Raw genomic sequence first — 44,089 nt, forward strand, 5'->3', positions numbered from 1 at the left:
GGCGACCTTGATCAGCATCGTGTCGAGTTCGCCCGATTCTTCGCCGACCTGGATCATCTGCACCGCCAGGCGCGGAAACACTTTCTGGCGGCCGAGCGCATAACCCAGACCGGCGCCGGTTTTCACCTCGCTGGCCGCGGCTTCCAGCGCATTGCCGAGCACGCGATTGGACAGCACGTTGCGACTGAGGTTCAGCGCGGTCAGCAGCGGCACGCCATTGCCGACCAGGGTGCCGAGCGTGCGCGCGAGACGTGCGCTGTCCAGACGCGCGATCAGCGAACCGACGAATTTCATGTCGAGCAGGCGCGCGTCCATGCGCAGGCGCCACTCGGCATCTTTCAAGCGCGTGTTCAGGAACCAGGCTGCGAGCGCCAGCACGATCAGCGCGAGGTACCAGTAGTCGCGGAGCGCCGCACTCAGCCACAGCACCGCCTGCGTGTACCAGGCGAGTTCGGCATTCAGGCTGGCGAACAGGGCCTCGAACTGCGGCACCACGACCATCAGCAGGAAAGTCACCGAACCGGCAACGAGCGTCACCAGGATCAGCGGATAGATCAAGGCATTGATCACGCGGCTGCGCAGCTCGCGGCTGCGCTCGAGATACTCGGCCAGGCGCTGCAGGGCATCGTGCAGGCCGCCGCCGGACTCGCCGGCACGCACGAGATTCACGTACAGGCGCGAGAACAGGCCGTGCTGCTGTTCCAGTGCCGTCGACAGCGGCGCGCCGCCGCGCACGGTGTCGCGGATGCGTTCTAGCACCTTGCGTGCTTCCGCCGATTCCGGCAGTTCAAGCAGGATGCCGAGCGCGCGGTCGAGCGGTTGGCCGGCGCCGAGCAGGGTCGCCAATTGCTGGGTGAACTGCAGGATCTGGTCGTTGCTGAGCTCGCGCTTTTGCGTGAGCGTGGAAAAATCAAAGCCCTCCGCGCGCTCGTCGGCGCGGCGCGCTTCCATCGGCAAATGCCCCTGGTCCTGCAGGCGCGCGATGACGTCGTCGGTGCTCACGGCCTCCATCTGGCCTGCGAGCGTTTCGCCGGTGGCGGACAGCGCCTTGTAGCGGAACAAAGGCACCGACCTAGCCCTCCTGCGTCACGCGCAGGACCTCTTCGATCGTGGTGACGCCCTGCATCGCCTTGATCAAGCCGTCCTCGTACATCGTGCGCATGCCGGTGGCGCGCGCGGCCTCTTCGATCTCGCCCATGCCCGCGTGCTGCATGACCAGGCGGCGCAGGTCGTCGTTCATGACCAGGAATTCCATGATCGTGCCGCGACCCAGATAGCCGGTCGGCGCGAGTGCGGACGGCTTCGGGCGATACAAATAGATCGTGCCTTCGGGCTGGAAGCGACGCAGGCCAAATTCCTCGATGACTTCCGGCAGCGCTTCGTATTTCTCCGCATGCGTGGGCTCAAGCCGGCGCACCAGGCGCTGCGCGAGGATGCCGTTCACCGTCGAGGTCAGCAGGTAGTCCTCGACGCCCATGTCGAGCAGTCGCGTGATGCCGCCGGCCGCATTGTTGGTATGCAGGGTCGACAGCACGAGGTGGCCGGTGAGCGCGGACTGGATGGCGATGCGCGAGGTTTCCAGATCGCGCATTTCGCCGATCATGATGATGTCCGGATCCTGGCGCACGATCGAGCGCAGCGCATGCGCGAAATCCAGGCCGATCTGCGGTTTGACCTGGATCTGGTTGATGCCTTCGATCTGGTATTCGACCGGATCCTCGACGGTGATGATCTTCACGTCGGGCGTATTGAGCTGCGACAGCGCCGCGTACAGCGTCGTCGTCTTGCCCGAGCCGGTCGGGCCGGTGACGAGCAGGATGCCGTGCGGCTGTTCGAGCACCTTGATGAAGCTCGACAGGAATTCGTCGGTGAAGCCCAGCGCCTTGAAATCGAGCACGACCGACTCGCGGTCGAGCAGACGCATCACCACGCTTTCGCCGTGCGCGGTCGGCACGGTGCTCACGCGCAGGTCGAGCTCCTTGCCTTGCACGCGCACCATGATGCGACCGTCCTGCGGCAGGCGGCGCTCGGCGATGTTGAGCTTGGCCATGATCTTGATGCGCGAGATCACCGCGGCGGTGAGATTGGCCGGCGGGCTTTCGGCTTCCTCGAGCACGCCATCGACGCGGTAGCGCACCTTCAGGCGGTTCTCGAACGGTTCGATATGGATGTCGGACGCGCGCAGTTCGACCGCGCGCTGGATCACCAGATTCACCAGACGGATGACCGGCGCTTCCGACGCGAGATCGCGCAGGTGTTCGACGTCGTCCTCGTCGCCGGCGCTGCTGTCGTCGCCGATGTTCTCGACGATCGTGCCCATCGCGCTGCGGCCCTGGCCGTAGTAGCGCTCGATGAGATCGGCGATTTCCGAACGCAGGCCGATCTTTACGCGCACCGCGCGACCGGTCGCCAGCTGGACGGCGTCGACGACATAGTCGTCCTGCGGGTCGGCGACGAGCAGATCGATGCCCGAAGCGTCTTCGCCGACCGGACAGACCGATTGCTGCTTGAGGAAACGCAGGGACATGGTCACGTTTTCCGGCGGCGCTTCCGGGCAGTCCTTGGCCAGCAGCAAGGGCAGTTGCAGCACCTCGCTCGCGGCTTCGGCCATGTCGCGCTCGGACACCATGCCCAGACGCACGAGCAACCCGGCCAGCGAGCCGCCGGCATCGGCCTGCAAACGCTGGGCCCGGACCAGGTCCGCGTCCTTGAGCCGGCCACGGGCCTGCAAGGCCTGGGCGACGCGCAGGTCGGCGGTTTCAGCGATCGGGTCGGCCGGGTGTTCGGTCGGGTCAGCGTTCACACGGAAAATCCAGGCGGTGGACGCCCGACTTTAGCAGAGCGCGACGGCCCGGGAAGGCTTGAAACACCGGGGTTTCATATTGCGCTGCGGCAAGTCGCGGCGCGCTGTCTCAGCCCACCCAGACACGCGCGTTGCGGAAAATCCGCAGCCAGGGCGAGGCTTCGCCCCACTCGGCCGGATGCCAGCTCATCTGGACGCTTCGATGAACGCGTTCAGGATGCGGCATCAGCAGGGTGCTGCGACCGTCGGCCGAGGTCAGGCCGGCGATGCCGCCGGGCGAGCCATTGGGGTTGGCCGGATAACGCAGGGCCGGGTCGCCATTGGCTTCGACGAAACGCAGGGCAGTCCGCGCATGCAGCGGATGCTCGGGCGCGTCGAATTCCGCGCGGCCTTCGCCGTGCGACACCACGATCGGGATGCGCGAGCCGGCCATGTCGCGGAAGAACAACGACGGCGAATCGATGACCTCGACCAGCGACAGGCGCGCTTCGAACTGCTCGCTGCGATTGCGCAGAAAACGCGGCCAGTGTTCCGCGCCCGGAATCAGGCCCTTGAGCTGGGCCAGCATCTGGCAGCCGTTGCAGACGCCGAGACTGAAACTGTCGGGGCGCGCGAAGAACTGTTCGAACTGCTCGCGCAGCGCCGACCGTTCCAGGATCGATGTCGCCCAGCCGCGACCGGCACCGAGCACGTCGCCATAGCTGAAACCGCCGCAGGCTGCGAAGCCCTTGAACTGGTCCAGCGTGACGCGACCGGTGATCAGGTCGGACATGTGCACGTCGACCGCGATGAAACCCGCCTTGGTGAAGGCCGCCGCCATTTCGTACTGGCTGTTGACGCCCTGCTCGCGCAGGATCGCCACCCGCGGCTTCGCGCCGGTATTGATGAACGGCGCGGCGACGTCCTGGGACGGATCGAAACCCAGGCGCGGCTTGAGGCCGGGCGCGTTGAAGTCGCGGTGGAAGTCGCGCTCTTCGTCGGCGCCGTCCGGGTTGTCGCGCAGTCGCTGCATCGCATGCGTGACCGACCACCAGGCGTCGAACAATTCCTGCCAGCCCCATTCGGCGACGAGTTCGTCATCGAGGCTGACGCGGATCGCCGGCGCCGTGGTCGGCTTGCCGATGCGTTGCGCGCAGTGGGTCAGGTCATGGCGGTTGACCAGATCGGCAAAACGCGCGCGATCTTCCGCGGCGATCTGGACGACTGCGCCCAGTTCTTCGTTGAACAGCAGCTTGAAGGCGTCGTCGCCCCAATCGTCGAGCGCGATGTCCAGGCCGCGATGCGAAGCGAACGCCATTTCGCACAGGGTCGCGAACGCGCCGCCGTCGGAACGGTCGTGATACGCGAGCAGCAACTGGTCGGCGCGCGCCGCCTGAATCAGTTCGAAAAACGCGGCCAGGCGTTCGGGCTCGTCCAGATCCGGACAGGCACCGCCGATCGTGTCGAAGCACTGCGCGAGTACGCTGCCGCCGAGACGCTTCTTACCGGCGCCCAGACCGATCAGCCACAGCTCGGAATCGACCTCGCGATCGAGCACCGGCGTGAGCTGGCCGCGCACGTCGGCGACGCGCGCGAACGCGCTGATGACCAGGGACACCGGCGACACCGATTTCTGCGTCTCGCCATCGGCCTGCCACTGCGCCTGCATCGACAGCGAGTCCTTGCCGACCGGGATGCTGATGTCGAGCTCGGGGCACAACTCCAGGCCGACCGCCTTGACCGCATCGAACAGCAGCGCGTCTTCGCCGTCGAACGAGGCGGCGGCCATCCAGTTTGCCGACAGCTTCACTTCCGACAGCGAGGCCACGGGGGCCGCGGCAAGATTGGTGATCGCCTCACCGACCGCCATGCGCGCCGACGCAGCGGCATCGAGCAGGGCCAGGGGCGTGCGTTCGCCGATCGCCATCGCTTCGCCGGCGTTGCCGAGGAAATCGGTGAGGGTGATCGCGCAATCGGCCATCGGCAGCTGCCAGGGACCGACCATCTGGTCGCGCGAGCACAAGCCACCGACGCTGCGATCGCCGATGGTGACGAGGAAGTTCTTCGAGGCCACAGTCGGATGCGCGAGCACGCGCAAGCCGGCGTCGCGCAGGTCGATCTTGCCGGTATCGAGCTTGGGCCAGCGCGCGGGATGGGGACGATGGGTGTCGCGATGCATTTTCGGCGGCTTGCCGAACAGCAGGTCCATCGGCATATCGACGGCGTAATCGCCCGGGATGCCCGGCGCGGCGCCGTAGCCCACGACCAACTGCTGCTCGGCGGTCGCATGACCGACCACGGCATACGGGCAGCGCTCGCGCTCGCACATCGCTTCAAACGCGGCGAGGCGTTCGGCGGCGACGCCGAGGATATAGCGCTCCTGCGATTCGTTGCTCCACAACTGCATCGGCGACAGGGACGGATCGTCGGAAGGCACCTTGGCCAGGTCGATCACGCCGCCCATGCCCGAATCGTGCAGCAGTTCCGGAATCGCGTTCGACAAGCCGCCGGCACCGACGTCGTGCATGAAACGAATCGGGTTTTCTTCGCCCAGTTCCAGGCAGCGCTCGATGACTTCCTGGCAGCGGCGCTCCATTTCCGGGTTGTCGCGCTGCACGGAGGCGAAATCGAGGTCTTCCGAACTCTGTCCCGACGCCACCGAAGACGCCGCGCCGCCGCCCAGTCCAATCAACATCGCCGGACCGCCGAGCACGACCACGGCATCGCCGGGACGCATCAGCAGTTTTTTCACCTGCGAGCGGTCGATCGCGCCGACACCGCCGGCGAGCATGATCGGCTTGTCATACGCGCGCACCAGACCCGGCGTGCTCGTGCCGATTTCGAAGCTGCGGAAATAGCCGGTCAGTGCCGGCCGGCCGAATTCGTTGTTGAACGCAGCGCCGCCGAGCGGACCGTCGAGCATGATCTCGAACGCGGAGGCCATGCGCGGATTCAGCGGTCGCGCTTTTTCCCAGGGCTGGGGCAGCGTCGGAATGCGCAGATGCGAGACCGAGAAACCGGTCAGTCCGGCCTTGGGCTTGCCGCCGCGACCGGTCGCGCCTTCGTCGCGGATCTCGCCGCCGGCACCGGTGCTCGCGCCCGGAAATGGCGCGATCGCGGTCGGATGGTTGTGCGTTTCGACCTTGATGCAGAACGCGCTGTCGACCGGCGGCAGGAAGCGATATTGGCCCTGCTCGTCGGGGCGAAGGCGCTGACCGCTGAAACCCTCGACGACCGCGGCGTTGTCCTTGTACGCGCTCAGCGTGAGCTGCGGCGACTGCTGGTGCGTGTTCTTGATCATGCCGAACAGCGAATGCGGCATGTCCTCGCCGTCGATCGTGTACTTGGCGTTGAAGATCTTGTGCCGGCAATGTTCGGAGTTCGCCTGCGCGAACATCATCAGCTCGGCGTCGGACGGATCGCGACCGAGTTCGCCGTAGCGCAGCTGCAGGTAGTCGATCTCGTCGGGACTCATCGCCAGGCCGAGGCGGGCATTGGCGGCATCGAGCTGGGCGAGCGGAATGCGCTCAAGCCGACCAGCGGGAAGACTGGCGAACAACTTCGCGGCGTCCTCGCGCGTGGCGAGCAGGGACTGCGTCATCGGATCGTGCAGGGCGCGCGCGAGCTTGGGCCAGCGCGGATCGTCGGCGGCCGGCAGGCCGACCAGGTCCAGGCGCAGGCCGCGCTCGACACGCTTGAGCGGCTGGCCGGCGCCGCGCAGGATTTCGGTAGCCTTGCTCGCCCAGGGCGAGAGCGTGCCCAGACGTGGCGTCACGAAGCGGCTTTGCGCGCCGGGTTCGCTCGCGGCTTCCGCCGAGCATCCCTGCAGCACGCGGCCCAGGATCGTCAGGTCGACGTCGGCGCCGGCCTCGGGCTCGGGCTCGGCGAAATAAACATGCCAGGCGCCACTGATATGCAGTGCGGGGACGATCTGGCGAAGACGGTGTTGCAGACGGTCGCGGCGGAAGGGCGACAGGGCCGGCAGGCCCTCAAGGACGATCATGTCCGCGATATTCCGGGGAAACGGGCCGCCATTCTAAACGAAGCGGCCCGCCCGGTTGCCCGGGCGGGCCGCTGGATCGGCGAATTTGGCTGCCCGGGGGCTTATTTGGCCGGCGCGGCGGCCGCCACGGCCGGCTTGGCCTGCACGGTCAGGCGCTCGAGGCTGGCCAGCATCTCTTCGGGCGACAGGTAACCGCCAACCTGGCTGCCATCGGCGGCATACACCGCCGGGGTGCCGTCGACGCCGACCCGGCGGGCCAGACGATAGTCGTCGGAGATCGGGTTCGCGCACTGCTTGCTGGCGACCGGGCGGTCGAGCTTGGCGTCGGTCATCGCCTTGCGCCGGTCGGCCGCGCACCAGACGTTCACCGCCTTGTCGTAGGACTCCGAACCGATGCCCGCGCGTGGGAAGAACAGGTATTCGACCGCGATGCCTTCCTTGTTGTAGTCGGCCATCTGCGAATGCAGCTTGCGGCAATAGCCGCAGTCGATGTCGGTGAACACCGTGACGCGGTACTTGGGATTGGGCGGCGCAAAAATGATGCGGCGTTCCTTGCCGACCGCGGCGAGCATATTGCGGCGCAGGACGGCCTCGCTGGCATTGGTGAGGTTGCTGCGGGTGTCGAGCTGGATCAGCGAGCCCTGCATGAGGTACTTGCCGTCGGCGCTGACGTAGACGACCCGGCTGCCGATCGCGACTTCGCGATACCCCGGAATGACCGAGGGCCGCACGCTATCGATGGTGACGCCGGGAATCGCCTTGGCGACCGCGTTGCGAATGAAGACTTCTTCGCTCTGGGCCGGCGCGGGCGCGGGCGCGGCGACCGTCGGCTTGGCAGGCGCGGCGACGCGCGTCTGCGCGACGGCCAGCACGCCGACCGAGGCGAGGACGATGGCAACGGCGGCAAAGGGAAGCTTGGATTTCATGCGGGACGCCTGTGGAATTCCGGAAAGAGGACCGGCCTTGGACGCTTGCCGGACCGGTCGGGTTCCGCATTTTGGCACGAGCAGCGGCCGCTGGCGGGCCATTGGTCCGCGGACGCCTGCCGTCGGTGCCCCGGAGCGTGCCCGCGTTCAGGCGCGTGAAACTGGTCCGGACCAGGCCCGGTCGCGGTGTCGCTCAGGCGCGCGGATGGTGCTGCTGGTGCAGCTTCTTCAAGCCTTCGCGGGCGACGAGGGTGTAGATCTGGGTGGTCGACAGGCTCGAATGCCCCAGGAGCATCTGCAGTGCGCGCAAATCGGCCCCATGATTGAGCAGGTGCGTGGCGAAACTGTGCCGCAGCCCGTGCGGACTGACCTTGGCCGGGTCGATGCCGGCGCGGGCCGCGAGTCGTTTTACGGTGACCCAGAACTGCTGGCGGCTCAGGGCTTCGCCGCCGGCCGTGAGAAACAAGGGCGCAAGGCTGCGCTTGGCGGCCAGCACCGGCCGCGCCTCGGCCAGGTATTTCTCCAGCCAGTGCTGCGCTTCCTCGCCCATCGGCACCAGGCGCTCCTTGCTGCCCTTGCCCATGACCCGCAAGACGCCCTGACGCAGGTTCACCGCGACCGCCGGCAGATTGACCAGCTCGCTCACGCGCAAGCCCGCGGCGTACATCAGCTCGATCATCGCGCGGTCGCGCAGGCCCGCCGGCGATTCGATGTCCGGCGCCTGCAGGAGCGCGTCCACCTGACTCTCGGACAGCGCCTTGGGCAAGGAGCGGCCGAGTTTCGGCGGATCAAGCAAGGCGGTCGGGTCCTGCGACATCTCGCCCAGGCGCAGCTGCTGCGCGTAGTAAGCGCGCAGCGAGGACAGCAGGCGGGCATTGCTGCGCGCGGCGTAGTTGAGCGCCGTGCGCTCGCCCAGATAGTCGAACAGATGCTGGCGCTGCACGCCGGCCAGGTCCAGGCCGCGGCCTTGCAGCCAGCGCGCGAGGCCATCGAGATCGCGGCGATAGCTGTCGAGCGTCTGCCGCGACAATCCCGCCTCGCCCCAGAGCCGTTCGAGGAAGCGAACGATGCGCACGGTGTCGGCTTCCGACGCTGCAGGCAGGGCCTGCGCAAGCTGACGACGATCGGCGGGAGTGCGGGCGCTCATGCGTCGAGCTTAGCGAGCGCACCGTCGGGCGGCTATCCTAGCCGCATGAACGACACTCCCGAATCTTCCGCGCGGCGCGCGGCGCGCCCTGCCCCCCTGGGTTGGCGCCTGCTGGCACTGACCTACGACAGTCTGCCGATGATTCCCCTGCTCATGGTCACCAGCGCGGTGTTCCTTTGGCTGCACGGTGGCCGCACGGTGGAAACCGATCCGGTGTTCCAGTGGCTGGAAACCTTGGCGATGTGGGCCCTCGTCGGCAGCTATTTCGTATTTTCGTGGCGGCGCGGCGGCCAGACGATGGGCATGCGCCCCTGGCGCTTGCAGGTGCTTGCGCAGGACGGACGCCCGGCCGGATTGGCGGCCCTGTGGTTGCGCTATCTCGTCGCCTGCCTCACGCCGGGACTGTGCCTGGCGTGGTGCCTGGTCGACCGCGAACGACGCGGCCTGCACGATCTCGCCGCCGGCACCATTTTCGTTCGTCTTGAGGCGGCAGCGAAAGCCTGACGCCGGCGTCGCTCAGGCGGCGCCGACCAGCGCCGTACCGAGGGTCGTCGCCCCCGGCGCATGCAAGGCCAGCGCGTGTCCGATCACCGCTGCGATCAACGCGGTGACGACAAACGGCCCATACGTGCGCCGCACCGCGGACTCCAGCCAATGCCGCGTTTCGATGCCGCGCAAGCGCCGATACAGCGTGGCCGACAACGCGCCATCCACCAGCAGTTCGGCGAACAGCGCGGGCGCGGACCAGATCACCGCCAGCGACGAGAACAGCAAGAGCACGACAATCGCGATCAAGGCCACGGGTATCGCGAATTCATCCGCCGCGCCCGCGACATCGACGACGTCGACCACCGGCGATTCGCTGGCGACCGTGACCGTGGGCGCGTCCCAGGACCCGCTGGCGCCAGCGCCACCGAATTCACCGCCCTCGCCCAAGCCGGACTCGGACGCACCGGAGGAGCCCTGGCTGGAATCACTGAAGTCCCCGGCGTCCAGACCATCGCCGCCGCGGGACCGCAACCAGATCCAGAGCAACAGCAGGAAAACCGCGTAGGCAATCACAACCGCCAACGGATACCGGCGCGTCATGTCGACCATGCCCGCCTGCAGCAGCAGGAAGGACGCCAGGAATCCGGCGGTGCCGGTCAATCCGACCAGCAAGCTCATCATCAGTCGCGGATAGCCCAGCCGCTCGAGCCGTTTTCGCGCGAGGGCGACCGCGTACAGGCGCAGTTGCGCAGCGCGGCGCGACGCCACCTCAGATCCGCCGCGCCAGCCAGCCCCAGCAGATCGCCAGCAGCAGCAGCGGCGAGATCGCGTAGGCCAGGCGCACGTCGTAGCGATAAACGTCGGAGAGATTGACCAGCATGCGTTCGGCGAGCACGTAGCCGATGCCGATCATCATGCCCAGGAACAGGCGCTTGCCGAAGCCGCCAGAACGCAGCGACCCGAAGGCGAACGGCAGCGTCGCCAGGCACAGCACGATCACCTTGAGCGGATAGAACCAGCGTGCCCAGTAGTCGTTCTCGAACTTCGCCGCATCGAGCTGATTGCGCTTGAGGTAGTCGATATTGGTGCGCAGCTCGCTGCTGCTGAGGTAACGCGGCCGCGTGATCGTGGCCTCGATCGTCTGGTCGTCGAGTTCGGTCTGCCAGTGCTCGCTGGCGATCTTTTCCACGCGCACACGCGTGCTCTCGAAGAAGGTGCGCTCGACATCCTTGAGCGTCCAGCCGGCCTGGCTGTGCTCGGCGTGTTCGGCATGCGCGAGCGAGAGCAGGCGGCCTTCCGGATCGAACTGGTACAGGCGCACGTCGTTAAGCTCGATGTGCGGCACGCCGTTGATCGTGCGCTGCGCGCCGTTACGCGCATTGAGGAACACGTCGCCCTCGCGCACCCACAGGCCGCTGTAGCGCGCCATGATCAGCTGCTTGGATTTGCTGTTGGTGAGGATCTGCGCCTGCTGTTCGCCCAGCGGGCCCAGGGTTTCGGCATTGATCGCCATCAGCACGGTCAGTGCCAGCAAGGGCACCAGCGCGCCGACGCCGATCTGGAACTTGGACAGGCCCGCCGCGCGCATCGCCGTGAGTTCCGAGCTGCCCGCCAGACGCCCGAGCGCCATCAGCGCACCGATCAGCGACACGTAGGGAAACAGGTCGTAGCACCGGCGCGGAATCGTGAACACCATGACCATCGCGGCGTGGCTGAGCGTGTAGCTTTCCTTGCCGACGTCCTGCAGCTCGCCGGCGAAATCCACCAGCACCATGAAGCCCAACAGCACCAGGCCGACCAGCAGGGTCGTGCCCAGCACGTTGCGGGCGAGATAGAACGTAAGGCGACGCGGCATGGCGATCATGCGCGGCGCGTGTCCGTGGCGACTTTCGGCAGGCGACCGTCGCGCCAGAACAGCCAGGCGGCGAGCGCGAGCATCGGCACATGCACCCACCACAGGCCCAGTAGTCCCGGCATCGAGCCCTTGCCCAGCAAAGACGTGCCGAGGATGAGCAGGAGCATACCGACCACATACACGAGCAAGGCGAACAGGATCAGCCCGTACTGCGGTTGCCGCGGTTCGCTGCGCGCCAGCGGCAGCGCGAACAGCGCCAGCACGCCGGCCAGCAGCGGCATCGCCAGTCGCCAGTGGAATTCCGACATGGCCGGCGCCTTGCCGTCCTTGAGCAGAGCCGCGGTCGACGTCGCCGCGAGATCCTCGCTGCGGTCGTCGGCCTCGCGGTCGGGCACGCGGATGTCGTTCTGCGCGAAATGCATCATGCGGAAATCCTTGCTGCCGATCGCGCCTTCAACCCGGAAACCATTGTCCAGACGCAGCACGCGCTCGGTGTCGCCGATGAGCTGCAACTGTCCGGAGTTCGCGGTGACGATGTCGAGTCGCTCGCCGATGTCGCGCTGCACGAACAGGTGCTTGAAACGGGTGCCGTCGTTGGCCAGCTCGCTGACGTAGAGCACGCCGCCCTTGCCCGGGAGTTCGACGAAACGGCCCGGCTCCAGGCCGGCGATGAGGAAGGAGCGGTTGGCAACCTCGATCATCTCCTTGCCTTTGTGCGCGGCCAGCGGGCCCAGCCACAGGGAGGCCAGCGCAACCAGCAGCACCACCGGCAGGCTCACCCACAGCAGCGGCTTCCACAGCCGCTGCGGCCCGAGGCCGACCGAGGCGAGCACGAACATCTCGCTGTCGGTGTACAGCCGCCCGATCGACAGCAGCAGACCCAGGAACAGGGCCAGGGGCATGACCAGGGTCAGGAAGCGGATCGAGCGCAGTCCCAGCTGCGACAGCAGCAGCGCGGCCGGCACCTTGCCCTTGGCCACTTCCTGGGCCAGATCCATGAACAGGCCGCCCAGACTGACGAGCAGCAGCACCGCGGTCACGGCGAGCACGGTCTCGGCGAATTGGCGCAGCAGGTGTCGCTCGATCAGGAGCATGCAGGTCGCGTCGGAGGATGGCGGGGGCGGCTTGAACTAGACTATGAGGCCCGGCGCGACCGCCGCGTCATCGCGGCCGGCCCGACCTCATTCCACCCATTGTACGGAAAACACCCCATGGCCCTCGATTTCCAGCTCCGCCGCCTCGACCCGACCACCGCCGACAGCGATTGCGTGGTGATCGGCGTCCATGCCGACCACAGTCTGAGCCCCGCGGGCCAGGCCGTGGACGCGGCCAGCGGCGGACGGCTGACGGCCCTGCTCGCGCGCGGCGATCTTTCGGGCAAGACCGGTCGCACGGCCCTGCTGCCGGACGTGCCGGGCATCAAGGCGCCGCGCGTGCTGGTCGTGGGTCTGGGCGATGCGGGCAAGTTCGCGGTGCCGCAATACCTCAAGGCGATCGGCGACAGCATCCGACTGTTGCGCAGCGGCCCGGCGAAAAAAATCCTGGTGACGCTCAGCGAACTGCCGGTCAAGGGTCGCGATGCGGCCTGGAACGTCCGTCAGGCCGTGATCGCTGCCGACCACGCGGCCTACGAGTACACGGCGACGCGCAGCAAGAAGGCCGAGGTCACGCTGAACGAGGTCACCTTGCTCGGCGACGAGAGTCTCGCCGGCGAGCTGGCGCGCGGCATCGCGATCGCGGCCGGCGTGCAATTCGCACGCGAGCTGGGCAACCTGCCGCCGAACATCTGCAACCCGGGCTACCTCGCCGACCAGGCGAGGAAGCTCGCCGGCGAACACGCCAATGTCAGCTGCGAAGTGCTCGAACGCGCCGACATGGAAAAACTCGGCATGGGCTCGCTGCTCGCCGTTGCGCGCGGTTCGGCGAATCCGCCGCGCCTGATCGTGCTGCGCTATACCGGCGCCGGTGACGCCAAGCCGTATGCGCTGGTCGGCAAGGGCATCACCTTCGACACCGGCGGCATCAATCTCAAGGTGCAGGGCGGCATCGAGGAAATGAAGTTCGACATGTGCGGCGCTGCGTCGGTGCTGGGCACCTTCCTTGCCACCGCGAAGATGCAGCTGCCGCTGAACCTGGTCATGATCGTGCCGGCCGTGGAGAACATGCCCGATGCCGACGCTTATCGTCCCAGCGACGTGATCACCTCGATGAGCGGCAAGACGATCGAAGTCGGCAACACCGACGCCGAGGGCCGCCTGATCCTGTGCGATGCGCTGACCTACGTGCAGCGTTTCGAACCGCAAGCGACCGTCGATGTCGCGACGCTGACCGGCGCCTGCGTCATCGCGCTGGGCAAATATGCCGCCGGCCTGATGAGCAAGCACGACGACCTCGCCGAAGAACTGTTCGACGCCGGTGAAAACGTGTTCGACCGCGCCTGGCGCCTGCCGCTGTGGGACGAATACCAGACGCAGATCGAGTCGAGCTTCGCCGACATCTACAACATCGGCGGCAAGGGCGCGGGCGCGATCACCGCCGGCTGCTTCCTGTCGCGCTTCACCGAAGGCCAGCGCTGGGCGCATCTGGACATCGCCGGCGTGTCCAACGACGAAGGTCGCAAGGGCATGTCGAGTGGCCGTCCGGTCGGCTTGCTGAGCCAGTGGCTGCTGGACCGCGTGGAGTGAACCGGAGGAAGCGGATCCGTTCCCGCTTCGCCCTGGACTGACCATGCCGCGCGCCGATTTCTATCTCATCGCCAAGCCGCGCTTTCTCGAGAAGCCGCTGCTGCTGGTCTGCGAACTGGCGCGCAAGGCCTGCGACAGCGGGCAGCCGCTGCTGATCTTCGCCGCCTCGCCGCAGCAGGCCGAGGTGCTGGACGAGTTGCTCTGGGAATTCGATCCCGATGCCTATGTGCCGCACCAGATCGCCGGCACCGACGAGGACGATGACCTGACGCCGGTGCTGATCGTGCCGCCGGGCTTCGACGCGCCGATGCGGCCGCTCGTGCTGAACCTGCGCAGCGACGTCGTCGCCGGAAATTTCGAGCGCGTGCTGGAAGTCGTGCCGGCGGATGAATCCGCGCGCGGGCCGTTGCGCGAGCGCTGGAAGCGTTACAAGGAACGTGGAATCGAGGTGAACAAGTTCGACATGTGAGTCGGGCTTGTCGCCGGCGAGCCGGCTCCTACATTGCGTTTGCCGTCAGGGCTGTCAGTGCTCCGGCACGTTGTAGGGAATACCTGCTTCCTCCAGCCATGCATTGATGTCGCTCAGGCCAATACTGTGAGCACCCTGATTGTCGGGACTGGATTTTCCGTCCACCAGAATCGTGTACTGCCCGCAGTGATAGCACAACAAGACCTGGTAGTGCTTGCCCGCTGAGGTAAACGCGACGGCGTGGTGGTACTGCGATATACAAGCTAATCCGTAGTTCGGAGCTGTTTCGTACCAAGCCTGGAGAATTTCCTGGATCTTCGCAATCCGCTCCGGGCTATCGACACTGACCGTCCCAAGCACCCGATTGCCTTCGATGCACGGCCCCGGCCGACACCATTCTTCCTGGTCGCGTTGTTGTCGTTCGGTCTCACCAGAGTAGTAGGCCTTTTTCACTGCTTCGCTGGCATCGTCTGGGGGTGCAAGTTTCCTTTCCCTGGCGAAATAGGCCGATGCATCCCAAGGCAGCAAGGAAATTACTTCAATCTTCGATGCCCCCGCGAATGCTGCGATTGACTGCATTTCGATAGATTCTGGCGCATTTCTGCTGTAGGCCACCTTGAACTCATGACTTTCCACGGCCGGTGAAGCAGAGAGAGCTGGATTCGCCCAGGAAGCGATGGCGATCGTGACAGCAAGCAGTCCAAACGCGATGAAGAAAGACTTTGTCGAAGCGGACATCAGCGATCCACCATCAGGGCTTCGATGTCGTCGATCCTCTTCGGTACGGCATCGGTCAGTACGCGATGTCCGTCCTTGGTCACCAGCACATCGTCCTCGATGCGGATGCCGATGCCCTGGTATTTCGCCGGTACGCCCTTCGTGCCCGGTGCGATGTACAGCCCCGGTTCGATCGTGAAAACCATGCCGGGCTCCAGCTCGCGATAGTCGCCGGCGAGTTTGTATTCGCCGACATCGTGCACGTCCAGGCCGATCCAGTGGCCGGTCTTGTGCATATAGAACTTCTTGTACTCGCCCGAGGCCAGGTTCTGCTTGAGCGTGCCCTTGAGCAAACCCAGCGACAGCAGGCCTTCGGTCAGCGTGGCGACTGCCGCATCGTGCCCGGCGATCCAGGCCTTGCCCGGGCGCGCCTGTTCCAGCGCCGCCTGCTGGGCGTCGAGCACGACCTGGTACAGCGCCGCCTGCTCTTTCGAATAGCGGCCATTCACCGGCCAGGTGCGCGTGATGTCGGAGGCGTAGTTCGCAAATTCCGCACCGGCATCGACCAGCAACAGTTCGCCGTCCTGCATCCGCGCATTGTTCGCGCGGTAGTGCAGGACACAGCCGTTGCTGCCGGCGCCGACGATCGGTTCGTAGGCGGCGACGGCGTTGTTGCGGCGGTACGCATGCTGCAGCGCCGCCTCGATTTCGTATTCGTGCGCGCCCGGCCGCGTGGCGCGCATCGCTGCGACCTGCGCTTCGCAGGCGATGTCGGCGGCGCGTTGCATGAGCTTGATTTCGCCGGCGCTCTTGAACAGGCGCAGCTCATGCAGCAGATGACCCAGCTCGAGGAATTCATGCGGCGGCTGCGCGCCCTGGCGCACCTGGGCGCGCACGCGGTTGAGCCAGCCGATGAGCTTGAGATCGAAATCGGTGTCGCGTCCGAAGTGGTAGTAGACGCGCGTGCGGCCTTCGAGCAGGCCCGGCAGGATGTCGTCGAGATCCGAGATCGGATACGCATCGTCCATACCGAATTGTTCGATCGCGCCCTCCTGTCCGGCGCGCGGGCCGTCCCAGGCTTCCTTTTCGGCATCGCGCTCGCGCGAAAACAGCAGGCATTCGCCGTGTTTCCGTCCCGGCACCAGCACCAGCACCGCTTCCGGCTCCGCGAATCCGCTCAGATACCAGAAGTCGCTGTCCTGCCGGTACGGATAGTGCGTGTCCTTGCTGCGGATCCGCTCAGGCGCCGCGGGCAGGATCAGGATCGCGTCGTCGTCGGCCATGCGCATGAGCTGCTTGCGGCGTCTGGCGAATTCGGCGGGCTTGATCATGGGAGGAAAGCGACAGTCAGGAGGGAAACGCGGGAATCAATTCAGGGAGCGGCGATGTCGCGGTCCGAGCACACAGTCGCTGTGCAGCAGCAGCGCGGCGACGCGGACGAATTCGGCGACTTCTTCCAGCGCCTCCTCATCCGATTCCGGGTCGTCGTAGGCCAGGTCGCTGGCGGCGATGCGGCTGAGGTCGCCGAGGGCGTCGCGGGATTCTTCCGACAACGGCGGCTCGGCACCGGCCGCCAGGCCGAAACCGCCCAGGAAGCCGCGGCACCAACCCAGCAAGGCATCGCCACGCTCGGACACCGACAGATCCGGGTCGGGCATCAGCAGCTCGAAACCGAAATCGGGAGACTCGAGCAGCAGCGCCGTCGCCCGGAACATCTGGTCGAGCGCGGAGTCCGGCTCGACGTCGTCGAGGTCGGAATCGGCCATGACCAGGGCCAGCCAGTCCTTGCGCGACGGCGTTGCGCCGCCGGAAAGATAGCCGCACAGCGAACCATGCAGCTCCGCCGCATCGGTACCCAGACGCAAGGCTTCGGCCTGGGCAGTGACCTCGGCATACAGGGGCAGATCGATCTCGGTCATGGGACGGCCAACGCGGGGATCAGCCATTCTAGCAAGCCCCGCCAGCCCGCTGGCGCGCTCGGCTTGTGGCCTTGCGGGCACACCCCTAGACTGCAACGGGGCCTAAGGCGAATGCGGGAGTTGCCAGACGTGCGGGCAAGATCAGGGGTGGCCAAGATTCCGGTAACCTCGGCGCGTCGCCTCTGGGCCGTGCTCGTGCCGACGGCATGGCTGGGCTTGCTGCTCTCGCCTGTCGCCGTCGCCGCGCCGAGCGAGGCGAGCAAGTATCTCCCCGCGTCCCAGATCGCGCTGCTGATCATCGCCGCCATGCTGGCCTGGCTGCTGTGGTGGGTCATGCGCAAGCGCCGCCAGCAGGAAAAAACCCTGCTCGCCGAAATCCGCGAACGCGAGGCGCGCCTGAACCTGGCGCTGTGGGGCTCGGGCGACGAATTCTGGGACTGGAACATCCGCGAGAACAGCGTTTACCGTCTCGGCGCCAGCCAGCTGCTCGGCCAGGGCTCGATGGATTCGATGAGCACGGACGACTGGCGCACGCACTCGATCCATCCCGACGATCTGCCGCGCGTGCAAAAGCTGCTGCAGGAACACATCGTCGGCCACTCCGAGCTATACGAGTCCGAGCACCGCATCCGCAACGTGCGCGGCGAATGGATCTGGGTACGCGCCCGCGGCAAGGTCGTCGAACGCGACGCCGGCGGCAGCCCGCTGCGTCTGGCCGGCACCGCGCGCGACATCACCCTGATCCGCCGCGCCGAACGCGAACGCCGCGTCGCGCTGGAAGTGCTGCGGTCGATGAGCGAGGCGGTCGGCGTGATCGACCTCGATTTCCGTTTCATTTCCGTCAACCCTGCGTTCTCGCGCATCACCGGCTACAGCGAAGAAGAGGTCGTCGGCCAGAACAGCCGGCTGCTCGACTCCAGCCAGCACAGCAGCGACTTCTACCGCCGCGTGCGTGACATCCTCGAACGCACCGGTCACTGGGCCGGCGAGATGTGGCAAAAGCGCAAGGACAGCGAAGAATTCCTCGGCTGGATCGAGATGAGCGAAGTGCGCGATGCCCAGGGCATGCGCAGCCATTTCGTCGCCGTGGTCAACGACATCACCGACAAGAAGCGCGCCGAGCAGGAACTGCGCTATCTCGCCAACTACGACACGCTGACCGGCCTGCCCAACCGCGCCCTGCTCTCCGAGCGACTGGGCCGCGCGATCGTGCGGGCACGCCGGCAGGAAACGCGCGTCGCCGTGCTGTTCCTGGACCTGGATCGCTTCAAGGACATCAACGACTCGCTCGGCCATGCCGCCGGCGACCGCCTGCTGAAAGCCGCCGCGACGCGCCTGCAGGCCACAGTGAGCGCGTCCGACACCGTCGCGCGCCTGGGCGGCGACGAATTCACTGTCGTGCTCGAGGATGTCGAGAGTCTGCCCGCAGTCGAACGCATGGCCCGCGAAATCCTCAATGCGTTCTCGATGCCGCTGGAAGTCGACGAGCGCCACGACGTCAGCATCACGCCTTCTCTCGGCATTAGCCTGTATCCCGACCATGCCCTGGTGCCGACCGACCTGCTGAAATTCGCCGACACCGCGATGTACCAGGCCAAGGCCGAAGGTCGCAACACCTACCAGATCTACAACGAAACCATGGATGCCGAGTCGCGCCGGCGTGCGACGGTGCTCGCGTCGCTGCGCAAGGCGCTCGACCGCGGCGAGTTCCGCCTGGTGTTCCAGCCGCGCATGGCGCTGGCCGACGGCCGCATCACCGGTGTCGAGGCACTGCTGCGCTGGCACAGCGCCGAACTGGGTGAGATCAGCCCGGTCGTGTTCATTCCGCTGGCCGAAGAAAGCGGCCTGATCCTGCCGATCGGCGAATGGGTGCTGGAAGAGGCCTGCCAGACGCTCAAACGCTGGCGCAATCACGGCCTGACCGAGCTTTCGATCGGTATCAATGTCTCGGTCTTGCAGTTGCTGCGCTCGAACCTGCCCGAACACCTGACCCAGGTGATCGAGGACACTGGCGTGCCAGCCAATCGCATCGAACTGGAAGTGACCGAGTCGATGGTCATGCAGAACGCCGAGCAGACCACCAACGTGCTCAACGAGCTGCGCAAGATCGGCGTGAGCCTGGCGATCGACGACTTCGGCACCGGCTATTCCTCGCTGGTCTACCTCAAGCGCCTGCCGATCGACACGCTGAAGATCGACAAGGAATTCATCGGCGACCTCACCCGCGACCCCGACGACGAGGCGATCACCGCAACGGTGATCACCATGGGTCATTCGCTGGGCCTGAACGTGATCGCCGAAGGCGTGGAAACCGAGCAGCAACTGAGCTACCTGCGCGAACAGGGCTGCGACGAGATCCAGGGCTTCTGGCTGTCGCCGCCGCTGGATTCGCATCGCTGCCTGGCCTTCATCCGCAGCTGGCAGCCCGGCACGGTGGCGGCGATTCCCGCCCCGTACTGATGGCTCGTATTGACCCGCAACCGGCCCGCGCCTAAGGTGCCCCGATGACCGACCTCCACGTCCAGCTGCAGCAACTCGCCTTGCGCGTGGACAAGCTGCTCGAAATGACGCGTCGCCTCGCCGACGAGAACCGCAGCCTGCGCCAGGGCCAGGAACAGCTGGTCAGCGAGCGTGCGCAACTGCTGAGCAAGAACGAGCTGGCCCGTTCGCGGGTCGAGGCGATGATCAACCGCCTCAAGTCCCTGGAGAACAACGCGTGAGCGAGCCGGTCAACGTCAAGATCCTCGACCGCGAGTTCACCGTCGGCGTCGAACCCGACGAACGCGACAGCCTCATGGCCGCCGCGCACCTGCTCGACGCGCGCATGCGCGAGATCCGCGGCAACAACAAGATGGCCGCACTCGACCGCGTCGCGGTGCTGGCCGCACTCAATCTCGCGCACGAACTGCTGCAAAGCAAGAACGTCGACCAGTCGCACGACCAGGAAATGGTCCGCACGCTCGGCGAGATGAACCGCAAGCTCGACGGCCTGTTCGAAACTCTCGCGTCGCGCTGAATCGCCACCGACCCCTGCCCTTTCCGCGCCATTCGTCCGCGCGCGAAAAACGCAATGTTCACGAAAAAAATTTGCGCCGGCGCTATACTTCGCCGGCGTCCTCTGCCGTGTTTGACAGCCTGCGCTAACATACGCCTTGTCCCATAAACACGACCTGGGAATCTGCTGCCACCGCTGTGTGCATGTCCGCCGCGTTGCGGAAAGCCTGATGGGGTGGCACGGGTACCCACTTGATCCTAGGGATCAAGGTCGTTTCGTACGGCATCGGCATGGCGGAGGATGCAATTCTTGAATACCGGTCCGTTCGACACGTCCGAGACAGCCTCCGACGCGGCCGGTCGCAAGCGCGCATGGCGCCAGACCTTGCGACAACGCCGACAATCGTTGCCCGCCGCCGAGCGCATCGCTGCGGCCGAAGCGATCGTTGCGCGAGTCTCCGCCTTCCCCGCGTTCGCCCAGCCCGGCTACGTCGCCGGTTATTGGGCGACGGGCGGCGAGTTGCCGTTGCACGTGCTGCAATTACGCCTGCGCGCCGACCAGGTCTGGTGCCTGCCCTGCATCCAGGACGACAACACGCTGAAGTTCGCGCCCTGGCGCCCGGGCGATCCACTGGTCGCCAATCGCTACGGTATTCCCGAACCGGATGTCGTGCTGTCGTCGCAACTCGACGCGCACGCGCTGTCGATCCTGCTCGTCCCGCTGTTGGGCTTCAGCCGCGACGGGCATCGCCTGGGCATGGGCGGCGGTTACTACGACCGTAGCCTCGCCTTTCGCCAGCAAGCTGCCGCGCCGCCCTGGCTGCTCGGCATCGGCTACGCATTCCAGGAACTGCCCGACCTCACGGGCGAGGACTGGGATGTGGGCCTGGACGCGGTCGCGACGCCCGACGAACTGGTGATCTGCCGCTGATCCCGACGCGCCGGCCATCCGGCGCCGGGTAAACTATCGCGCAGGATCCAGGCGGGAATGGCGAATGAAATATTGGTTGATGAAGTCCGAGCCCGAAGAATTCTCCATCGACGCCCTCGCCAAGGTCGGTCGGGAGCCCTGGAGCGGCGTGCGCAACTACCAGGCACGCAACTACATGATGAAGGACATGAAAGTCGGCGACGGCATCCTGTTCTATCACTCCAATACCGAGATTCCCGGCGTGGTCGGCCTTGCCGAGGTCGTCAGCGAGACCTACCCCGATCCCAGCCAGTTCAAGAAGAAGTCCGACTACTACGATCCGGCCAGCAAGCCCGAGCAACCGCGCTGGTGGCTGGTCGACGTCGGCTTCAAGCGCAAGCTCGCGCGCACGATTTCCCTCGATGAGCTGAAAGCGAAGTCCGAGCAGCTCGGCGACTTCGCGCTGACCCAGCGCGGCAACCGGCTGTCCGTGCTGCCGGTCACCGCAGCGCAGTGGAAATTCATTCTTTCTCTCGAATAAGGACGCGGCATGTCACAGGCAGAAGGCAAACGGCGTTCGGGCGACAAGGCCGCCGAATACGTCACCGAAGGCAGCATCGTCGGCGTCGGCACCGGGTCGACGGTTGCGTTCTTCATCGAGGCCCTGGGGCGCATGAAGGATCGCATCGAGGGCGCCGTATCGAGTTCGGAGCAAAGTACCCGCCTGCTCAAGGAGCACGGCATTGCGGTGCTCGATCTCAACGCCACCGGCACCCTGGACCTGTACGTGGACGGCGCGGACGAATGCGACCGGCACAATCGCCTCATCAAGGGCGGCGGCGGTGCACTTACGCGCGAGAAGATCATCGCCGAGGCCAGCCGACGTTTTGTGTGCATCATCGATGCGAGCAAGCAGGTGGAGTTGCTCGGCAAGTTTCCCGTGCCGATCGAAGTGATCCCGATGGCGCGCAGCCTGGTCGCCCGCCGGATCGCCGAAATGAGAGGTCAGCCGGTCTGGCGCGAAGGCACCGTGACCGATAACGGCAACTGGATCCTGGACGTCCACCACTGGCAGATCACCGATCCGGTCGCGCTCGAACGCGAGCTCAACCAGATCACCGGCGTAGTCTCGGTGGGTTTGTTCGCGCGACGCGCGGCGGACGTGGTGATCGTCGACGGCGTCGTGCGCTGATCAGACCGCCGGTGCGCTGGCCGCCTGCATGCGCAGCATTGCGCCCAGGCCGCCATGCATCGCATGCACCGTGTAGCCCTGGGCATTGAGCACGAAGGCCGCCGCTGCCGAGCGCTCGCCGGTGTTGCAGTAGACGACCACGCGTCCGCCCGGCGCAAGCAGGCTGGGCATTTCCTCGCGCAGGCGATAGAGCGGAACGTTGGCGGCGCCGTGGATCGCGCGCTGGGCGAATTCGCCGGGCATGCGGACGTCGACCAAGGTCGCGCCTTCCTGCACCAGGCGCGCGGCTTCTGCCGGCAGCACCCAGGACACCATCGGCGGCTTAAGCACCGCTTCGAACGCTTCCTTGGACAGTTTCATGAGGCGACCGCCCTGCATCATGCGCACGGTCGCATTGCGCGGCACGTTCGCGAGCAAGGCATCCTCGCCGAAAATATCGCCCTCGCGCAGATAGGCCACGACTTGCGGCGCCCCGTCGAGGTATTTCGATACCGCCGCGGTGCCTTCGCGAATCACGTAGAAGTTGTCGGGCACGTCGCCTTCGCGCATGACGATTTCGCCGGGCTTTACGTAGACCTCTTCGAAGCGGCTGAACATGCGCTCGAGATTGCCGGTCGGCAGCTTGATGAAGGCGTGGCTGTGCAGCAGTCGGAACACCCAGGCGCTGCCGCCGGCGCTGCTGTCGTGGAAGCGGTAGGTCGGATCGCGACTGAGCTGATCCCAGGTGATGACCTTCTCGATGAAGCGACGCTCCAGGCGGATGACCCGGGCCCGCTGCGTGACCACCGTCGCCGTGAAGCGGCGCGGCACGGCATCGTTGAGCGAATAGCGGCCATGGCCGCTGCCGGCGACATGCGCGACGGTGCGGCCGTCGGGGTATTCGCAACGCAGCTCGCCTTCGATCAGGTAGCAGGTGTCCTCGTCCATGTCGCCGACGCGGAACACGGCTTCGTTACGCGCGTATTCGCTGACGGTCGCTTCGCGTGCGAGCTGCTCCCGGGTTTCCGGGCGCAGCGCGTCGAGTGGAAAGAGCTTGGCCAGCTCGGCGACAGGTACGGGCATGACGGGACTCCGCAAAGGCTGGTCCGAGTCTAGCCCCAGCGTTGCGCCGGTGGCTAGGGACGGCCTGGAACCCGGCCTCCCGACCTCCGGAACCGGAGGCCGGGACAGCGATGTTTACTGGAAGGAGAAGAGCGCGGTGTGGATGTGATCGCCGTCCTGCAGCGTCAGCGTCAACTTCGCACAGCTGGCGCTCGCCGGCGTGGTCCAGGTGTATTCGTAGTAGCCGTTGCCCAGATTCTGGAATCCGAGCGGTTCGGCCGAGGTCGGCGTGACATTCTTGATCGATGCCGGGCAAGCGTAGGCCGCCGAGGTGATGACCGCCGAAGTGAGCGTGGTCACCGGCGCGCCGTTGGCATCGAGCGAACGCCACTTGAACGTGATCGGCTGATTCAGACCGGCGCTGTTGAAATAGCCCGGGTTGACGACGGTGTCGGTGAAGCCGACGAACGCATAGATCACGATGTAGCTGACCGGCTTGATCGCGACGTTGCCCGCGTTGTCGGTCGCCGTGCAATTGAGGCGGATCGTGCCCGCGACATTGGTCGCGACCGGCGGGCAGCTCTGGCTGGCGAGTCCGGACAGACTGTCGGTAGCGCCGGCGGCGCTGGCCGTGGTGCCGGTGGAGTTGAACAGCGGACGCTTGTCCGAAATGGTCGGCACCAGGGTCGGCGCCGTCTTGTCGAGCTTGATCGTCGCGGTGGCATTGCTGGTGCCGCCGGCGCTCGTCGCCGTGCAGGTCACGCCGGTGCCGGCGGTTTCGGTAGTGATCAGGGTCGTACCGCAGCCGACCGTCGACGTCACCTGGGAATCGGGATCGGTCACCGTCCAGTTGACCGTGACGTTGCCGCGGTACCAGCCGTTGGTGCCCGCCAGGCCGGTGATGACCGGCGTGATGACCGGCGCGGTCGTGTCCGGCGAGGTGACGACCAGCGAGTAGGCGCGCTGCGCCACGAAACCGTTCGCATCTTCGGCCTGGATGGTGAAGCTGTAGGAACCCGCCAGCGTCGGGGTGCCGCTCAGCACACCGGACGCGCTCAGCGTCACGCCGGTCGGCAAGGCACCCGCGATCAGGCCGAAGGCCGGCGTCGGCACCGGATAGGGTGTCTTCACGCCCGGATTGGCGACGCTCAGGCTCAGGCTCAGGTTGAAGGGGCTGTTGCGCGCGACCGGACCGAGCACCGCGCTCGACGGCAGCAGGCTCAGCTGCGGGGCCTGGTTGTAGACGTTGTAGCTGCCCCAGCACTGCACCACGCCATAGTCGCGCATGCCGCAGTTGTGGAAACGGCCCGGAGCCAGCTGCACGAACTTGCCCGTGGGCACGGTCGTCTGGCCGTAGGTGTTGTCGCCCCAGCACACCATGTCGCCGTTGAAGCGCAGGCCGCAGGCATACAGACCCGACGCGGCGATCTGGGTGAACTGACCCGACGGCGGCGTGGTCTTGCCCGACGTCGCATCGCCCCAGCAAGCGATCGTGCCGGCGCGGCGCAGACCGCAGCTGAAGCTGCTGCCGCTCACGACCTGGACGAAGTCGGCGCCGGTGGCCGGCGTGGTCTGGCCGAGCGCGCTGTTGCCCCAGCAGCGGATGCTGCCGATCTGCGCGGCCGTGCCGTCGAAGCGCAGGCTGCAATTGTGCGAGCTGCCGGCGCTGACCTGCGTATTCGTGCCGGCCGGCGCGACAGCCGGCGCCTGGCCTTCGGCGTTGTCACCCCAGCACTTCAGCGTGCCGTTCGAGGCGGCCGTGGCGTTGGCGAGCATGCCGCAGTTGTGGCGATAGCCGCCCGCCAGGCTGATGAAAGTGCCGGTCGGATTCGTGCTCTGGCCATAGGTGTTGTTGCCCCAGCACTCGACCGCGCCATTCGTGCGCAGGCCGCAGGTGTGGTTGTTGCCGGCCACGAGCTGCTTGAACACGCCCGCCGGCGCGTTCGTCTGACCATCGTCGTTGCGGCCCCAGCAAGCGGCCGTGCCGTTCGTGCGAAGGCGGCAGGTGTGGTAATTGCCGGAAACCAGGGCGCCCTGGCCGTAGTTCGGACGGGCGATGAACGCACCCATCGCATACGGCGTGGTGCCGACCGCGATGCTCGCCGTCGTGACCGTGTTGGTCGCCGGGCTGATCACCGACAGACGGGCGCTCGCCGAGCGCGTCATGTACATCGCCGTACCCGTCGCATTGAAGCTCATGCCCCACGGACCGCTGTTGTTGGGCGTGCCGATCGCGAGCGTGCTGTGCAGCGTGTTGGTGACCGCATTGACGACAGAGACGTTGTTGCCGCCGTAATTGACCGTGTACGCGTACGCGCCATTGGGCGTGAACGCGATGCCGCCGGGGCCGTCGCCGACCGCGAAGCTGCTGATGATGGTGTTGGTCGCCGGATTGATCGCCGTGACGGTGTCGTTGGCATCGTTGGCGACATACACCAGCGAGCCGGACGCATTGATCGCGATATCCCACGGACCCGCGCCCGCGGCGAGAGCGATGGTCGAAGCCACCGTGTTGGTCGTCGTATTGATGACCGAGACACTGTTGGCGTCGCGATTGGCCACGTAGACAAAGCTGCCCGACGGCGTGATCGCCAGTCCGAGCGGGCCGGTGCCGACCGTCACCGTAGAGACGACGGTGTTGGTGAGGGCATTGATGACGGTGACAGTATTGCTACCGTAGTTAGTGACATAAACCCGGGTGCCGTCCGGGCTCACCGCCGCGCTGCGTGGCGAAGTGCCGACCACGATATTGGTGACGATGGCATTGGTCGCGGTGTTGATGACCGCGACGTTGGCGGCGCCGGTGCGCGTCACGTAGACGAGCGTGCCGCTCGGGTTCACTGCGGCGCCTTGCGGCGAGCTGCCGGCCGGCAAGGTGATCGTCGACACGACCGCATTGGTGGACAGGTCGATTTTCGAGACGGTGTTGCTGCCCACGTTCGGGATGAACGCGTATTGCTGAGCCGATGCTGCCTGCCCGGCCAGCGTCGCCAGCAAAACAAGAAAGCCACAGACGTACTTGCCGAAGTTACCCGTCATCACCAATTCCCCAGTAAAAGTTACTAACACCGTCAGCAATGGTCAGAATTTTACCAGATCGACGCAGTTCATTGATCTGCGTCACAAATTCTTGCCGACCAGGTCGGTCGGCGCCATCGGCTTGCGGGGTTGCTGAGGGTAGTGAGCAACTATTGTGCCAAGCGGCCTAGCTGCATTTTCGATCGAATTGTTTGCTGTCCGTCACAGAAAAGAATGAACGCGACGCCGGGGGCCAGGATTTCCGCTGACCTGCAGCGTCATACCTGGCCCTCACCAATCCGCCTGCCCGGGCTCGGACTCTACTGGCAGGAGTTCCGGCGGTAGCGCTCGGGGATGCTCGAACGGCAGGTCCAGGTGAAGGAGTCGCCATCCGGAACGCCCGACATCGTCACGCGCGATCCTCGCAGCACCGACGTCACGCTCTCGTCAGTGCGGAAAATGGCCGTGATCTCGCAGGGCTTCGGGCCGCCTTGCAACTCGATGCGGGCCACATAGCGACCCGCGTAGGTCTCCGGGGCCTGGAACGGCGATTCGTTGGTGGGGCACGTACCCACGCGCTGATAGTGCTGCTCGACCGCCGGCTTCAGATCTTCGGCCAGAATCGTCGCTTCGACGAACTGCGCGCGCGAGACGTATTCCTGATACGCCGGAATTGCGATCGCGGCCATCATCGCCATGACCACCAGGAACACCACGCCGAGCACGATCGCGATGATCCAGCAGCCGGAAAGGCCGGACTTCTTCTGCGTCGCGACCGGCATGTACGCCGCCGCTTGCGCTGCGGGCGACATCGGCGGCAAGCCACCCGGCAGGGGCGGCGGCGTATTGATCACCAGACCCAGTTCCGCGGCAACCTGCGACAGCGGCGCCCATTGCGCCATGCCCTCGCGCCAGACCAGCGCGTCGGCGGCGACATCGCCGCGGCGATAAGCGTCACGCAACGTCGCGGCATCCACCGGCCCGCGCTGCTGTCCGCTGCGATCGGCATACATCCAGGTTGCTGGCGTCATCTTCTTTCCCCTGAGTCGAGGCGCAGATTATGCCGGGGCACAAAAGCGAGCGCACGCTCAGGCGGGCGACGGTGGACCCAAAACAAAACCCCCGCATGCGCGGGGGTTTTGTTTGTGGCTGGGGAACTAGGGTTCGAACCTAGATTAACGGTGTCAGAGACCGTTGTCCTACCGTTAGACGATTCCCCAATTCGGGATTCGCTCCAGTCTAGACGACCTGGACCGGTGAAACGATTAACGCTTCGAGAACTGCGTGGCGCGGCGGGCCTTGTGCAGACCGACCTTCTTGCGCTCGACTTCACGGGCGTCACGGGTCATGAAACCGGCCTTGCGCAGCTCGCTCTTGAGCGACTCGTTGTACTCGACCAGACCACGGGCGATGCCGAGACGGATGGCGCCGGCCTGGCCGGTGATGCCGCCGCCTTCGACGGTGATCGAGATGTCGAACTTGTCGGTCATCTTGGTCAGCTCGAGCGGCTGACGCACGATCATGCGCGAGGTCTCGCGACCGAAGAACTCGTCCAGCGGACGACCGTTGACGACGATCTTGCCGCTACCCGAACGCAGGAACACGCGGGCGGTGGAGGACTTGCGACGGCCGGTGCCGTAGTTGTGCTGCGAAGCCATGGGTATCTACCTGTGCCTTAAATGTCCAGCGCCTGCGGCTGCTGGGCGGTGTGCGGATGCTCGGGGCCCTTGTAGACCTTGAGCTTCTTGAACATGGCGCGGCCGAGCGGATTCTTGGGCAGCATGCCCTTGACGCCGGTTTCGATGACGCGCTCGGGATGGGCGTTCAAGGCCTGGCCGAGGGTTTCCGACTTCAGGTTGCCGATGTAGCCGGTGAACCGGTAATACATCTTGTCCTGCAGCTTCTTGCCGGTGACGGCAATCTTCTCGGCGTTGACCACGACGAGGAAATCGCCGGTGTCGACGTGCGGGGTAAAAGTCGGCTTGTGCTTGCCGCGCAAACGGCGCGCAAGTTCCGAGCACAGACGACCCAAGGTCTTGCCGCTGGCATCAACCACATACCAGTCCTGCTTGACGGTCTCCGGCTTGGCGCTGACGGTCATGGCTTTCATGACGGCTCCAAAGGAAATGCAAAGTGAAAGAAGCGGAATGATAGCCGCTGGACCCCGTCCGGCGCAAGCCCTTCCTGGCTCGCGTGTTAGCATCCGGGCATGGTCGTCCTGCCCCGCCCTGCCCCATTGCAGTCCGAGCCCTTGACCCTGATGACCGACCGCTGCGTCCAGTGCGGTCTGTGCCTGCCGCATTGTCCGACCTATCGTCTGGACGGCTCCGAAGCGGAATCCCCCCGCGGCCGCATCGCCTACATTCAGGCGGTGACGACCGGTCTGATCGAACCCAGCCCGGTCGGCGACGAGCACCTCGATCACTGCCTCGGCTGCCGCCGCTGCGAAGCCGTCTGCCCGGCCGGCGTGGAATATGGGGAGCTGCTGACCCTGGCTCGCGTCGCCCAACGCCGACGTCGTCCGCTGCCCCTGCCCGATCGCGTCCATTTGGCCCTGCTGGCCCGGCCGGGCTGGCTGGAGGCTCTGCTTCGCCTTCAAGCAGGACTGGTGCCCGATCGCTGGCGCCGACTGCCGTCCCTCCCGCCACGCCAGCCCATGCCGGCGACCACCGGCACCGAAACCGCCGCGATTTTTGTCGGCTGTGTCGCTGACGGCTACGAATCGGCCACGCGGGCGGCTCTGGCCCGCCTGCTCGCAGGCGTTGGCGTCGTCGCCGTTGTTCCGGAAGGACAGACCTGTTGCGGCACCGCCGCCCGGCACGCGGGCTTGCGCGAAGACGCCGAGGCCCTGGCCGCGCGCAATCGCCAGGCGTTTTCGGGCCAGACCCGTCTGCTGACCCTCGCCTCGGGCTGCCATGAGCAGGTGCAAAGCTCGCTGGCCGGGATCGGCCAGATCGAAGACGCCTTGAGCTTCCTGGCGTCCCGCGCCGAGCGCCTGGCGTTCCGGACCGCCGACCGGCGCGTGGCCCTGCATGTGCCCTGCAGCCAGCGCCTGATCCGCTCGGACCTCGCCCTGCGCCAGTTGCTGGCCCGCATTCCGGGACTGGACCTGGTCGAACTCGACGATACCGGCTGCTGCGGCGCGGCCGGTCTGCACATGCTGTCCGAACCCGAACGCGCCGCCGCGCTGCGCGCGCCACTGCTGCAATCGCTCGCACGCAGTGGCGCAAGCGAGCTGCTTTCGGCCAACATCGGTTGCCGTCTGCACCTGGGGGGCGCCAGTCCGATCCCCGTTCGCCATCCTCTCGATTTTCTCGCCGAGCACCTCGCATGAGCTACACCCGCCACTACTCGCCTTTCGACCGCTTGCTGATCGAAGCGCAGCGCGCACTCGGCACCACGGCCGGTCGCGCCATCGCCGAACGCGACAACCCTGGCGCCAAAGAAGCAGATGTCGAAATGGATGAGGGCGCACGACGTCATGCCGCCGGGCTGATGCGCATCAATCACACCGGCGAGGTCTGCGCGCAGGCGCTGTACGTCGGCCAGGCTGCCGTGGCGCGCGATCAAGCCACCCGATCGCAGCTGCTCGCGGCCGCGCAGGAAGAAACCGATCACCTCGCCTGGTGCGCCGACCGCCTGCGCGAACTCGACAGCCGCCCCAGCCTGTTCAACCCGCTGTGGTACGCCGGCAGCTATGCGATCGGTCTCGCTGCGGGTCTGCGCGGTGATGGCTGGAATCTGGGCTTCGTGGTCGAGACCGAACGACAGGTCGAAGCCCATCTGGCCGAACACCTGGAAACGCTGCCGCCGGAAGACCTGCGCAGTCGCGCGATCCTGCAGACGATGAAGGCCGACGAAGCCCGCCATGCCGACCACGCCGAACAGGCCGGCGCGCGCAAACTGCCGCCGCCGATCCCGCGGATGATGGCGCTGAGCTCGGCGATCATGAAGACGGTCGCGTACCGCCTGTGAAACGAAAAACCCCGCTTTCGCGGGGTTTTCGTCACATCGTCGCCGAGGTCAGTCGACCAGGTTGCGTCCGTGGAACAGCTCTTCGATTTCCCGGCGCAGCTGCATCTCGATGCGCTGGCGGTCCTTGAAGCTGAGGTTCTTCGCCTTCTCCTCGAACAGATACGTATCGAGGTCGAATTCCTTCACGTGCATCTTCGTGTGGAAGATGTTTTCCTGGTAGACGTTGACGTCCAGCATCTCGTAGTGACCCTTGATGCCCTTCGACAGGTAATCCTGTATCGAATTGATCTTGTGGTCGATGTAGTGCTTCTTGCCCTTCACGTCACGGGTGAAACCGCGCACGCGGTAGTCCATGACCACGATGTCGGAGTCGAAGCTCTCGATCAGGTAGTTCAGGGCTTTCAGCGGCGAAATGACGCCGCAGGTGGCGACATCGATGTCCGCGCGGAACGTCGCGATGCCGTTGTGCGGGTGCGTTTCCGGATAGGTGTGCACGGTGATGTGCGACTTGTCCAGGTGCGCCACGACGGCGTCGGAGATGATCTCCTTGCCGGCCGCCTTCTTGTCGATCACCGGCTCTTCCGAGATCAGGATCGTCACCGACGCGCCCTGGGGATCGTAGTCCTGGCGGGCGACGTTGAGGATGTTCGCGCCGATGATATGCGCCACCTCCGTCAGGATCTGGGTCAGGCGCTCGGCGTTGTACACCTCGTCGATGTACTCGATATAGCGCTTGCGCTGCTCTTCCGAGACCGCGTAGCAGACGTCGTAGATGTTGAAGCTCAGGGCCTTGGTGAGGTTGTTGAAACCCTGAAGCCGCAGGCGCGGCAGTGGCTTGACCACGGCGGTAATCCTCGATGGGGCGGGTGGCGGACGGGCGCGCATTATCGGGCAAACCGCCCCCCGGGGGAACCTCGCAGGTTGCTCTCCGGACGGCGGCATTGCTGCGAATCCCGTCACAGCCTAAGCTTGAGCCACTTCGCACTATTCAGGTTCAGACATGCCCCCGAACCGGACTTCGCTCAGCGAGCCCTTCCATCGCGTTCCCGTGGTCAGCCCGCTGGCGCTCGACGCCGTCTCCCTGAGTCATTTTCTCGACCAGTGCCACCGGCGCCGCCACCCTACGCGCAGCGACATCTTCCGCCCGGGCGACCCGGCGAACACCCTGTATTACGTCGTGAGTGGGTCGCTGAGCATCATCAGCGAAGAGTCCGATGGTCGCGAGCTGGTGCTGGGTTACATCAATGCCGGCGACTTCATCGGCGAGATGGGACTGTATGTCGTGGCCGAACACCGCGAAGTCCTGCTGCGCACGCGCACGCCCTGCGAGCTGGCCGAACTGAGCTATGACCGCCTGCACCAGCTGTTCGCCGGCTCCCTGTCGGCGGAATGCCCGAAGATCCTGTATGCGATCGGCGCGCAGCTGTCCAAGCGCCTGCTCGACACCAGCCGCAAGGCCAGTCGCCTGGCGTTCCTGGACGTGACCGGCCGCATCATCCGCACGCTGAACGACCTGTGCCACGAACCGGATGCGATGTCGCACCCGCAGGGCACACAGATCCGCGTCTCGCGCCAGGAGCTGGCGCGCATCGTCGGCTGCTCGCGCGAGATGGCCGGACGCGTGCTCAAGCAACTGCAGATCGACGGCAAGCTGCACGCCCGCGGCAAGACCATCGTCGTCTACGGAACCCGCTGACGCGGCTGCCGGTCATGGGCAGCGCCAACAAGCCTGGCCAACTGAACCCGCTGATCCGGGCCGTCGCCGATGACGATGCGCTCGCGGTCAGCCAATTGCTCGGCGTCCTGGGCTACCCCTGCGACGAAACCGAAGCGGCGACGCGCCTCAAGGCCCTGGCCGACGACCCCGACCAGCGTCTGCTGGTCGCCGACCTGCATGGCGGCCTGCTGGGCCTGGTCTGCTACGACCTCATGTACTACCTGCCACTCGGCGCGATCACCTGTCGCATCACCGCCCTGGCGATCGCCGACACCGCCCAGCGCCGCGGCATCGGCCGCGCGCTGCTGCGCGAGGCTGAGGCGCGCGCCCGGGTTGCCGGTGCCGCGCGCATCGAGCTCACCACGGCCAACCATCGCAACGAGGCTCACGAGTTCTACCGGGCCTGCGGCTACAGCGAAAGCGCCCTGCGTTTCGTAAAAAGGCTCGGAGACGCCTGAGATGAGCCTGCGCCGGCGCACCCTGCTGATCGGCCTGCTGCTGATGCTGGTGACTGCGGTGGCCGTGCACCTGGTGCAATACCACGTCGTCTATCCGCGCTTCCTCGAGCTCGAGCGCGAGCAGGCGCGACGCAATGCCGAGCTCGTGTTCGAAGTCGTGAACCGCGAGCTCGCCCTGGTCGCGCCGCAGGCACAGGACTGGGGCTACTGGGACGCGACCTACAGCTACATGGGCGGCACCAATCCCACCTATGAAACCGTCGAGCTCATTCCGAGCGGCCAGCAAAGTCTCGGCTGCCAGATACTCGCCTACTACGACAACCTGGGACGCCGCGTTTGGTCGCGCGGCCTGGACCTGGACAAGCTCACGCCACTCGACATCGATGCCTTCCGTGGCGATCGCCTGCCGATCAATTCGCCACTGCTCGCTGAAGGGGACGCACCGCAGACGCGCGCCGGCCTCATCGACACCAATCTTGGCCTGATGTTCGTCACCTCCGCGCCGGTGCTCAGCGGCGCCCGCACTGGACCGCGCCGCGGCACGGTGATCATGGGTCGCCTGTTCGAAATCGACGCGATCCGCCAGATCGCCGACCAGAATCACCTGCAATTCGAGATCGCACCGCCGCTCGACCAGCAGACGCGTGGGCCACGCCTGGAAGTCGATCGCGTGCACGTCGCGCATGGCGATCTGCGCATGGAAAACGTCGGCAACACCACCCGCGTCACCGCCGTCGTGTTCGACATCAACGGTCGCCCGGTGCGCGACATCAGCGTCATCACACCGCGAGAAATCAGCGCGCGCGGCTGGTCGGCGCTGACCAGTTCGATGACGCTCATGGCGCTGACCGGCCTGGTGATCATGGCGGTGCTCCTGCTGCTGCTCGATCGCGGCGTCGTGCAGCCGCTGCTGCGCCTGACCGAGCTCGCCGGCAAGATCGGCGCCGACGAGAACAACAACGCCCGCCTGAAGTTCGAACGCGAGGACGAAATCGGCGAGCTCGCCGACGAATTCGACCGCATGCTCGACCGCCTCGCCGATACCCGCCATCGGCTGTTCAACGAAAGCTATCGCACGGGTGCCTACGAAATGGCCGGCGGCGTCATCGCCGATCTGCGCAAGTCGCTCGAGCCCCTCAAGGAACACGTCGACCAGCCGCTGAAACTGCTCGACCGCACGCAGACCGCCGGCATGCAGATGCTCTTGCAGGAACTGTCCACGCCCAACCTGAGCCATCACCGGCACATGGAGATCGTGCAGATGCTGCAGTACCAGACCAACGAGCAGTCAGTGCTGCTGGCCGAAGCGCGCGGCGAGCTGCGCGCGATCCGCAAGAGCCTCGAGCACCTGCAGGGGATCGTCACCGAATACTCGCGCTTCATCACCGGCGGCAACACGCTGCAGGCGGTGGCGGTACGCGAGCTGGTCGAACACGCGCTGCGCAAACTCGACGACAGCCAGCGGCAGACGCTGACCATCGATCTCGATGGTTCGGTCTACCAGGCGCCACTCGTGCTCGCGGCCCGGGAAGTGCTGCAACAGGTCATCAACCTCATCATCGGCCAGTCCGCCGAAGGGCCGCGTCCGCTCGCGGGCGGGCCGCTGCAGCTGCGCATTACGGCGGGCACGGAGTTCAACCACGGCCGGTCGATGGTGCATTTCCGCTTTGACGACAATCGCCCGCCAGTAAAAACGGACGCGCTCAAGGCCTTGTTCGAACGCGAATGGCGCTTCGGCGACGACGTCGCCGGCCTGAGCCTGCCCTGGGCGGAAAACGTCATCGCCTCGATGGGCGGCAAGCTTTACGCGGAAGCCTCGCAGCCGTTCGACGGCCTGGTCATGCACCTGCTGCTGCCGCGGGCGAAGATCATCGGGGACTGATCCGGCGATCGCTGTCGAGGTCGATCAGGCGAACACCCAGGCCAGTTCCGCGCCGGGATCGGGCGCGCGCATGAAAGCCTCGCCGACCAGAAACGCATGCACGTCATTCGCGCGCATCAGGGCCACATCGGCCGGCGTGAAGATGCCGCTTTCGGTGACCAGCAGACGATCCTTGGGCACCGCGCTGCGCATCGCCAGCGTCGTGTCGAGCGTGACTTCGAACGTGCGCAGGTTGCGGTTGTTGATGCCGACCAGAGGCGCGGGAATCTGAAGGGTTCGTTCGAGCTCGTCGATGTCGTGCACTTCCACGAGCACGTCCATGCCCAGATCCAGCGCCAGATGCGACAGCTCGGCGAGCGAGGCATCGCCTAGCGCGGACACGATCAGCAGGATGCAGTCGGCGCCGAGCGTGCGCGCCTCGTAGACCTGGTAGGGATCGATGGTGAAATCCTTGCGCAGCACCGGCAAGGCGCAGGCTGCACGCGCCTGCTGCAGATAGGCATCCGCGCCCTGGAAAAAATCGACGTCGGTGAGCACCGACAGACAGGCGGCGCCGCCGCGTTCGTAGCTCGCGGCGATCTGCGCCGGATGAAAATCCGGGCGGATCACGCCCTTGCTCGGACTGGCCTTCTTGATCTCGGCGATGACGGCGGGACGACCGGCCGCGATGCGCGCCTGCAACGCTGCGGCAAAGCCGCGCGTCGCCGGCAGGTCGGCGCAGCGCGCCGACAGTTCGGGCAAGGGCACGCGCGCGGCGCGCTCGCGGATCTCCTCGACCTTGCGCGCGAGGATGGCCTGCAAGATGTCGCTCATTCGCGCACTCCGCGCGGACCGGCATACGCCCGTTCGACGCGTGCCACGCGCAGTTCGAAATGTTCGTACCACTCCAGGCGACCGCGCTGCCGGGCATCGGCGTGTTCGGCGTTCTGCTTCCAGTGTTTGATCGCCGCCTCGCTTTCCCAGTAGCTCACGGTGATGCCGAAACCGTCTTCCCCGCGCAGGCTTTCGACACCGAGAAACCCGGGCTGCTCACGCGCAAGTTCGACCATGCGGTCGGAGGTCTCGGCGTAGCCCTTGTCGTCGCGATTGCGCAAGGACGCGAAGATCACGGCGTAATAAGGCGGATCGGGAGTCAGCGCGAAACGATCGCTCATGGTTCACCTGGTTGGAAAGATTGCGCCAGCGCACGCGTGGTGGTGACGTAGTGATCGAGCTTCGCGCGGGCCGCCCCGGTATCGATGGCGATGCGCGCCTTGGCGATGCCCTCGTCGATCGAGACGGCGACATCGGCCGCATACAGCGCCGCACCGGCGTTGAGCAGCACGATGTCGCGCGCCGGTCCCGCGCGGCCGTCGAGCACGCCGAGCACCATCGCCTGCGATTCGGCCGGGCTGTCGACGCGCAGGCTGCGCAGATCGGCCATCGGAATGCCGAATTCGCCGGGCAGCAGCTCGTATTCGTGCACCTCGTCGTCGCGCAACTCGGCGACCATGGTGCCGCCATTGAGCGTGATTTCGTCGAGGCCGTCGCGGCCGTGCACGACCAGGGCGCGCTTGGCGCCCAGACGCTGCAGCACGCGCGCCTGGATGCCGACGAGATCGGCATGGAATACACCCATGAGGATATTCGGCGCACCGGCGGGATTGGTCAGCGGCCCGAGGATGTTGAAGATCGTGCGCACGCCCAATTCCTTGCGCACCGGTGCGACGTTCTTCATCGCCGGATGGTGGATCGGCGCGAACATGAAACCGAAGCCGGTCTCGGCCAGGCATTGCGCGACCTGCGCGGGTTGCAGCTCGATGGCTGCGCCCAGCGCCTCCAGCACGTCGGCACTGCCGGACTTGGACGAGACGCTGCGGTTGCCGTGCTTGGCGACCTTGGCGCCGGCCGCGGCGCAGACGAACATCGCCGTCGTGGAGATATTGAAGGTATGGGCACCGTCGCCGCCGGTGCCGACGATGTCGACGAAGTTGCGGTTGTCCGGCACTTCCACGCGCGCGCAGAATTCGCGCATGACCTGCGCGGCGCCGGCGATCTCGCCGATGGTTTCCTTCTTCACACGCAGGCCGGTCAGGATCGCCGCGGTCATCACCGGCGAGACGTCGCCGCTCATGATCTGGCGCATCAGGTCGACCATCTCGTCCACGAAGATCTCGCGATGGACGATGACGCGCTGCAGGGCTTCTTGGGGCGTGATGGGCATGGGGTGGCTTGTCTGTTTGAGCTTGCGCATGTGGGAGCGGACCTGGCCGCGAACGGCGATTCAATCCGCCGAAGTCGTGTCCAATTCGCCCTAGACCGTCGTCCCCAGGAAATTCCGCAACATGTCATGCCCATGCTGCGTCAGGATCGACTCGGGATGGAACTGCACGCCTTCGACCGCCAGCGTCTTGTGCCGAAGGCCCATGATCTCGTCGAACTCGCCCTCGTCGGTTTCCGTCCAGGCGGTGATCTCCAGGCAGTCGGGCAAGGACGCGCGCTCGACCACGAGCGAGTGATAGCGCGTCGCCTCGAACGTCTCGGGCAGGCCGGCGAACACGCCGACGCCCGTATGCCGGATCGCCGACGTCTTGCCGTGCATGATCGTCTTGGCGCGCACGACCTTGCCGCCGAAGGCCTGGCCCAGGCTCTGGTGACCCAGGCAAACCCCGAGAATCGGCACGGTCCCCGACAGCTTCTCGAGAATCTCCAGCGACACACCCGCCTCGTTCGGCGTGCACGGCCCGGGCGAAATCACGATGCGCTCGGGCTTGAGCGCGGCAATCGCCTTGACACTCAGCGCGTCATTGCGCACGACGCGCACCTCCTGCCCCAGCTCGCCGAAATACTGCACGAGGTTGTAGGTGAAGGAGTCGTAGTTGTCGATCATCAGAAGCATCTGTTCTTCCGTCCGCGCGTCAGGGGCCCCGCCAAGGATACGGCTGCGGCAAACATATCAGTCGCCGTGCGGCCAGGTTGGATTTTAGCCGACTTGTTGGTACGCCCCCCGTTGCCCCGTCGGCCGATGCGGACGACAACCAAAAAAAGCCCGCCGAAGCGGGCTTTTCATTGTTCAAGCAGTGACCCGGTCCCACGGGCTAGGCTGCGATCAGAACCCCGTCGCCGTCACATTGCAGGTCAGCGTGATCGCGATATTGCCCGTGGTCGGGAACGTGGGAATCGCGACGCCCGCCTGCAGCGAGGCGATCGGCACGGCGACCCCGGCGCCGTTGACCGCGCCACCGGGGCATTGCGCGCCGCCGGTCGCGGTGCAGACCGCGGTCGTGCAGTTCAGGCCGGGCACACCGCCGGCGTCGCGCACGATCGCACCGTTGGCCGAGGCCGGGCCGGCATTGGTCACGTTGATCGTGTAGGTCGCCGTGCTGCCGGTCAGGCGCGTCACCACGCCGTCGTCCTTGGTGATGCCCAGGTTGGCGCGCGTCGTGTAGCACACGCGCACCGAGCCATTGCGGCCGCTGCCGCCGCCGTTGGTGCCCGCGGTGAGCGTCGGGGTCGTCGCGGTCGCACCGACGAACGAGCCGCCGCCACCGGGAAGTGCGCCTTCCGGACCGCCGCCGCCGCCGGAGTAGCCGCCACCGCCGCCGCTTTCGCGATGATCCGAGCCGCCACCGCCACAAAGTCCGAAGCCGCCGCGCGCACCGTCGCTGGTTCCGTCGGTGGGATCGCGCAGACCAGCCGTACCGCCGGCTGCACCGGCGATCGAGCATTGGCCGCCGCCGCTGGGGCCGCGATGGGCCGGCGCCGTGGCCGCGACGTCGTCGCTCGAGCCGCCCGCTGAGTTGAAACCACCGCCGCCCGCGCCGCCGTCGCCGGTCTGGCAGGCCTGCGTGGGCGAGCCGAGTTCGCCGTTTTCGCCGCCCGCCCCACCGGTACCGCCGAGGCCGCCGAGCGTGCAATCGCCGCCGGCAGGATTGCCGCCGTTGCCGCCGTTGTTGGTCGCGGTACCGCCGCCGCCGGCGCCGGTATTGTCGTCGCCGCCGCCACCACCGGCGATCACCGCCAGCGCCGCCGCGAGATACGCACCGGACGCACCGCCGCCGCCCGCTTCGAGGTCGCCGCCCGGAGGCGCTTCACCGGCGATGATCGTGAACACCTGCCCCGCGGTTACCGCGAAGGTGCCTTCGGCCTGCGCACCGGCACCACCGGCAAAAGCGGCATCGGTGTTGGCGCCGCCGTCCGCGCCGACCGCGATGATGCGCACGGCCGAGACGTTCGCCGGCACCACGAAAGTCGTGGGCGCGCCGGTGTAGGAAAACAGTTGCGTGGTTTCCAGCGCGGCCGGACAGGTCGTGACGACCTGCGCGAACGACAGCGCCGGCAGCATCGCCAGCGCAAGCGCCGCAACGATCACGCGACGCGGGCACCGGACCGAAGTTTTCATCGAGGACACATCGTCGAAGAGGCGCATGCGTTTCTCAGTAGGTACCGTTGATATTGAGGAACCAGCCCTTCTGATCGAAATCGATGATCGTCAGGTTGTCGCTGAAGCTGGTGAAGTTGTAGCCCAGGCCGACGCGGAAGTTCTCGCTGACATGACGGTCGACGCCGATGAGCCAGCCCTTGCGCAGGCTGTCGTCCTGCTGCACGTCGAGGAAGCGGTATTCCGCCAGCGCATCCCATTTGTAGTGCGTCTGGAAGCGCGCCTGCACCGAACCGAAGTTCGCCGTGCTGTCGAACCAGTCGCCGGTATTGCGCGACAGACGGGCATCGCCTTCGCGACGCGCGACCTTGCCGGCGAATTCCCAGGCGGCATTCGCGCGGTAGATGCCTTCGAACGAGGCCACCTTCGAGCGCTGGTCGTAATCGGTCAGACCGTCCTGGCCCAGGCTGTTGACGTCGTACAGATAGGTCAGCTTGCCGAGCAGGTTCCAGCGATCGTCGAGGGCCGGGCGATAGGAAAAGCCCAGGTTGCTCTCGATGAAGCGCGCATTGGCGACCGGATCGAGCGCGTCCTTGGTATCGCCGAAGTTCACGCGGCCGGCGATGCGCCAGTCGTCGTTGATCTTGTAGAACAGGCGGTTGGTCGACACCCACTGCTTGCGATCGGCAATGCCGGTGTCGCGACGGAACTCGACCTTGCTGTTCCAGGTCGTCGCCGACGAGGTGTAACCGCCGTTGACGCTGATCGCACGACGATCGGTGGTGCCGAGCGCGCTTTCCAGCTCGCCCTTCTGCAGGGTGAAGCCGAGGTTCCAGTTCAGCGCCGGATAGAAGTCCATGCCGAAGGTGTGCGCGATGCCACTTTCCTCGCGCTGCTTGAGGAACTGACTCTCGTTGAACAGGTTGACCTGACTCGAGATGCGCCAACGCTGGCCGACCGTGAGGCCGGACGGCGACCGCGTGCCGAACAACGGATCGGCCGCCGTGCGGTCGGTCGAATACCTGTAGCCGGCATACAGGGAATGCTCGGGCGTCAGGCGCCACTCGCCGTTGAGCGTGACCGCGTCGCCACGATCGCCACTGCTGATTTCCGCACCGATCGAGGACAGGTTGCCGAACAGGTATTTCGTGCCGAGCGTGTACAGGTCGTTGCCGGCGTACGCGCCGCTGTCGTCGTCGATCGTGAGCTGGGCGATGCCGTAGACATCGAGCGCGGTGCCGAAACGGTGCGTGTAGCGCAGGGCCGCGAGCGTGCCGCTGGCGTCGACGCCGCTGCGGGTTTCGGTGACCCGGCGCAGTTCGGCGCTGAATTCCGAATTTTCCTGCACGCGCCATTGCATCAGTACCTGCAGCTGTTCGATGCCATCGGTGCCGCGCGTGGTGTCGCTGTAGCGGCCGCTGAGGCGGATCGCTTCGGTCAGCTGGCCGGCGAACTCGGCACCGGTCTCGCGGATCGGCAGACCGAAATCGTTGCGCGCAACGGAGAAACCGGCGTCGACATCGCGCCACCAGGCGGCGGCAGTCCAGTCGCGCGCGGTCCAGCCGAGCTCCTGGAAGTTCACGCGTGCTTCGGCGCTGCGGGCCTCGCCTTCGCGATCGACCGAGGTGACCGGGTTGAGCTGGGTGAAACTCAGGCCGCCGTCGTTGGAGAAGAACACGGGGGCACTCGTGGCCTGGCTGCGCGCCTGCTCAAGTTTGAGATAGGTGCCCTTGCCGGCCTGGAACGTCAGGTCCGCGCCGCGCAGACCGTAGTCGTCGCCCGAGCGGTTTTCGTCGACGTACGTCGCGCCGATCGCGACGTGTTCGCCCAGCCAGGTGCGACCCTGCACGCCGCCGCTGAACTGGTCGACGGTGAAGTCGGTGGGGACGAATTCGTAGTCGGCCAGCAGCCGGCTTTCGAAGCCGTCGAGCGGCGCGTCGCGGATGATGCTGGGCACGTTGTCGCGGACGATCTGCGCCAAAGGACGCGTCAACAGCAGGCGGCCCTGCAATTCGTCGATGTCGTAGTCGACATCGCGCAGCAGCGTCTTGCGCACTTCCACGCGGCCGGTCGTGCGATCGCGCACTTCCAGCACCACGCTGTCCGACCCGGGCAGCAGGTCGAGATGACGCAGGTAGTACAGGCTGCCGCCGGTGCCGATGAATTCACTGTGGCCCAGGGCGGTCTGCGCTTCGGAGCCGAACGCGCGCACGGTGGTGCGCGGCTCGCCGAGCGCGGTGCTACCGTGGCTGCGCCAGTTCAGCGCGGCGCCGTAGAGGCTGCGCACATACTGGCCGTATTCGTTGCCGGTGAAGCCGGTCGTGAAATTACCCCAGAGGGCCTGGTTCTTGTCCCAGTCGACGCGAACATAGAGCTTGCCCTGCGAATCGGTGTCGCGGTACGTCGTCGAATCGTCGCCATAGACCGGGTAGTACTGGTCGGGATCGAGACGCCGGAAGACGTCGCGCGCATCGGGCTCGAGGAAGCCGTTGAACAGCTGCTTCACTTCCCGCTCGTGCGTGTCGGCCTGCGCGGTGACCAGATACTTTCCGCGCACCTTGCCCTTGAGATAGAACGCCAGGCGACCTTCGCTCAGGAAGCCGTCGTACTTGTCGTCGATGCCGACCGGCACCACGGCACCGCTGACAGAGTTGTCGGAAATCGTGACATCGGCGAGCGCGACCAGGAACAGATAGCGACCGGTGACATCCATGTCGAGCGCTTCGTGCCGGCTGCGGCCCTTGTCGACGATCTCGACATCGATCGGATGCGGACCGACCGGCAGCAGGTATTCGGCGACGAACTTGCGTTCCTGGTCGATCGGCAGGCTTTCGCCATTGATGCGGACCGTCATGTCTTTCGGAATCGACTCGCCGCGAACGCGCACGGTCGAGCCGTACACCGCGATGTTCTGGATGCGCAGGGAATTGCGGCCGTAAGTCTGCTGCAGCTGCAGACGGCTTTCGAGCGCATCCGCATCCAGACCGCTGAGCGTGGAGTCTGCCGAGTTGAGCAGCTGTTGTTGCTGGCGCTTGAGGTCTTCCGGGCGCACGAGCTGGATGCGCTGCGGCGCGGTTTCGTCGAAGCTGCCGTCGGCGGCGATCACACGCGCCACATATTGCAGGTCATCGCCCTGGCGCAGATTCAGTCCGGCCGGGAGGACGCCGTCCCATTTCAGGTCGCCGACGTTCTGCACCGGCAATGCCAGCGTTACCAGGGGCGCGACCAGATCGGCGTCGGTACCCTTGAAGATGCGCAGTTCGATCTTCTGCGCGAACGCGGCGTAGTTGGTGTAGCTGTGGAAGCTCACCGGTTCGACGATGCGGCCGTCTTCGAACGCCGCCAGGGAATTGCTGCTGACGGTGAACGAAGGCCGCGCGAGTTGCGGGTCCTCGGTCGCCCAGATCAGGCCGCCATTGGGCAGATCGATCGGACGCGAGCCGGTGACCGTGTGTGCGGGCACGATGTGCTGGATGTCGACGCGGCGCTGCTGGCGCAGGGCCTCGGCCGAAGGATCCTTCGACTCGGTTTCGCCGCGGCTGAGGATGCGGATCACCGGCTTGCCGTCGATGCTGCAGGCGTCTTTTCCGCACTCCATCGCCGCCTGCGTTTCGGCGGCATCCTGCGCGAACGCCGGCAGGGCGAGACCGCCCAGCAGCGCGATCAGGGTGAGATCGAGCAATTTGCGTGCCGGCCGGCCACGCGCAGGCGCGACCGAGCAGGACCGGATCAGGGCCGGGTCAAGGCGTTTCATTTCTGTACTCCCGGCACATCGCTGGCGCCTTCCACTTCCACTTGCAATCCTGCCCTGGCTTCGGGGCTGAGCTTGGCCGCGACTTGCGCGTAGACGGCGCGAGCGCGGCGCAGCGACAGCGCCTGGTTGTATTCGTCACTGCCGCGCAGGTCGGCGTAACCGGTGATCCGGATCACGCCACCCTTCGCCGCTTCGATGGTCTGCACGATGCGGTCGATGGTCTCCGCGAACTCCGGCTTCACCGTATCGCGATCGGTGTCGAACATCACCTGACCCAGACTCAGCGTCTGCGCCTCGACCACGGTCTGCGTCGGCTCGCTCGGCGCCTGCTTCGGACGCTGCGGCAGTTTGACGCCGAAGTCGAAGCGCACCGGCAGGCCCGGGGTCACGCGGCGCAGCAGCGGGTTTTCGGTGGTGAACACCGAACCCTGCGGCAGCGTCGCGGCATCGACCTTCACGACGAAGTTCTGACCGCGCATCTGGTTGGACAGGGTCAGGCCTTCGATGTGGTAGCGACCCTGCGAGTCGGTCTCGGTCACGAGGCCTTCGACGGTCGCCAGGCGCACGCCCGGGATGCCGCGCTCGCCTTCATCCTGCCAGCCGTCGCCGTCCTGGTCGTCGAACACCTTGCCGAGAATGCGTGCCTGCTCGGTATCCGGATCGCTGCCCGAGGTCGCCGTGACCGTCGCCGCCGCGGTGTTGGACACCGCCACGCCGCCCTGGAACACGGTGGCCTTGTTGACGTACTCGCCGGCCGGCAGACCGGCACTGACGCGCAGCAGGTAGCGGATCGTCGCCGTGCCGCCAACCGGGATATCGATGCCCGAGAACGTGATCGGGCCGGTGCCGCTGGCCGAACCCGCGTTGTCGGTGTCGACGATGACCACGCTACCGGCGACGAAGTTGAAGCCCGCGGGCGGCGTATCGACGACCTGCGCACCGATGACCGGCACGGCGCCGATATTGGTGACGGTCAGCGTGTAGTTGACCAGCATGCCCGCCGAGACCTGCGTCGGGCCGACCGCCTTCTGGATGCGCAGCTTGTTCGGCACCGGTGTGGAAGTCAGCGTGACCGTCGCGGTGTCGCAGTCGCCGTCGGCATCGCAGACCTGGTAGTCGAACGTGTCGGTGCCCACGAAGCCGGGGTTCGGCGTGTAGGTGAAGCTGCCGTCCGGATTGAAGACCAGCGAACCGTTGGCCGGGCCGGTGCCAGGAACCAGCGTGTAGGTGCTGCCCAGGTTGCCCGGGGTGTCGTTGGTCGAGACGTTGCCCGGAATCGGCGTGCTCTCGGTGCCGGTGAAGGTGTCGTCGACCGCAACCGGTGCGATGTCGCCCAAGGTGACCGTCACCGTGACCGTGGTCGTGGTGCAGTTGGTCGGATTGAGGATTTCGCAGATCTGGTAAACGATCGTGAACACGCCACCGGGCGTGCCCGGCGAAACCGTAACGATGCCCGTGGCCGGATCGAGATTGACGCCCGGGTTGGTCGTGGAGATCTGCGTGATCACCACCGTCGCCAAGGTCGCCGGCGCGCCGTTGAGCGTGTCGTTGACCAGCACGTCGGGCACCGCGATGCCGCCAACGCCGCCGTCGGGCACCGTACCGGCATCGGGCGTGGCGACGATCGTCGCCGCACCGACGATCACCGTTACCGTCGCCGGATCGCAGTTGGTCGGGTTCAGCTGTTCGCAGATCTGGTAAACGATCGTGTACGTCGCCGCCGGCGTACCCGGAGCCACGGTCACTTCGCCCGTCGCCGGATTCAGCACCACGCCCGGGTTCGTTGCCGGCGTGATC

Annotated in this window: 38 protein-coding genes, 1 tRNA gene and 1 other RNA gene (1 of these 40 cut by a window edge); 15 read left to right on the plus strand and 25 right to left on the minus strand. The window is 66.1% G+C overall.

Features of this window, described 5'->3' with window-relative positions:
- The 5 genes from G467_RS0112845 to xerD all read right to left on the minus strand — a co-directional run.
- A protein-coding gene (locus G467_RS0112845) for a type II secretion system F family protein (protein ID WP_022970149.1) crosses the window boundary here: on the minus strand, nt 1–1,068 show its 5' portion. The gene continues 150 nt to the left of window position 1, outside the view; the window shows 1,068 of its 1,218 coding nt (coding positions 1–1,068); the start codon lies at nt 1,066–1,068; its stop codon lies off the left edge, out of view.
- 4 nt (nt 1,069–1,072) lie between these two features.
- The gene (gspE, locus tag G467_RS0112850; protein ID WP_026802669.1) at nt 1,073–2,767 is read right to left on the minus strand and encodes a type II secretion system ATPase GspE; all 1,695 of its coding nucleotides are present in this window, start codon (nt 2,765–2,767) and stop codon (nt 1,073–1,075) included.
- A 145-nt stretch (nt 2,768–2,912) separates the two neighbouring features.
- The gene (gene purL, locus G467_RS0112855; protein ID WP_022970151.1) at nt 2,913–6,785 is read right to left on the minus strand and encodes a phosphoribosylformylglycinamidine synthase; all 3,873 of its coding nucleotides are present in this window, start codon (nt 6,783–6,785) and stop codon (nt 2,913–2,915) included.
- A gap of 101 nt (nt 6,786–6,886) precedes the next feature.
- Nucleotides 6,887–7,711 carry a DsbC family protein gene (locus G467_RS0112860; protein ID WP_022970152.1) on the minus strand — a complete coding sequence of 275 codons (825 nt, stop codon included), beginning with the start codon at nt 7,709–7,711 and terminating at the stop codon, nt 6,887–6,889.
- Nucleotides 7,712–7,904: 193 nt separating this feature from the next.
- Nucleotides 7,905–8,858 carry a site-specific tyrosine recombinase XerD gene (xerD, locus tag G467_RS0112865; RefSeq protein WP_022970153.1) on the minus strand — a complete coding sequence of 318 codons (954 nt, stop codon included), beginning with the start codon at nt 8,856–8,858 and terminating at the stop codon, nt 7,905–7,907.
- A gap of 45 nt (nt 8,859–8,903) precedes the next feature.
- Between xerD and G467_RS0112870 the strand changes: the two genes are divergently transcribed.
- Entirely contained in the window at nt 8,904–9,362 is a 459-nt protein-coding gene (locus G467_RS0112870) for an RDD family protein (protein ID WP_022970154.1), read from the plus strand.
- A gap of 12 nt (nt 9,363–9,374) precedes the next feature.
- On the opposite strand, the gene G467_RS0112875 is transcribed toward G467_RS0112870, so the two are convergent.
- The 3 genes from G467_RS0112875 to lptF are packed head-to-tail and all read right to left on the minus strand — an operon-like array spanning nt 9,375 to nt 12,296.
- Nucleotides 9,375–10,115, minus strand: a complete 741-nt coding sequence (locus G467_RS0112875) for a hypothetical protein (protein ID WP_022970155.1) — start codon at nt 10,113–10,115, stop codon at nt 9,375–9,377.
- Nucleotide 10,116: 1 nt separating this feature from the next.
- A complete protein-coding gene (gene lptG, locus G467_RS0112880) occupies nt 10,117–11,211 on the minus strand; it encodes an LPS export ABC transporter permease LptG (protein WP_022970156.1) in 1,095 nt (364 codons plus the stop codon).
- Complete coding sequence (gene lptF / locus G467_RS0112885) at nt 11,208–12,296, minus strand: LPS export ABC transporter permease LptF (RefSeq protein ID WP_022970157.1); 1,089 nt, start codon at nt 12,294–12,296, stop codon at nt 11,208–11,210. The genes lptG and lptF overlap by 4 nt, the downstream gene beginning before the upstream one ends.
- Before the next feature lie 117 nt (nt 12,297–12,413).
- Here lptF and G467_RS0112890 point away from each other — a divergent pair, with 117 nt between their 5' ends.
- Together G467_RS0112890 and G467_RS0112895 are read left to right on the plus strand one after the other, a co-directional pair.
- Complete coding sequence (locus G467_RS0112890) at nt 12,414–13,886, plus strand: leucyl aminopeptidase (protein WP_022970158.1); 1,473 nt, start codon at nt 12,414–12,416, stop codon at nt 13,884–13,886.
- Nucleotides 13,887–13,929: 43 nt separating this feature from the next.
- Nucleotides 13,930–14,355: a DNA polymerase III subunit chi gene (locus tag G467_RS0112895; RefSeq protein ID WP_022970159.1), complete on the plus strand. Its 426-nt coding sequence runs from the start codon at nt 13,930–13,932 to the stop codon at nt 14,353–14,355.
- A 54-nt stretch (nt 14,356–14,409) separates the two neighbouring features.
- On the opposite strand, the gene G467_RS0112900 is transcribed toward G467_RS0112895, so the two are convergent.
- Genes G467_RS0112900 through G467_RS0112910 form a run of 3 tightly spaced genes read right to left on the minus strand, consistent with a single transcriptional unit; the run spans nt 14,410 to nt 16,991 of the window.
- Complete coding sequence (locus tag G467_RS0112900; protein ID WP_022970160.1) at nt 14,410–15,093, minus strand: hypothetical protein; 684 nt, start codon at nt 15,091–15,093, stop codon at nt 14,410–14,412.
- Nucleotides 15,093–16,403 carry an aminopeptidase P N-terminal domain-containing protein gene (locus G467_RS0112905; protein ID WP_022970161.1) on the minus strand — a complete coding sequence of 437 codons (1,311 nt, stop codon included), beginning with the start codon at nt 16,401–16,403 and terminating at the stop codon, nt 15,093–15,095. The genes G467_RS0112900 and G467_RS0112905 overlap by 1 nt, the downstream gene beginning before the upstream one ends.
- A 36-nt stretch (nt 16,404–16,439) precedes the next feature.
- Nucleotides 16,440–16,991: a UPF0149 family protein gene (locus tag G467_RS0112910; RefSeq protein WP_022970162.1), complete on the minus strand. Its 552-nt coding sequence runs from the start codon at nt 16,989–16,991 to the stop codon at nt 16,440–16,442.
- Between the two features lie 147 nt (nt 16,992–17,138).
- Between G467_RS0112910 and G467_RS16805 the strand changes: the two genes are divergently transcribed.
- From G467_RS16805 to rpiA, 7 genes are all read left to right on the plus strand, one after another.
- On the plus strand, nt 17,139–19,451 hold the full coding sequence (locus G467_RS16805; RefSeq protein WP_022970163.1) for a putative bifunctional diguanylate cyclase/phosphodiesterase: 2,313 nt from the start codon (nt 17,139–17,141) through the stop codon (nt 19,449–19,451).
- A 44-nt stretch (nt 19,452–19,495) separates the two neighbouring features.
- Complete coding sequence (locus G467_RS0112920) at nt 19,496–19,711, plus strand: TIGR02449 family protein (RefSeq protein ID WP_022970164.1); 216 nt, start codon at nt 19,496–19,498, stop codon at nt 19,709–19,711.
- Complete coding sequence (locus G467_RS0112925; protein WP_022970165.1) at nt 19,708–20,007, plus strand: cell division protein ZapA; 300 nt, start codon at nt 19,708–19,710, stop codon at nt 20,005–20,007. The genes G467_RS0112920 and G467_RS0112925 overlap by 4 nt, the downstream gene beginning before the upstream one ends.
- A 96-nt stretch (nt 20,008–20,103) precedes the next feature.
- A non-coding RNA gene (ssrS, locus tag G467_RS17895) (6S RNA) lies at nt 20,104–20,290 on the plus strand.
- A gap of 5 nt (nt 20,291–20,295) precedes the next feature.
- Nucleotides 20,296–20,916, plus strand: a complete 621-nt coding sequence (locus G467_RS0112930; protein ID WP_026802672.1) for a 5-formyltetrahydrofolate cyclo-ligase — start codon at nt 20,296–20,298, stop codon at nt 20,914–20,916.
- 64 nt (nt 20,917–20,980) lie between these two features.
- Complete coding sequence (locus tag G467_RS0112935) at nt 20,981–21,436, plus strand: EVE domain-containing protein (RefSeq protein WP_022970167.1); 456 nt, start codon at nt 20,981–20,983, stop codon at nt 21,434–21,436.
- Nucleotides 21,437–21,445: 9 nt separating this feature from the next.
- On the plus strand, nt 21,446–22,087 hold the full coding sequence (gene rpiA / locus G467_RS0112940) for a ribose-5-phosphate isomerase RpiA (RefSeq protein WP_022970168.1): 642 nt from the start codon (nt 21,446–21,448) through the stop codon (nt 22,085–22,087).
- Here rpiA and G467_RS0112945 read toward each other — a convergent pair whose 3' ends face one another.
- From G467_RS0112945 to rplM, 6 genes are all read right to left on the minus strand, one after another.
- Nucleotides 22,088–23,149 carry a cyclic nucleotide-binding domain-containing protein gene (locus G467_RS0112945; RefSeq protein ID WP_022970169.1) on the minus strand — a complete coding sequence of 354 codons (1,062 nt, stop codon included), beginning with the start codon at nt 23,147–23,149 and terminating at the stop codon, nt 22,088–22,090.
- A gap of 114 nt (nt 23,150–23,263) precedes the next feature.
- Nucleotides 23,264–26,167 carry a beta-propeller fold lactonase family protein gene (locus G467_RS17630; RefSeq protein WP_022970170.1) on the minus strand — a complete coding sequence of 968 codons (2,904 nt, stop codon included), beginning with the start codon at nt 26,165–26,167 and terminating at the stop codon, nt 23,264–23,266.
- A 299-nt stretch (nt 26,168–26,466) separates the two neighbouring features.
- Nucleotides 26,467–27,177: a GYF domain-containing protein gene (locus G467_RS16815; protein ID WP_022970171.1), complete on the minus strand. Its 711-nt coding sequence runs from the start codon at nt 27,175–27,177 to the stop codon at nt 26,467–26,469.
- A gap of 115 nt (nt 27,178–27,292) precedes the next feature.
- Nucleotides 27,293–27,366, minus strand: a tRNA-Gln gene (locus tag G467_RS0112960).
- Nucleotides 27,367–27,411: 45 nt separating this feature from the next.
- Entirely contained in the window at nt 27,412–27,804 is a 393-nt protein-coding gene (gene rpsI / locus G467_RS0112965) for a 30S ribosomal protein S9 (protein ID WP_022970172.1), read from the minus strand.
- A gap of 17 nt (nt 27,805–27,821) precedes the next feature.
- Nucleotides 27,822–28,247 (minus strand): 50S ribosomal protein L13, encoded by a 426-nt coding sequence (gene rplM, locus G467_RS0112970; RefSeq protein ID WP_022970173.1) that lies wholly within the window; start codon nt 28,245–28,247, stop codon nt 27,822–27,824.
- Between the two features lie 159 nt (nt 28,248–28,406).
- Here rplM and G467_RS16820 point away from each other — a divergent pair, with 159 nt between their 5' ends.
- The gene (locus G467_RS16820; protein WP_051130480.1) at nt 28,407–29,480 is read left to right on the plus strand and encodes a (Fe-S)-binding protein; all 1,074 of its coding nucleotides are present in this window, start codon (nt 28,407–28,409) and stop codon (nt 29,478–29,480) included.
- On the plus strand, nt 29,477–30,121 hold the full coding sequence (gene coq7, locus G467_RS0112980) for a 2-polyprenyl-3-methyl-6-methoxy-1,4-benzoquinone monooxygenase (RefSeq protein ID WP_022970175.1): 645 nt from the start codon (nt 29,477–29,479) through the stop codon (nt 30,119–30,121). Before G467_RS16820 ends, coq7 begins: the two co-directional genes overlap by 4 nt.
- 48 nt (nt 30,122–30,169) lie before the next feature.
- On the opposite strand, the gene speD is transcribed toward coq7, so the two are convergent.
- Nucleotides 30,170–30,964 carry an adenosylmethionine decarboxylase gene (speD, locus tag G467_RS0112985; RefSeq protein WP_022970176.1) on the minus strand — a complete coding sequence of 265 codons (795 nt, stop codon included), beginning with the start codon at nt 30,962–30,964 and terminating at the stop codon, nt 30,170–30,172.
- Between the two features lie 157 nt (nt 30,965–31,121).
- On the opposite strand from speD, the gene crp reads away from it, so the two are divergent.
- The 3 genes from crp to G467_RS0113000 are packed head-to-tail and all read left to right on the plus strand — an operon-like array spanning nt 31,122 to nt 34,178.
- Nucleotides 31,122–31,817 (plus strand): cAMP-activated global transcriptional regulator CRP, encoded by a 696-nt coding sequence (gene crp / locus G467_RS0112990; protein ID WP_022970177.1) that lies wholly within the window; start codon nt 31,122–31,124, stop codon nt 31,815–31,817.
- Nucleotides 31,818–31,831: 14 nt separating this feature from the next.
- The gene (locus tag G467_RS0112995) at nt 31,832–32,296 is read left to right on the plus strand and encodes a GNAT family N-acetyltransferase (RefSeq protein WP_022970178.1); all 465 of its coding nucleotides are present in this window, start codon (nt 31,832–31,834) and stop codon (nt 32,294–32,296) included.
- A gap of 1 nt (nt 32,297) precedes the next feature.
- Entirely contained in the window at nt 32,298–34,178 is a 1,881-nt protein-coding gene (locus G467_RS0113000; RefSeq protein WP_022970179.1) for a CHASE4 domain-containing protein, read from the plus strand.
- A gap of 24 nt (nt 34,179–34,202) precedes the next feature.
- On the opposite strand, the gene trpC is transcribed toward G467_RS0113000, so the two are convergent.
- From trpC to G467_RS0113035, 7 genes are all read right to left on the minus strand, one after another.
- Nucleotides 34,203–34,991: an indole-3-glycerol phosphate synthase TrpC gene (gene trpC / locus G467_RS0113005; RefSeq protein WP_022970180.1), complete on the minus strand. Its 789-nt coding sequence runs from the start codon at nt 34,989–34,991 to the stop codon at nt 34,203–34,205.
- Nucleotides 34,988–35,332: an antibiotic biosynthesis monooxygenase family protein gene (locus G467_RS0113010; RefSeq protein ID WP_022970181.1), complete on the minus strand. Its 345-nt coding sequence runs from the start codon at nt 35,330–35,332 to the stop codon at nt 34,988–34,990. Before G467_RS0113010 ends, trpC begins: the two co-directional genes overlap by 4 nt.
- The gene (trpD, locus tag G467_RS0113015; RefSeq protein ID WP_022970182.1) at nt 35,329–36,381 is read right to left on the minus strand and encodes an anthranilate phosphoribosyltransferase; all 1,053 of its coding nucleotides are present in this window, start codon (nt 36,379–36,381) and stop codon (nt 35,329–35,331) included. The genes G467_RS0113010 and trpD overlap by 4 nt, the downstream gene beginning before the upstream one ends.
- Before the next feature lie 90 nt (nt 36,382–36,471).
- Entirely contained in the window at nt 36,472–37,056 is a 585-nt protein-coding gene (locus G467_RS0113020) for an anthranilate synthase component II (protein ID WP_022970183.1), read from the minus strand.
- A 210-nt stretch (nt 37,057–37,266) separates the two neighbouring features.
- Entirely contained in the window at nt 37,267–38,586 is a 1,320-nt protein-coding gene (locus G467_RS17635; protein WP_022970184.1) for a hypothetical protein, read from the minus strand.
- A 7-nt stretch (nt 38,587–38,593) separates the two neighbouring features.
- Nucleotides 38,594–42,292, minus strand: coding sequence for a TonB-dependent receptor (locus tag G467_RS0113030; protein ID WP_022970185.1), 3,699 nt, complete (start codon nt 42,290–42,292; stop codon nt 38,594–38,596).
- On the minus strand, nt 42,289–44,089 hold a 1,801-nt coding region (locus tag G467_RS0113035; RefSeq protein ID WP_026802676.1), incomplete at its 5' end, for an Ig-like domain-containing protein. The genes G467_RS0113035 and G467_RS0113030, both read right to left, overlap by 4 nt.

The organism is Arenimonas oryziterrae DSM 21050 = YC6267 (assembly GCF_000420545.1).
Classification (GTDB): domain Bacteria; phylum Pseudomonadota; class Gammaproteobacteria; order Xanthomonadales; family Xanthomonadaceae; genus Arenimonas; species Arenimonas oryziterrae.

What these genes read in the sequence shown, in the direction of transcription:
- purL (WP_022970151.1), bottom strand. Translation starts at nt 6,785, where the DNA reads ATGATCGTCCTTGAGGGCCTGCCGGCCCTGTCGCCCTTCCGCCGCGAC.
- G467_RS0112860 (WP_022970152.1), bottom strand. Translation starts at nt 7,711, where the DNA reads ATGAAATCCAAGCTTCCCTTTGCCGCCGTTGCCATCGTCCTCGCCTCG.
- xerD (WP_022970153.1), bottom strand. Translation starts at nt 8,858, where the DNA reads ATGAGCGCCCGCACTCCCGCCGATCGTCGTCAGCTTGCGCAGGCCCTG.
- G467_RS0112870 (WP_022970154.1), top strand. Translation starts at nt 8,904, where the DNA reads ATGAACGACACTCCCGAATCTTCCGCGCGGCGCGCGGCGCGCCCTGCC.
- lptG (WP_022970156.1), bottom strand. Translation starts at nt 11,211, where the DNA reads ATGATCGCCATGCCGCGTCGCCTTACGTTCTATCTCGCCCGCAACGTG.
- lptF (WP_022970157.1), bottom strand. Translation starts at nt 12,296, where the DNA reads ATGCTCCTGATCGAGCGACACCTGCTGCGCCAATTCGCCGAGACCGTG.
- G467_RS0112890 (WP_022970158.1), top strand. Translation starts at nt 12,414, where the DNA reads ATGGCCCTCGATTTCCAGCTCCGCCGCCTCGACCCGACCACCGCCGAC.
- G467_RS0112895 (WP_022970159.1), top strand. Translation starts at nt 13,930, where the DNA reads ATGCCGCGCGCCGATTTCTATCTCATCGCCAAGCCGCGCTTTCTCGAG.
- G467_RS0112900 (WP_022970160.1), bottom strand. Translation starts at nt 15,093, where the DNA reads ATGTCCGCTTCGACAAAGTCTTTCTTCATCGCGTTTGGACTGCTTGCT.
- G467_RS0112905 (WP_022970161.1), bottom strand. Translation starts at nt 16,403, where the DNA reads ATGATCAAGCCCGCCGAATTCGCCAGACGCCGCAAGCAGCTCATGCGC.
- G467_RS0112910 (WP_022970162.1), bottom strand. Translation starts at nt 16,991, where the DNA reads ATGACCGAGATCGATCTGCCCCTGTATGCCGAGGTCACTGCCCAGGCC.
- G467_RS0112920 (WP_022970164.1), top strand. Translation starts at nt 19,496, where the DNA reads ATGACCGACCTCCACGTCCAGCTGCAGCAACTCGCCTTGCGCGTGGAC.
- G467_RS0112935 (WP_022970167.1), top strand. Translation starts at nt 20,981, where the DNA reads ATGAAATATTGGTTGATGAAGTCCGAGCCCGAAGAATTCTCCATCGAC.
- rpiA (WP_022970168.1), top strand. Translation starts at nt 21,446, where the DNA reads ATGTCACAGGCAGAAGGCAAACGGCGTTCGGGCGACAAGGCCGCCGAA.
- G467_RS0112945 (WP_022970169.1), bottom strand. Translation starts at nt 23,149, where the DNA reads ATGCCCGTACCTGTCGCCGAGCTGGCCAAGCTCTTTCCACTCGACGCG.
- G467_RS17630 (WP_022970170.1), bottom strand. Translation starts at nt 26,167, where the DNA reads ATGACGGGTAACTTCGGCAAGTACGTCTGTGGCTTTCTTGTTTTGCTG.
- G467_RS16815 (WP_022970171.1), bottom strand. Translation starts at nt 27,177, where the DNA reads ATGACGCCAGCAACCTGGATGTATGCCGATCGCAGCGGACAGCAGCGC.
- rpsI (WP_022970172.1), bottom strand. Translation starts at nt 27,804, where the DNA reads ATGGCTTCGCAGCACAACTACGGCACCGGCCGTCGCAAGTCCTCCACC.
- rplM (WP_022970173.1), bottom strand. Translation starts at nt 28,247, where the DNA reads ATGACCGTCAGCGCCAAGCCGGAGACCGTCAAGCAGGACTGGTATGTG.
- G467_RS16820 (WP_051130480.1), top strand. Translation starts at nt 28,407, where the DNA reads ATGACCGACCGCTGCGTCCAGTGCGGTCTGTGCCTGCCGCATTGTCCG.
- coq7 (WP_022970175.1), top strand. Translation starts at nt 29,477, where the DNA reads ATGAGCTACACCCGCCACTACTCGCCTTTCGACCGCTTGCTGATCGAA.
- crp (WP_022970177.1), top strand. Translation starts at nt 31,122, where the DNA reads ATGCCCCCGAACCGGACTTCGCTCAGCGAGCCCTTCCATCGCGTTCCC.
- G467_RS0112995 (WP_022970178.1), top strand. Translation starts at nt 31,832, where the DNA reads ATGGGCAGCGCCAACAAGCCTGGCCAACTGAACCCGCTGATCCGGGCC.
- G467_RS0113000 (WP_022970179.1), top strand. Translation starts at nt 32,298, where the DNA reads ATGAGCCTGCGCCGGCGCACCCTGCTGATCGGCCTGCTGCTGATGCTG.
- trpC (WP_022970180.1), bottom strand. Translation starts at nt 34,991, where the DNA reads ATGAGCGACATCTTGCAGGCCATCCTCGCGCGCAAGGTCGAGGAGATC.
- G467_RS0113010 (WP_022970181.1), bottom strand. Translation starts at nt 35,332, where the DNA reads ATGAGCGATCGTTTCGCGCTGACTCCCGATCCGCCTTATTACGCCGTG.
- trpD (WP_022970182.1), bottom strand. Translation starts at nt 36,381, where the DNA reads ATGCCCATCACGCCCCAAGAAGCCCTGCAGCGCGTCATCGTCCATCGC.
- G467_RS0113020 (WP_022970183.1), bottom strand. Translation starts at nt 37,056, where the DNA reads ATGCTTCTGATGATCGACAACTACGACTCCTTCACCTACAACCTCGTG.
- G467_RS17635 (WP_022970184.1), bottom strand. Translation starts at nt 38,586, where the DNA reads ATGCGCCTCTTCGACGATGTGTCCTCGATGAAAACTTCGGTCCGGTGC.
- G467_RS0113030 (WP_022970185.1), bottom strand. Translation starts at nt 42,292, where the DNA reads ATGAAACGCCTTGACCCGGCCCTGATCCGGTCCTGCTCGGTCGCGCCT.